Origin of the sequence: Pseudomonas sp. CROZ-RG-20F-R04-15, assembly GCF_022662375.1 — a bacterium.
Lineage (GTDB): Bacteria > Pseudomonadota > Gammaproteobacteria > Pseudomonadales > Pseudomonadaceae > Aquipseudomonas.
In genome coordinates, this window is the sequence record NZ_JAKNQL010000001.1 from 798,271 (window position 1) to 854,984 (window position 56,714).

52 protein-coding genes (2 of these 52 only partly in view) are annotated in these 56,714 nt (G+C 58.8%); 29 read left to right on the top strand and 23 right to left on the bottom strand.

Features of this window, described 5'->3' with window-relative positions:
* Positions 1–676, bottom strand: partial view of a cyanate transporter gene (locus L8H52_RS03655; RefSeq protein ID WP_242204528.1) — the 5' portion only. The gene continues 515 nt to the left of window position 1, outside the view; only the first 676 of its 1,191 coding nucleotides appear in the window; its start codon is at positions 674–676; the stop codon falls past the left edge of the window.
* A 413-nt stretch (positions 677–1,089) separates the two neighbouring features.
* Here L8H52_RS03655 and L8H52_RS03660 point away from each other — a divergent pair, with 413 nt between their 5' ends.
* The 4 genes from L8H52_RS03660 (at position 1,090) to L8H52_RS03675 (ending at position 5,364) form a co-directional block, all read left to right on the top strand.
* On the top strand, positions 1,090–2,739 hold the full coding sequence (locus L8H52_RS03660) for a phosphoethanolamine--lipid A transferase (protein ID WP_242204526.1): 1,650 nt from the start codon (positions 1,090–1,092) through the stop codon (positions 2,737–2,739).
* 163 nt (positions 2,740–2,902) lie between these two features.
* Entirely contained in the window at positions 2,903–4,036 is a 1,134-nt protein-coding gene (gene rnd / locus L8H52_RS03665; protein WP_242204524.1) for a ribonuclease D, read from the top strand.
* Positions 4,033–4,326, top strand: coding sequence for a YcgL domain-containing protein (locus tag L8H52_RS03670; protein ID WP_007911350.1), 294 nt, complete (start codon positions 4,033–4,035; stop codon positions 4,324–4,326). The genes rnd and L8H52_RS03670 overlap by 4 nt, the downstream gene beginning before the upstream one ends.
* Before the next feature lie 105 nt (positions 4,327–4,431).
* Complete coding sequence (locus L8H52_RS03675; RefSeq protein ID WP_242204522.1) at positions 4,432–5,364, top strand: D-2-hydroxyacid dehydrogenase; 933 nt, start codon at positions 4,432–4,434, stop codon at positions 5,362–5,364.
* A 124-nt stretch (positions 5,365–5,488) separates the two neighbouring features.
* On the opposite strand, the gene L8H52_RS03680 is transcribed toward L8H52_RS03675, so the two are convergent.
* Positions 5,489–6,082, bottom strand: coding sequence for a nitroreductase family protein (locus L8H52_RS03680; RefSeq protein WP_242204520.1), 594 nt, complete (start codon positions 6,080–6,082; stop codon positions 5,489–5,491).
* A 165-nt stretch (positions 6,083–6,247) separates the two neighbouring features.
* On the opposite strand from L8H52_RS03680, the gene L8H52_RS03685 reads away from it, so the two are divergent.
* Both L8H52_RS03685 and L8H52_RS03690 read left to right on the top strand, forming a co-directional pair.
* Positions 6,248–6,697: a YcgN family cysteine cluster protein gene (locus L8H52_RS03685; protein ID WP_242204518.1), complete on the top strand. Its 450-nt coding sequence runs from the start codon at positions 6,248–6,250 to the stop codon at positions 6,695–6,697.
* Positions 6,698–6,732: 35 nt separating this feature from the next.
* Positions 6,733–7,962, top strand: coding sequence for a hypothetical protein (locus L8H52_RS03690; protein ID WP_242204516.1), 1,230 nt, complete (start codon positions 6,733–6,735; stop codon positions 7,960–7,962).
* 102 nt (positions 7,963–8,064) lie between these two features.
* On the opposite strand, the gene L8H52_RS03695 is transcribed toward L8H52_RS03690, so the two are convergent.
* The 4 genes from L8H52_RS03695 to L8H52_RS03710 form a co-directional block, all read right to left on the bottom strand.
* Positions 8,065–8,442 carry a DUF2892 domain-containing protein gene (locus L8H52_RS03695; protein WP_180699202.1) on the bottom strand — a complete coding sequence of 126 codons (378 nt, stop codon included), beginning with the start codon at positions 8,440–8,442 and terminating at the stop codon, positions 8,065–8,067.
* Between the two features lie 81 nt (positions 8,443–8,523).
* Positions 8,524–8,994 carry an RNA methyltransferase gene (locus L8H52_RS03700; RefSeq protein WP_007911337.1) on the bottom strand — a complete coding sequence of 157 codons (471 nt, stop codon included), beginning with the start codon at positions 8,992–8,994 and terminating at the stop codon, positions 8,524–8,526.
* Positions 8,995–9,186: 192 nt separating this feature from the next.
* On the bottom strand, positions 9,187–9,558 hold the full coding sequence (locus L8H52_RS03705) for a YajD family HNH nuclease (RefSeq protein WP_007911336.1): 372 nt from the start codon (positions 9,556–9,558) through the stop codon (positions 9,187–9,189).
* A 49-nt stretch (positions 9,559–9,607) separates the two neighbouring features.
* Positions 9,608–10,294: a hypothetical protein gene (locus L8H52_RS03710; RefSeq protein ID WP_242204514.1), complete on the bottom strand. Its 687-nt coding sequence runs from the start codon at positions 10,292–10,294 to the stop codon at positions 9,608–9,610.
* An 81-nt stretch (positions 10,295–10,375) separates the two neighbouring features.
* On the opposite strand from L8H52_RS03710, the gene L8H52_RS03715 reads away from it, so the two are divergent.
* Positions 10,376–10,660, top strand: a complete 285-nt coding sequence (locus L8H52_RS03715) for a hypothetical protein (protein ID WP_242204512.1) — start codon at positions 10,376–10,378, stop codon at positions 10,658–10,660.
* Here L8H52_RS03715 and L8H52_RS03720 read toward each other — a convergent pair.
* Together L8H52_RS03720 and L8H52_RS03725 are read right to left on the bottom strand one after the other, a co-directional pair.
* Complete coding sequence (locus L8H52_RS03720) at positions 10,657–11,130, bottom strand: cyclic nucleotide-binding domain-containing protein (RefSeq protein WP_242204509.1); 474 nt, start codon at positions 11,128–11,130, stop codon at positions 10,657–10,659. The two genes, L8H52_RS03715 and L8H52_RS03720, sit on opposite strands and share 4 nt — an antisense overlap.
* 106 nt (positions 11,131–11,236) lie before the next feature.
* Positions 11,237–13,291 carry a S9 family peptidase gene (locus L8H52_RS03725; protein ID WP_242204508.1) on the bottom strand — a complete coding sequence of 685 codons (2,055 nt, stop codon included), beginning with the start codon at positions 13,289–13,291 and terminating at the stop codon, positions 11,237–11,239.
* Positions 13,292–14,567: 1,276 nt separating this feature from the next.
* On the opposite strand from L8H52_RS03725, the gene ltrA reads away from it, so the two are divergent.
* The 4 genes from ltrA to L8H52_RS03745 all read left to right on the top strand — a co-directional run bounded on the left by ltrA (position 14,568) and on the right by L8H52_RS03745 (position 18,205).
* The gene (gene ltrA, locus L8H52_RS03730; RefSeq protein ID WP_242204506.1) at positions 14,568–16,265 is read left to right on the top strand and encodes a group II intron reverse transcriptase/maturase; all 1,698 of its coding nucleotides are present in this window, start codon (positions 14,568–14,570) and stop codon (positions 16,263–16,265) included.
* 95 nt (positions 16,266–16,360) lie between these two features.
* Positions 16,361–16,858 (top strand): hypothetical protein, encoded by a 498-nt coding sequence (locus tag L8H52_RS03735; protein ID WP_034153176.1) that lies wholly within the window; start codon positions 16,361–16,363, stop codon positions 16,856–16,858.
* A 15-nt stretch (positions 16,859–16,873) separates the two neighbouring features.
* Entirely contained in the window at positions 16,874–17,650 is a 777-nt protein-coding gene (locus L8H52_RS03740; RefSeq protein WP_007911322.1) for a class II glutamine amidotransferase, read from the top strand.
* Between the two features lie 12 nt (positions 17,651–17,662).
* Entirely contained in the window at positions 17,663–18,205 is a 543-nt protein-coding gene (locus tag L8H52_RS03745) for a DUF2937 family protein (RefSeq protein ID WP_007911321.1), read from the top strand.
* Positions 18,206–18,327: 122 nt separating this feature from the next.
* On the opposite strand, the gene L8H52_RS03750 is transcribed toward L8H52_RS03745, so the two are convergent.
* Positions 18,328–19,239: a LysR family transcriptional regulator gene (locus tag L8H52_RS03750; protein ID WP_242204505.1), complete on the bottom strand. Its 912-nt coding sequence runs from the start codon at positions 19,237–19,239 to the stop codon at positions 18,328–18,330.
* Between the two features lie 159 nt (positions 19,240–19,398).
* On the opposite strand from L8H52_RS03750, the gene L8H52_RS03755 reads away from it, so the two are divergent.
* From L8H52_RS03755 to L8H52_RS03775, 5 genes are all read left to right on the top strand, one after another.
* A complete protein-coding gene (locus L8H52_RS03755) occupies positions 19,399–20,685 on the top strand; it encodes an MFS transporter (RefSeq protein ID WP_242204503.1) in 1,287 nt (428 codons plus the stop codon).
* A 62-nt stretch (positions 20,686–20,747) separates the two neighbouring features.
* Complete coding sequence (locus L8H52_RS03760) at positions 20,748–21,500, top strand: 5-oxoprolinase subunit PxpA (RefSeq protein ID WP_242204501.1); 753 nt, start codon at positions 20,748–20,750, stop codon at positions 21,498–21,500.
* On the top strand, positions 21,497–22,201 hold the full coding sequence (gene pxpB / locus L8H52_RS03765) for a 5-oxoprolinase subunit PxpB (RefSeq protein ID WP_242204499.1): 705 nt from the start codon (positions 21,497–21,499) through the stop codon (positions 22,199–22,201). Before L8H52_RS03760 ends, pxpB begins: the two co-directional genes overlap by 4 nt.
* Positions 22,198–23,115 carry a biotin-dependent carboxyltransferase family protein gene (locus L8H52_RS03770; RefSeq protein WP_242204497.1) on the top strand — a complete coding sequence of 306 codons (918 nt, stop codon included), beginning with the start codon at positions 22,198–22,200 and terminating at the stop codon, positions 23,113–23,115. Before pxpB ends, L8H52_RS03770 begins: the two co-directional genes overlap by 4 nt.
* 118 nt (positions 23,116–23,233) lie before the next feature.
* Positions 23,234–23,782 (top strand): hypothetical protein, encoded by a 549-nt coding sequence (locus L8H52_RS03775; RefSeq protein ID WP_242204495.1) that lies wholly within the window; start codon positions 23,234–23,236, stop codon positions 23,780–23,782.
* A gap of 64 nt (positions 23,783–23,846) precedes the next feature.
* Here the strand turns inward: L8H52_RS03775 and L8H52_RS03780 are convergent, their stop codons facing one another.
* The 3 genes from L8H52_RS03780 to L8H52_RS03790 form a co-directional block, all read right to left on the bottom strand.
* Complete coding sequence (locus L8H52_RS03780; protein ID WP_008085921.1) at positions 23,847–25,025, bottom strand: VWA domain-containing protein; 1,179 nt, start codon at positions 25,023–25,025, stop codon at positions 23,847–23,849.
* A gap of 12 nt (positions 25,026–25,037) precedes the next feature.
* Positions 25,038–25,883 carry a MoxR family ATPase gene (locus L8H52_RS03785; protein ID WP_180699195.1) on the bottom strand — a complete coding sequence of 282 codons (846 nt, stop codon included), beginning with the start codon at positions 25,881–25,883 and terminating at the stop codon, positions 25,038–25,040.
* A 292-nt stretch (positions 25,884–26,175) separates the two neighbouring features.
* A complete protein-coding gene (locus L8H52_RS03790) occupies positions 26,176–27,252 on the bottom strand; it encodes a DUF748 domain-containing protein (RefSeq protein ID WP_242204492.1) in 1,077 nt (358 codons plus the stop codon).
* A gap of 127 nt (positions 27,253–27,379) precedes the next feature.
* On the opposite strand from L8H52_RS03790, the gene cysK reads away from it, so the two are divergent.
* Together cysK and L8H52_RS03800 are read left to right on the top strand one after the other, a co-directional pair.
* Positions 27,380–28,354 (top strand): cysteine synthase A, encoded by a 975-nt coding sequence (cysK, locus tag L8H52_RS03795; RefSeq protein WP_242204490.1) that lies wholly within the window; start codon positions 27,380–27,382, stop codon positions 28,352–28,354.
* A 184-nt stretch (positions 28,355–28,538) separates the two neighbouring features.
* Positions 28,539–29,477, top strand: coding sequence for an aspartyl/asparaginyl beta-hydroxylase domain-containing protein (locus tag L8H52_RS03800; RefSeq protein WP_242204487.1), 939 nt, complete (start codon positions 28,539–28,541; stop codon positions 29,475–29,477).
* 57 nt (positions 29,478–29,534) lie between these two features.
* Here L8H52_RS03800 and L8H52_RS03805 read toward each other — a convergent pair whose 3' ends face one another.
* Complete coding sequence (locus tag L8H52_RS03805; RefSeq protein WP_127926226.1) at positions 29,535–29,735, bottom strand: hypothetical protein; 201 nt, start codon at positions 29,733–29,735, stop codon at positions 29,535–29,537.
* On the bottom strand, positions 29,732–30,178 hold the full coding sequence (locus L8H52_RS03810; RefSeq protein ID WP_242204485.1) for a hypothetical protein: 447 nt from the start codon (positions 30,176–30,178) through the stop codon (positions 29,732–29,734). Before L8H52_RS03810 ends, L8H52_RS03805 begins: the two co-directional genes overlap by 4 nt.
* A 531-nt stretch (positions 30,179–30,709) precedes the next feature.
* Between L8H52_RS03810 and L8H52_RS03815 the strand changes: the two genes are divergently transcribed.
* On the top strand, positions 30,710–31,573 hold the full coding sequence (locus L8H52_RS03815) for a DMT family transporter (protein WP_242204483.1): 864 nt from the start codon (positions 30,710–30,712) through the stop codon (positions 31,571–31,573).
* 121 nt (positions 31,574–31,694) lie between these two features.
* On the opposite strand, the gene L8H52_RS03820 is transcribed toward L8H52_RS03815, so the two are convergent.
* Both L8H52_RS03820 and L8H52_RS03825 read right to left on the bottom strand, forming a co-directional pair.
* Positions 31,695–32,603, bottom strand: a complete 909-nt coding sequence (locus L8H52_RS03820) for a DMT family transporter (protein WP_242204482.1) — start codon at positions 32,601–32,603, stop codon at positions 31,695–31,697.
* An 85-nt stretch (positions 32,604–32,688) separates the two neighbouring features.
* On the bottom strand, positions 32,689–34,314 hold the full coding sequence (locus L8H52_RS03825; protein ID WP_242204480.1) for a methyl-accepting chemotaxis protein: 1,626 nt from the start codon (positions 34,312–34,314) through the stop codon (positions 32,689–32,691).
* Between the two features lie 397 nt (positions 34,315–34,711).
* Between L8H52_RS03825 and aceK the strand changes: the two genes are divergently transcribed.
* The 5 genes from aceK to L8H52_RS03850 all read left to right on the top strand — a co-directional run bounded on the left by aceK (position 34,712) and on the right by L8H52_RS03850 (position 43,165).
* Positions 34,712–36,433, top strand: a complete 1,722-nt coding sequence (gene aceK, locus L8H52_RS03830) for a bifunctional isocitrate dehydrogenase kinase/phosphatase (RefSeq protein ID WP_242204478.1) — start codon at positions 34,712–34,714, stop codon at positions 36,431–36,433.
* Positions 36,434–36,833: 400 nt separating this feature from the next.
* Positions 36,834–40,745 carry an ATP-dependent RNA helicase HrpA gene (gene hrpA / locus L8H52_RS03835; RefSeq protein ID WP_242204476.1) on the top strand — a complete coding sequence of 1,304 codons (3,912 nt, stop codon included), beginning with the start codon at positions 36,834–36,836 and terminating at the stop codon, positions 40,743–40,745.
* A gap of 320 nt (positions 40,746–41,065) precedes the next feature.
* Complete coding sequence (locus tag L8H52_RS03840) at positions 41,066–42,187, top strand: beta-ketoacyl-ACP synthase III (RefSeq protein ID WP_242204474.1); 1,122 nt, start codon at positions 41,066–41,068, stop codon at positions 42,185–42,187.
* A 136-nt stretch (positions 42,188–42,323) separates the two neighbouring features.
* The gene (locus tag L8H52_RS03845) at positions 42,324–42,935 is read left to right on the top strand and encodes an RNA polymerase sigma factor (RefSeq protein ID WP_242204472.1); all 612 of its coding nucleotides are present in this window, start codon (positions 42,324–42,326) and stop codon (positions 42,933–42,935) included.
* Complete coding sequence (locus L8H52_RS03850; protein ID WP_242204470.1) at positions 42,929–43,165, top strand: zf-HC2 domain-containing protein; 237 nt, start codon at positions 42,929–42,931, stop codon at positions 43,163–43,165. Before L8H52_RS03845 ends, L8H52_RS03850 begins: the two co-directional genes overlap by 7 nt.
* 145 nt (positions 43,166–43,310) lie before the next feature.
* On the opposite strand, the gene L8H52_RS03855 is transcribed toward L8H52_RS03850, so the two are convergent.
* Positions 43,311–44,633 carry a putative porin gene (locus tag L8H52_RS03855; RefSeq protein ID WP_242204468.1) on the bottom strand — a complete coding sequence of 441 codons (1,323 nt, stop codon included), beginning with the start codon at positions 44,631–44,633 and terminating at the stop codon, positions 43,311–43,313.
* A gap of 282 nt (positions 44,634–44,915) precedes the next feature.
* Here L8H52_RS03855 and L8H52_RS03860 point away from each other — a divergent pair, with 282 nt between their 5' ends.
* Positions 44,916–46,040 carry a GNAT family N-acetyltransferase gene (locus tag L8H52_RS03860; RefSeq protein ID WP_242204466.1) on the top strand — a complete coding sequence of 375 codons (1,125 nt, stop codon included), beginning with the start codon at positions 44,916–44,918 and terminating at the stop codon, positions 46,038–46,040.
* A 112-nt stretch (positions 46,041–46,152) separates the two neighbouring features.
* Here the strand turns inward: L8H52_RS03860 and aqpZ are convergent, their stop codons facing one another.
* The 5 genes from aqpZ to L8H52_RS03885 all read right to left on the bottom strand — a co-directional run bounded on the left by aqpZ (position 46,153) and on the right by L8H52_RS03885 (position 51,378).
* A complete protein-coding gene (gene aqpZ, locus L8H52_RS03865) occupies positions 46,153–46,848 on the bottom strand; it encodes an aquaporin Z (protein ID WP_242204465.1) in 696 nt (231 codons plus the stop codon).
* A 306-nt stretch (positions 46,849–47,154) separates the two neighbouring features.
* Positions 47,155–48,987: an ABC transporter ATP-binding protein gene (locus L8H52_RS03870; RefSeq protein ID WP_242204463.1), complete on the bottom strand. Its 1,833-nt coding sequence runs from the start codon at positions 48,985–48,987 to the stop codon at positions 47,155–47,157.
* Between the two features lie 88 nt (positions 48,988–49,075).
* The gene (locus L8H52_RS03875; protein ID WP_242204461.1) at positions 49,076–49,633 is read right to left on the bottom strand and encodes a peptidylprolyl isomerase; all 558 of its coding nucleotides are present in this window, start codon (positions 49,631–49,633) and stop codon (positions 49,076–49,078) included.
* Between the two features lie 3 nt (positions 49,634–49,636).
* A complete protein-coding gene (locus L8H52_RS03880; protein WP_242204459.1) occupies positions 49,637–50,440 on the bottom strand; it encodes an alpha/beta hydrolase in 804 nt (267 codons plus the stop codon).
* Positions 50,441–50,454: 14 nt separating this feature from the next.
* Positions 50,455–51,378 carry a LysR family transcriptional regulator gene (locus L8H52_RS03885; RefSeq protein ID WP_064119632.1) on the bottom strand — a complete coding sequence of 308 codons (924 nt, stop codon included), beginning with the start codon at positions 51,376–51,378 and terminating at the stop codon, positions 50,455–50,457.
* A 49-nt stretch (positions 51,379–51,427) separates the two neighbouring features.
* Here L8H52_RS03885 and L8H52_RS03890 point away from each other — a divergent pair, with 49 nt between their 5' ends.
* The 3 genes from L8H52_RS03890 (at position 51,428) to L8H52_RS03900 (ending at position 53,787) form a co-directional block, all read left to right on the top strand.
* Positions 51,428–51,742 carry a 3-phosphoglycerate kinase gene (locus tag L8H52_RS03890; RefSeq protein WP_242204457.1) on the top strand — a complete coding sequence of 105 codons (315 nt, stop codon included), beginning with the start codon at positions 51,428–51,430 and terminating at the stop codon, positions 51,740–51,742.
* A 231-nt stretch (positions 51,743–51,973) separates the two neighbouring features.
* A complete protein-coding gene (locus tag L8H52_RS03895) occupies positions 51,974–52,573 on the top strand; it encodes an FMN-dependent NADH-azoreductase (protein WP_242204455.1) in 600 nt (199 codons plus the stop codon).
* A 347-nt stretch (positions 52,574–52,920) separates the two neighbouring features.
* Positions 52,921–53,787, top strand: a complete 867-nt coding sequence (locus tag L8H52_RS03900) for a carboxylate/amino acid/amine transporter (RefSeq protein ID WP_242204453.1) — start codon at positions 52,921–52,923, stop codon at positions 53,785–53,787.
* 106 nt (positions 53,788–53,893) lie between these two features.
* On the opposite strand, the gene L8H52_RS03905 is transcribed toward L8H52_RS03900, so the two are convergent.
* Positions 53,894–55,192 carry a mechanosensitive ion channel family protein gene (locus L8H52_RS03905; RefSeq protein WP_175555058.1) on the bottom strand — a complete coding sequence of 433 codons (1,299 nt, stop codon included), beginning with the start codon at positions 55,190–55,192 and terminating at the stop codon, positions 53,894–53,896.
* A 191-nt stretch (positions 55,193–55,383) separates the two neighbouring features.
* Here L8H52_RS03905 and L8H52_RS03910 point away from each other — a divergent pair, with 191 nt between their 5' ends.
* Positions 55,384–56,714, top strand: partial view of a DEAD/DEAH box helicase gene (locus tag L8H52_RS03910; protein WP_007914470.1) — the 5' portion only. Its footprint extends 10 nt past the window's final position; the window shows 1,331 of its 1,341 coding nt (coding positions 1–1,331); it begins with the start codon at positions 55,384–55,386; its stop codon lies beyond the right edge, outside the window.

The window sequence follows — 56,714 nt, forward strand, 5'->3', positions numbered from 1 at the left end:
CACAGGTGTAGGACGCCGTACCCAACCCAAAGAAAACCGCCAGTAGCCAGGCGCGAGGATTGCTGAAGAAGCGATCCTCACGCTTTGCCAACCCCATGGAGGGCAGATGGCGGCGTTGCGACCAGCAGAACACCAGTGCGAGCAAAGCAAGGATTGCCCAGATTGCCAGACCGTTGCGCCAGCTGCCCGTTTGCGCCATGACCAGCGGTGCAAGCGAGGCGGCAATGGCTGCACCGCCCATGATCGAAGTGACGTACAAACCCATGCACAACGAGACGTTGTTGGCGAAGCGCGATTTGATCAACGCCGGCATCAATGCCTGAATCAGCGCAATGCCGATCCCGGCCAGCACGGCGCTGACGATCAGTTGAAATGCCGTGTCGATAAACAGCCGTGACAACGTTGCCAGCGCGATGATCAGCAATGACAGCAGCACCGTTCGTTGCTCACCCAAACGCTGACTGATGCCGAGGCCGACAAACATTGCCAGTCCCATGACCATTACCGGCAACATGGTCAGCAGTGCGGCGAGGCTGAAACTGAGTGCAATATCATTGCGAATCGCTGACAGCAGTGGACCGACCGCAGCCATCGACGGGCGCAGGTTGAGCGCAACGAGGATGATGGCGAGCATTAACCAGACAGCAGGACGGGCGGTGGCGCGGACGTTATCCATCATCAAACCTTAGGGCGGGGCTGGTGATTAGGCGCGCAGCCGTCTAGTCCGGGCAAACCAGAAAATCCTGAGCAGTATTTAAAAACTCGATACCCCGCGACCCATGGTGGGAGCGAGCCTGCTCGCGAAAGTGGATGGTCTGCCACCGAAATATTGGATGTGCCGACCTCTTCGCGAGCAGGCTCGCTCCCACAATAAACAGCCGTGTTGTTTTTTCTGAATCAAAGCTGAACCATTCTCAAATACTTCACAAGTTTCTATGTATTGCCGAAAGCCAACTAATCGTTGGCGTCTTTTTCACAAAAAATTGATGGTTGCCTGCTTAGCATTTGTACTGCCTTGGTTAATGAATTTTTCACAATCGAATTTTCATCATTAACCAAGGTTCTTCTTTTCAGGAATCGCCCACCTTTATGTTGAAGTTAAAAGCCGCGCGCCCGGAATGGGTGACGTTGATCGCCAGCGCCTTTCTTTTGATCGGTTTCAATTTTGTCCTCTGGCAGCATCTCTTTGAAATCACTGCCGCCGATGGCCAAGGCATCGCCATGCGCGTGGCTTTCGGGGTGATGATTCTCGCGGCGTTCAACATCGTGCTGACGTTTATCGCTTTTCGGCCGGTGCTTAAGCCAGCACTGACGTTGATATTTTTGATCAGTGCCGGGGTGGCTTACTTCATGAGCCAATATGGCGTCATGATTGATGCGGGCATGTTGCGTAACTTTGCCGAGACCAATGCCACAGAAGTTCGCGACCTGCTGTCGTTGAAGTTGTTTGCCTATATTTTGTTTCTCGGAGTTTTGCCCTCCTGGTTGTTGTGGAAGTTGCCGGTTAATTATCGTCGCTGGCACCGTGAGTTGTTCAGCAAAGTTATTGTCAGTGTCGCCTCGGCAGCCGTTATCGGTGGTGTGGCCCTGGCCAACTACCAAGGGCTGTCTTCGCTGTTTCGCAACCACCACGAAATTCGCCTGATGCTGGTGCCGAGCAACTACATTGGCGCGTCGGCCGGTTACCTGCGTGAGCAAGTGGTCTCTTCGCAGCAACCGTTCGTCAAGATCGGTGAAGACGCCCAGCGCAATCCCGATTTGAAACTTCAGCCGCGCAAATCCCTGACCGTTCTGGTCGTGGGTGAAAGCGCTCGCGCAGAGAACTTCGGCATCCTCGGCTATGACCGTGACACCACACCGAAACTCGACAAGGAAGCCGGGTTGATCGCCTTTACCGATGTGCATTCCTGCGGCACAGAGACGGCCGTTTCGGTGCCGTGCATGTTCTCCAACATGGGCCGCAAGGATTACGACGCCAGTAAGGCGAAAAATGAAGAAGGTCTGCTCGACGTGCTTAAACGTGCCGGTATCGACGTGATCTGGCGCGACAACCAGTCTGGCTGCAAAGGCACTTGTGATCGAGTCACCCTGCAGGACGTCAGCAACCTGAAAGACCCGGCGCTGTGTGCCAACAGCGAATGCCGCGACGAAATCCTCCTGCAAGGCCTGCAAAGTTTCATCGATCATCTCGACAAGGACACCGTTCTGGTCCTGCACCAGATGGGCAGCCACGGTCCGGAATACTTCAAGCGTTATCCGAAGGAATATGAGCACTTCACGCCTGTTTGTGAAAGTAACGCGCTGAACAATTGCAGTCGCGAAAGTATCGTCAACGGTTACGACAACACGCTGGTGTATACCGACCATGTGCTGTCGAGCCTGATCGATGTATTGCGCAGCAATCAGGACAAAGTCGACACCGCCATGTTGTATCTGTCGGACCACGGCGAGTCGCTGGGCGAATACAACCTGTTTCTGCATGGCACGCCTTACATGTTGGCGCCTGAGCAACAAAAGCATGTTGCGATGCTGGCGTGGTTCTCCGACAACTATCAGAAAGCCTACTCGGTCGACACTCATTGCCTGCAGATGAGCCGCGACAAACCGTTGAGTCAGGACAACCTGTTCCACTCGATGCTTGGCCTGCTCGAGGTCAAGAGCAAGGTCTATCAGCCGGGTCTGGACATGTTCGCCGGTTGCCGCGGCGCGGTGATCGATGGCGTGTTGGCCAAGGACTGAGCTGATTCGGGCCCGTCACTCTGACCTGACGGGCCTGTCTGTTTCCTCTGTCAGACTATTCTTGCTCTTTGGCAGGACATTTCGTTACAGCTCTTGCCCTTCGCAGGCGCGTAAATCGCCGGTGGCGATATATACTGCGCGCCATTCTTCAAGGGAGAGCCGTGTGGCCATCGATATTCACTGGATTCGCGACAACGAAAGCCTCGCGCAGTTTTGCGCCGAGTGGCAGCAGCTGCCGTTCGTTGCCCTCGACACCGAATTCATGCGGGTCGACACCTTCTACCCGATTGCCGGCCTGTTGCAGATTGGCGACGGCAAACGCGCCTACCTGATCGATCCGCTGACCATCAATGCCTGGCAACCGCTGGCCGCACTGCTGGAAAACCCGGCGGTGCTGAAAGTCCTGCACGCCTGCAGCGAAGACCTCGAAGTCCTGTTGCGCCTGACCGGCAGCCTGCCGGCGCCGATGTTCGATACGCAATTGGGCGCGGCTTATCTGAACCTCGGTTTCTCGATGGGCTATTCGCGGCTGGTGCAGGAAGTGCTCGGCATCGAGCTGCCGAAGGGCGAGACCCGTTCCGACTGGTTGCAACGCCCGTTGTCCGATACGCAAATCAGCTACGCCGCCGAAGATGCCGTGCATCTGGCTGAGGTTTTCGTACAGCTGCGGCCGAAACTGTCTGACGAGAAATTCGCCTGGGTGCTGGAGGACGGTGCCGAACTGGTCGCCAACCTGCGCCGCGAAACCGATCCTTACGAGGTTTATCGCGAAGCCAAACTGGCGTGGAAACTCTCGCGCGCGCAACTGGCGGTACTGCGCGAATTGTGTGCATGGCGTGAAACCGAAGCCCGCGCCCGCGATCTGCCGCGCAACCGCATCGTCCGCGAGCATTCGCTGTGGCCGTTGGCTCGGACGCAGCCGGATAACCTCGCCGCGTTGGGCAAGATCGAAGACATGCACCCGCGTACCGTGCGTCAGGACGGCCAGTTTCTGCTTGATCTGATCAAGCGCTCTGGCAGTGTGGGGCCTGATCAATGGCCGCCCGCTGTCGCGGAGCCATTGCCGATCGAGGCGGCTGCGTTGATCAAACAACTGCGTGCATTGGGCCAGGCTGAGGCCGAGCGTCTGGGCATCGCCCCGGAACTGATGCTGCGCAAGAAAACCCTCGAAGCCCTGGTCAAAAGCGGCTTCCCCGAGGGTCCTTACCAATTGCCTGAGTCGTTGCGTGGCTGGCGCCGCGAACTCATGGGCCAGAAGCTGCTCGACAGCCTGGCCACCGCCGGAGAACAGCCTTGAAACGTATTTGTTCCATCTACCAAAGCTCCAAGCGCAGCGGCATGTACCTTTACGTGCTCAAGAGCGATGCGCTGGAGCGTGTGCCGGAAGCGCTGATGCTGGCGTTCGGCAAGCCGAAGCATTCCTTCGACCTCGTGCTGTCGCCCGAGCGCAAACTGGCCAGCGAAGACATCGTCGTGGTCCTGGAAAACCTCGACAAGCAGGGCTATCACCTGCAAATGCCGCCGGCCGAGGACGAATACATCGAGCACCTGCCCGAAGAGTTGCTGCGACGCAACGACCCGGTCTGATCTGCGAGGCTCAGTTCTGAGTCTCGGTTTACCCTGGAACTGTTTTTACCGCGATGGCCGGCCAAAATCCGGCGGCCGTCTGCACGGTTTGCGAAAGGTTTGAAGATGCGCGTTCTGATTGCTGAACACGACCACGCGATATACGCCCGGCTGCTGCGTCAGGCAGCGCCCGAGCTGGAAGTAATGACCAGTGGCGACTCCGCCGAACTGGCCCGTCAGGCCGCCGATTGCCCGGTGTGGCTGGGCCAGCCGGATCTGCTGGCGACCCTGTTGCGCCAAGGGCATCAGCCACAATGGCTGCAATCGACCTGGGCCGGCATCACGCCGCTGCTCGCTGACGGCTTGCGCCGCGATTATCGCTTGACCCGTGCGGTAGGGATTTTCGGTCAGGTGATGGCTGAATACGTGCTGACGTACATTCTTGGCCATGAGCGCGAAGTGCTGGCGCGACTGGTCAGCCAGGTCGAGCGCAAGTGGGACAATCGCAGCGGCCAGAGTCTTGTCGGACGCAAAGTGCTGATCGTCGGCACGGGCGACATCGGCCAGAGCGTGGCGCAGTTCCTGCTGCCATTCGGCATCGAGTTGTACGGCATTGCCAGCACTGCCCGCGAGCAAGCGCCGTTTGTCGAGGTCGGTTCGATGGCCGATCTGCCACGCCTGGTGGGCGAGGTGGATTACGTGGTCAATCTGCTGCCGAACACCGAGCACACCCACGATATCTACGACGCGGCGCTGTTCAAGCAATTCAAACCGACCGGGTTGTTCATCAACGCCGGACGCGGTGTCGCGGTGGTCGATGCTGATCTGGTGGAAGCGCTGAAAGAAGGGCATCTGGCGGGGGCGGTGATCGACGTTTGCCGTCAGGAGCCACTGCCGCAGCGCCATCCGTTCTGGACGGCGTGGGGTTTGTTGCTGACCGGGCACAGCTCGGCACCGACGTCACCGGCGTTGATGGTGCAGCTGTTTGTCGAGAACCTAAAGGCGTATCAGGCGAGCGAAGCGTTGCGCGGGGAAGTGGATTTCGATCGCGGTTATTGAATGTTCGCCGAATAAAATGTGGGAGCGAGCCTGCTCGCGAAGGGGGAGTATCAGCCAACATCATCGTTGTCTGACACACCGCTTTCGCGAGCAGGCTCGCTCCCACATTTGTTTTTGTGCTGGCTTAGAGGGTGAAGTCGCCTTCTGCCGCCAGTTCGTTCAGCGGACGGCGTGGGCTCGGCTCTTCACGGGCTTGCAGGTATTCAGCCAGCGTTGCCTTGTCACCCAGTTTGCCAACGGCCACGGCAGCATGCAGCGCATAACCTTCAGGAATGTTCAGCTCCTTGCGGGTCAGTTCCTGATCGAAGCCGGCCATGCCGTGGGTGTGCCAGCCGCTGATGCTCGCCTGCAGCGCCAGATGGCCCCACGCCGAACCGGTATCAAACGTGTGCCACAGCGCTGGAGTTTCTTCGCTGGCACCCGGTGCGGTGAAGGTGGTTTTCGACATCACGATCACCAGCGCCGACGCATGCTGCGCCCAGCTGCGGTTGAACTCGTTCAACAGTCCCAGATAACGCTCCCAGTTCGGCGTATCGCGACGTGCATAGAGGAAACGCCATGGCTGCGAGTTGTACGCCGAAGGTGCCCAGCGCGCGGCCTCGAAGAAGCTCAGCAGGGTTTCTTCCGGAATCGCTTCCCCGGTGAAGGCGCGCGGCGACCAGCGGTTGGTGAATTGCGGGTGAATGGCGTAATCGGCAACGCGAGGGTTGGCACTCATCGAGAGATTCCTTGCTACGTTTGAGTCATGAATTCGAGGCAAAACCCTACGTGGCGGCGATCAGGCTGACAAGCGCGATTTACCGACAGTCGCCAGCGCTTGGCCCGCAAGGCCTTGAGCACTAGACTGGCGGCCTTTTCACCACCTGATGTTGATGTTTGAGCCATGACCGCCAAAGTCGAACCGTTCTGGATACGCAAAACCCTCGATCAGCTGGATCACGAGGAATGGGAATCGCTGTGCGACGGCTGTGGTCTGTGCTGCCTGCAGAAACTCGAGGATGAGGAAGACAACAGCGTCTATTACACGCGTATTGCCTGCAAACTGCTGGACCTGAAAACCTGTCAGTGCAGCGATTACCCGAACCGCCTCAAGTTTGTTCCGGACTGCATCCAGCTCACCCCGGGCCAGGCCGAAGAGTTCAAATGGCTGCCGCCGACCTGCGGTTATCGACTGGTTAGCGAGGGCAAGGATCTACCGTTGTGGCACCACCTGGTGTGTGGCGATCGCGACGCGGTGCACCACGAACGGATTTCCCAGTCCGGGCGCATGCTCGCCGAAGGCAGCGTGCCGGAGGATGACTGGGAAGATCACCTGATTTTCCGCGCAGGTTAAACACCTGCGCACGCAAGCTTTGCCAAGGAGTGTGTATGGCTGTCGGATTGCAGCGAGCGTTGATGGTTGCGCTGCTGGCGTTGAGTGCGCCGGTCTGGGCAGCGAAGAAGGTCGATCTGGATTATCACGTACGCCTGTTGCCGCAGAGCGATCAGGCCGAAGTGCGTCTGACCCTGGCCAAAGGCGAGGCGGTGCGCAGCCTTGATTTCGACCTTGGCGACGGCAGCCATTACAGTGACTTCAAGGCCGACGGCCAGTGGCTGCTGACACCGGGCAAAAATGCACGTGGCGTCTGGCGGCCAGCCAGTGACCAATCCAGTCTCACCTACCGCGTGCGCATCAGCCACGGCCGCAAGAACGGCAGCTTCGACACGCGCATGACCCCAAGCTGGGCGTTGATGCGCGGTGACGAATTGGTGCCGCCGGCCAAACTTGATCAGCAGGACGGCACCGAACTGGTCGCGCGTCTGCAATTCGAATTGCCCGAGGGCTGGAAAAGTATCGAAACCGCGTGGCCACGCATCGGCAAGAACAAATTCCGCATCGATAATCCATCACGCCTGTTCGACCGCCCGACCGGCTGGATGCTTGCCGGCCATCTCGGCAGCCGCCGCACACGGCTGGGCGAAACCGAAGTCACCGTGGCTTCGCCACAAGGGCAGGGCATGCGCCGCATGGATGTGCTGACCTTGCTGACGTTCGTCTGGCCGCAGGTGCAGGCCGTTTATCCACGCCATCCGGCCAAGCTGTTGATTGTCGGCGCCAACGATCCGATGTGGCGCGGCAGCCTCGCTGCGCATGAATCGATCTACGTGAACACGCGCTTGCCGCTGGTCAGCGAAAACGGCAGCAGTGCACTGGTGCGTGAGTTGGCCCAGGTGTTCGGACGGATCAACGACGAGCAGCGCAGCGACTGGATCAGCGAAGGCTTTGCCGAGTATTACGCCGTTGAGCTGGTGCGCCGCGCGGGTGGCATGAGCGATGAGCGTTATCAGAGTTTGCAGACGAAACTGGCCAGGGACAGCCAGAAAGTCACGACGTTACGCGGCGAACAGATCAGCCCGGCACAGGTTTCGAAAGCGGTGGTGGTGTTGCAGGAGCTGGATCGCGAGATTCGCCTGAAGACACGTAACAAGCGTTCGCTGGATGACGTGTTGCGTGGGGCGATGCATCTGGGGACGGTGAGTACCAAGGAGTTTGTGCAACTGGCCGAGAGTGTTCTTGGCGAGTCCTCAAAAGTCCTTGATACCGCGTTGCTTCAGTGAGACCGCTATCGCGAGCAGGCTCACTCCTACAAGGGAACGCGTTCCAAATGTAGGAGTGAGCCTGCTCGCGATGGGGCCTTCAACCCCACCGCAAATCTGCGATCAAACCCCGGCTTTCGGCGATTTCACCGAATCATTGCCGGTCACGGTAGCGGTTTTGGTCGCCGCCTCAGCATTCGCCTTCAGCTTGCTCAACTCTTCCCCGGCCCGCTCGATCTTCGCTCGCACGTTATTCATGTCCTGACGACTTTTCTCAAACAGGCTTTTGACCGAGCTGTGCCCGGTAATCCCGCGCGCCATCGCCACGCCGCCAATTGCCACCTGAATCAAACCGAACACGCCGCCACGGCGCAGGCCTTTACCGACCATGATCACGCCGCCCGCGAGTGAGCCGATGCGCTCCCAGCCTTCGACGTTCTGCTCGGAATGGCTCTGGAACGGGGTGGATTCGATGCGTTCGACACGTTTGAGCTCGGTCATGATCTTTCTCCAGGCAATGAGTAATCGATAAACAAGCTGACTGCCGGAGCGGTCAGCTCGTTCCATCGAATATGCGGCGTTTCAGCGGAATTTCGGCCCGGAGCGGGTGTTCAAGCCCTTGGCCATGCGGTCGTAGAGCACGACGTTGACGGTCGCGGCGAGGTTCATGCAGCCGGTGGTCGGGATGTACACGACGTCTTCGCACCAGTCGCGGATCTCTTTGTCCAGCGAGCCGTCTTCGGGGCCGAAGATGTACAGGGCGCGATCCGGGTGGGTGTATTCCGGCAGAGGGCGGGCGCCCTCGACCAGTTCCACGGCGACGGGCACGCAGTTGAGCGGGAGGATCTTTTTCAGATCGTCGATGCCGATCAGCGGGATGTCGTAGTGCACACGTTTGGTGTCGGTGACGAAGTCGGCGGCGCGTTCATAACGCTTGCCGGTGTAGAACACCGACGCCACGCCGTAGCAGCCTGCGGCGCGCATCACCGAACCGACGTTCTCTGGTGATTTGGGGTTATACAAACCAATGCAGCTGTACCGTTTGTCTGCCACGAGCGGGGTGCCTTCGGGAAAAAGAGCGCGATTATACGGGGATTGGGGGAGGGCGGGCAGATTCGAGATCTACGGTGTCTGGCCGGCCGCCTTCGCGAGCAGGCTCGCTCCCACATTTGATCGGCGTCGTACACTAAACCAATGTGGGAGCGAGCCTGCTCGCGAAGGGGCCAGTTCAGGCGCTGAAGATCATCAGTCTTCTTTTTTCATCAACCCGGCGAGGGCGGCAAACGGGTTATGCGTTGCCTTGGCAATCTTCGGCGTGCTCAGCGAGCCTTCGCTGAAATACTGCTGATCGGTATAGCGCGAGTGTTCGTTGTCGTGGCAATACAGGCACAACAATTCCCAGTTCGAGCCGTCCTGCGGGTTGTTGTCGTGATTGTGGTCGCGGTGGTGCACGGTCAGTTCGCTCAGGCGCTTGCCGGAAAACTCACGGGTGCAGCGGCCACAGACGTGCGGGTACATCTTCAGGGCTTTGTCGCGGTAGCCCATTTCTTTGTCGCGCTGGTTGTCGGCGAGGATGCGATCCAGCTTCGACGTGTTGGTTGGGGTGGACGAACTCATGGGTTCACCTTTGTAAAAAGACTAATGACGGTTATGAGCAGAGTTTAGCTCAGCCCTTGAGCTTCTCGGCAATCCAGATCGTGTGGCGGGTGCCCTTGTTGCCGTGGGCGAAGACCTGGACTTCTTCGGCCTTGAATCCGGCCTTCTTCAATTTGTCGGAAAACAGCCGGTCAGCGCTGGCCGACCACACAGCGAGCACGCCTTTGGGGCGCAGGGCCTTGGCGCAGGCATTCAGACCCGCGGCGGAGTACAGCCAGCTGTTGGCCTTCTGGGTCAGGCCTTCGGGACCGTTGTCGACGTCGAGCATGATCGCGTCGAAGCCGTTCGGTTCGCTTTGCAGCACCTTCGCCACGTCTTCCTGACGGATCACCGTGCGCGAATCGAGCAGCGGTCGACCGGACTTTTCGCCGAGCGGGCCACGGTTCCACTCGACGACGCCGGGCACCAGTTCCGCGACCACCACTTCAGCGGTTTTGCCCAGATGCTTGAGCGCCGAGGCGAGGGTGAAACCCATGCCCAGTCCGCCGATCAGCACCCGCGAGTCCGGCCGCCCGGCCACTTTACGGCAAGGAATTTCCGCCAGCGCATCTTCGGAGCCGTGCATGCGCGTGTTCATCAATTGCCCGCCGTCGCCGCCCTGGATCTTGATGACGAAATCTTCGCCATACTCGAACAGGCACAGGGCACCGCCGCTTTCAGGGATCGGGGTGGTGTCGAGCAGAACGAAACGTTTCATGGAAATCTCTACAAGGGGGGAAGGCAAGCAGGCCCGTTGGGAGTAGCCTGAGCACAGACTAGAGGCCAAACGGAGCCCTTGATGAAGCGCACCATTCTAACGGTCATTGCCCTGGCCGCGCTCTCGATTACTGCAGTGCAGGCGCAACAGACAATACCGGTCAGCCCGGCGCCGCAACCCGGCTCGCCCGGCACCGCGACGCCGACGCCGTATCCGCAGATAACGCCGATCAACATTCCCAAGTCAGGTGCCGGCAGTGGCAGCCCGCCGTTGGTACCGATTGAAATGCCCACTCCGCCGAGCAAGGATCAACCTGTGCCGGGCATTGAACCGAGCGGCACCAAAGCCAAATCCCCCGGCGGTTAAACCTGCTGCGCGGCCAATTGGCCGTCTGCCATGCGCAGGCGTTTCGACAGGGATACGGCGAGGGCGCGAATGATCTTGGCGGCGATTTTCGGCGCATCGTTGAGCATTTTTTCCAGCGAATCCTTGCCCAGGTTCAGCAACTGGCAATTGCTCGCGGCGACACAGGTGGCCGAGCGGCGTTCGCCATCGAGCACGGCCATTTCGCCAAACGCCCGACCGCTGCGCAGGGTGGCCATGGTGATGACCTGGCCATCGGGTCCGGTTTTTTGCACGGCGACCTGACCGGTGTGGAGGATGCACATGAAGCTGCCGGCATCGCCCTCACGGAAAATCGCCTCGCCTTCGGCCACGGTGCTGATGCTGAAATAGCCGGAAGCGGCCGCAAAATCGGCCAGCTGCAATTGATCGAACAGGCCACAGTCCATCAGCCAGTCACGGATTTCGTTGTTCAGGAAGGTCGGTTCTGACATGTCGTCACGGTCTTTTTGTTTTCACTGTTTCAAGGCTGTACACCGCCCCTGTGGGGTATCGGCCTCTTGGGTCTGCAATTAAGACCCAAGTGACCAACGGAGTTCCTCAGGCCAGGCCCAAAACCTTGAAAACAAATGCGTATTCGAGCGCTACGTCACGTAATCCCTGATAACGCCCGCTCATCCCGCCATGCCCGGCGCCCAGTTCAGTCTTGAGCAGCAGCACATTGTCGTCGGTCTTGGTCGCGCGCAATTTCGCCACCCACTTCGCCGCTTCCCAGTACTGCACGCGGCTGTCGTTGTAGCCGGCGATGACCAGCGTCGCCGGATAATCCTGCGCGCTGACGTTTTCGTACGGTGCATACGCCTTGATCCGCTCGTAAACATCCGGCTCTTCAGGATTACCCCATTCGTCATACTCGGTGACGGTCAGCGGCAGGTCCGGGTCGAGCATGGTGTTGAGCACGTCGACGAACGGCACTTCGGCAATCGCCACGGCGAACAGATCCGGACGCTGGTTGAGCACTGCACCGATCAACAAACCACCGGCGCTGCCACCGCTGATTGCCAGTTTATCGGCGGTGGTAATGCCGTTGAGGATCAGGAATTCGGCGCAGGCAATGAAGTCGCTGAAGGTGTTGTGCTTGTGTTCCTGCTTGCCGGCGCGATACCAGGCTTCGCCCAGTTCACCGCCGCCGCGCACGTGAGCGATGGCGAAGGCCATGCCACGATCCAGAAGGCTTAGACGGGCGTGGGAGAACCACGGATCAAGGCTCGAACCGTAAGCGCCGTAGCCGTACAGATACAGCGGCACTGCTTTGCCAACCATTTCGCGCTTCATCACCAGACTGATCGGCACTTGCGTGCCGTCCGGCGCCGTTGCCCACAGACGCTGGCTGACGTAAGCGTCGGCGTCGAACGGGCCAAGTACCGGAGTTTCTTTCAACACCGCTTGTTCGCCGCTGGCGAGAATCAGTTGGCGAACCTGTGCCGGGCGGTTCAATGCTTCGTAGCGCAGACGAATGCGGTCGCTTTCAAATTCCAGGCTGTTTTGCACATACAGGCTGTAGGCGGCGTCCGGCAATTGCACGCGATACGGCGCCAGACCGTGTGGATGTACTTCGATGATCGGCAAGCCACCTTCGCGCAGGCTCAGGGTCATGGCCTCGGTGTTGAGGCTGACACCGTCGAGCATCACCGTGTCGCTGTGGGGGATCAGGTTCTGCCATTCGGCTTCGGTCGGCGCGGTGCCGTTATCCGGGGCCTGATACAGGGCATAGTTGATGCCGTCACGGTTGGTGCGGATAAACCACGTCCACACGCCATCGAGCAGGCCGTGATCGACATCGTATTCATGATCTTCGACCCGTGGCGCCAGGCAGGTGAAGGGCTGGTGCGGCTGATTGGCGTCGAGCGCCCAGACTTCGCTGGTGGTCTTGCTGCCCAGCGACAGCAGCAATTGCTGCTCGGAACTGGAACGGTAGCAGTGCAGGAAGAAACGCCCGTCCGGCTCGTGGAAAACTTCTTCGGCAGCGGTGCCGTCGAGGCGGTAACGGAACAACTTGTGTGGACGATGGGTGTCGTCGAGTACGCCGAAAAACAGGGTCAGGCTGTCATTGGCCCAGGTCATGCTGCCGTCGCAGTCTTCGAATTCCAGTTCGCTGACTTTGTCGTTGGCCAGTTCCTTGACGAACAGCGTGTAGATCTCATCGCCTGAGGCGTCGACGCTGTAGGCCAGACGCTGGTGGTCCGGGCTGATGCTGAACGCGCCCAGCGAGAAGAACCCGCCGTTGGCCAGCACATTCGGGTCGAGCAGCAGCTGTTCGCGGCTTTCGTCGAGGCTCAGGCTGTCGTCTGCCGGACGCGGACAGCGGTAATGCCGGGCGTACTCGTCGCCCGCCGTGGTGCGCGTGTAATACAGGTACGGGCCCCACGGCGAGGGCAGGGACAGGTCGGTTTCAAGAATCCGGCCCTTGATCTCTTCGAACAGAGTTTCGCGCAACTCGGCCTGATCGGCGGTTTGCGCCTCTTGGTATGCGTTTTCGGCCTTGAGGTAATCGAGCACCGCGTCGGTGTCGCGCTCCTGCAGCCAGGCATACGGGTCGGCACCGGCGGCCTTGTGGGCGATCGGGGCACTGTTGGCGTTGGCGGATTGGGGCATGGAAGGCTCTCGGACAATATTCGGAATAAGGTTTTTTACAGCGCTTGATACCGCCGCAGCCCCCTGTGGGAGCGAGCTTGCTCGCGAAGGCGGTGGGTCAGACAACAAAGTTTCAACTGACAGTTCGTATTCGCGAGCAGGCTCGCTCCCACAGGTCGTGTGTCTATTGGGACAAGCCGCACGGGCGAAAAGTCGTTACTATAAGCGCCTCTGTGCGACACGCGTAGCGTGTCTTCAAGACCTCGAGGTGTCAGATCATCTTGAGGGGCTCCTTGAGTGGAGTCGAAGCCTAGGTATCGCCTCCTTGGAAACAAATCTGTCCCAGAAGTCCAGTACCTTCAAGGGCTTGCCGCTGCGGCGGGGTATGCAAAAGGGTCGATACAGCATTCAAAACTCGCCCTCAGAAAGCGTTTTTCTTTCTGGAATGCATCTCAAATCATCGGTTCTTCTCAGAACCTAACCCACGCGGGAAAGAATCCCCGCAGGGGTTTTCTCCTGCTTCTGAAACAGGGGGAAACAAACCTTAGAGCATGCTGCTTAGGCAGTCCCCGCTCCTATCCATCTGAAGACGCGAGCGAAAGTTCTGTCTGTCATTGTCCATCTAATTTGCTTGCAAGTTAGCAGCGGACTCGTTGTGCGACCAACGATAGCCTAGGAAAACATGCGTCATTGGCAACGATGAGGTGTGAAGCTTTTCTGACAACGTAGTCCCCGAAAGGGCCTGCATTTTCCGCGAGGGGATGCGGGGATGCTCGGAGCAGAACCGGGTTGAGACGCTAGGCTGATCGGAATGGGCAACATATGTGAACTGCTGATAAACGTCGTAATTATAAACAAGCCAAAACTGCTGTCAGGCTTGAGCCAACAGGCAAAGTGATCGGATACCTCCGTAGAGGCTGGGGGTACGTCGTCATCAGGATCACCGGCGGAAAGGCAGGCCCTAACCCAATCGTGTGACAGGCAGGGAACGTGGTAAGTCCGTATGGCTGCCTTCGGGCAGGTGAACCGCAAGGGGATCTGTTGGCCGTGCGGGTATGGGATCGCAGAGAAAGCGAAAGTCGATTTGTAATGAATCGAATAGGGGTTGGAACATCACCTCACGGGAAACCGGGCAGACTTCTGCGTGGTCTTTTGTCGCATGAACTCTGACTGAGCCTGTCTCAATAATTTCAGAAACCTGTGTTTAGGTTTCCCATTAATCCAGCCCTGACGGGACGTCCATTCCCGTCAGGGAATGCGTACGTCTTCAGCTCAGGCAATTTGAGAGGAAGGCAGCATGCTAGTACATAGCCCTATGGCCGTGTCTGCGCCCTCCAGCGCTCCGCAGCAATGGCATGACATCGATTGGCGTCGTGTCCAGCGGAACGTTCGGGCAATGCAGGTGCGGATCGCGAAGGCTGGTCGGGAAGGCGACTGGCGCAAGGTTAAATCCTTGCAACGGATGCTGACCCGCTCTCGATCGGCCAGATACTTGGCCGTTCGGCGAGTCACTGAAAACCAGGGCAAGCGCACGGCGGGAGTCGACCGCGTGCTCTGGGATACACCCGATGCCAAATGGAAAGCGGCAAATGGGTTGAAGCGCCACGGATACAAACCTCGGCCATTACGGCGAGTTTTTATTCCGAAGTCGAATGGAAAGGAGCGCCCTCTGGGCATTCCGACCATGACAGACAGAGCTATGCAAGCCTTGTATTTGTTAGCTCTGGCGCCCATCGCGGAAACCACCGGTGATCCAAATAGCTATGGCTTCAGGATCGAACGTTCGACGGCGGATGCAATGGGACAGCTGTTCGTCTGCCTGTCCAAAAAGGTTTCGGCCCAATGGGTACTGGAGGCGGACATCAAAGGCTGCTTTGACCACATCAATCATGACTGGCTGATCGCCAATGTCCCTACAGACAACGAGATCCTTCGGAAGTGGTTGAAAGCCGGGGTAATTCATAAAGGCCAACTGCAGGCAACGAATGCTGGGACGCCGCAGGGCGGGATTATCTCGCCCACCTTGGCAAATATGGTGCTGGATGGCCTGGAATCACAGCTCAAGCAACATCTGGGCGTGACACAGGCCAAGAAGCTGAAAATCAACGTGGTGCGTTACGCGGATGACTTTGTGATTACCGGAGACTCGAAAGAGGTGCTGGAAAGCGAAATCAGACCTTGGGTGGAGCAGTTTCTCGCTGTAAGGGGGCTGCAGTTGTCACTCGAGAAAACCCGCGTGGTTCACATAGACGAAGGCTTCGACTTTCTGGGATGGAATTTCCGCAAGTACGACGGGAAACTCCTGATCAAACCGAGCAAGAAAAACGTGAAAGCGTTCTATCGCAAAGTGAAGACAGTCATCAGCGCTAATAAAACGGCCCGGCAAGAGGATCTGATTCGATTGCTTAACCCGATACTGCGAGGTTGGGCGGTTTATCACCAGCCGGTTGTGGCCAAGAAGGCGTTTAGCCGAATGGATAACTCTGTTTTCCATGCTCTCTGGTACTGGGCGAAGAGGCGACATCCAAACAAATCGTTGGAGTGGGTCAGGAGAAACTATTTTCAGGCTCACGAAGGCAGAAATTGGGTATTTGCCACCACGGCAATGAAGGTTGACGGATCGAAAGCAATAGCACCTCTGTACTCAATTGCGAGTACCGCGATCGAGCGGCATAGAAAGGTGAGTGGGGGCTACAACCCCTTTGATCCTTCCATGGAGGAAATGGGAGAGAAACTGCGAATGGTACGAATGCTCAAAAAGCTGAAATACCGTAAACAGATTGTGAGGCTTTTCCAAACCCAAAAAGGTCTATGTCCACTGTGCAAACAGCCGATCACCAAGGATAGCGGTTGGCATGACCACCACATAATTCACCGCTCCCAAGGCGGTGGAGACACCTTGGATAACCGAGTACTATTACACCCAGTTTGTCATCAGCAGCTACACAGCCGTGGATTGACAGTAAACAAGCCGGCTCCAAACGGGGCTTACTAAAGACTTGAGCCGTATGCGTTGAAAGGCGCACGTACGGTTCTTAGGGGGAGGCAGACCAGTAATGGTCTGTCTCTACCCGACTTGCCTGCCTTGCCATGGACACCATGACCGAGAACGACTATCTGATCGCCTGGGGCCTCTACGCCTTTGCCGCTGTGGGCTGCCTGTTGGTATGGATGCGCCTGACCACCTGGATGTGGCGCTGGTTGCGCGAGCCGCTGCGCGTGCTGATGGCGGTGTTGCTGTTCAGCCCGACCATCATTGATCCGGTGAAAGCCAAGGTTGCACCGTCCATCGCCATTACCGCGCTGGACCTGGCCTTCAAGGTCGGCAACAACGCCTGGCGGGCGATCTCCGATCTGTTCATGTACAGCATGATCGCTTTCGGCATCTACCTGATCTTTGTGCTGATCCGCTTCCCGATCGAACGTGCTTCGCGTGCGCGTCGTGAACAGGCAGAAGCCGCCAAGGCCGCCGCTCGCGCCGATGACCGCGATGACGATCAACCGTTTGGCGGCGCGGGCGATGACCGTTACGGCCGTCCACCTCTGCCGAATAATCCGCAGCGCATGCGGGTCGAGCCGCGCCTGTAACCCGAGAGTCCGCACATGTGTGAATTACTGGGCATGAGTGCCAACGTGCCGACCGATATCGTGTTCAGCTTCACCGGCCTGATGCAGCGCGGCGGCCGCACCGGCCCGCACCGCGACGGCTGGGGCATTGCCTTCTATGAAGGCCGGGGCTTGCGCCTGTTTCAGGACCCGGCGGCGAGTTGCGAGTCGGAAGTCGCCAACCTGGTGCAGCGTTATCCGATCAAGAGTGAAGTGGTCATCGGCCACATCCGCCAGGCCAACGTCGGCAAGGTCTGCCTGTCCAACACCCACCCGTTCGTCCGTGAACTGTGGGGGCGCAACTGGTGTTTCGCGCATAACGGCCAGCTCGCCGATTTCACTCCGATCAAAAGCTTCTACCGCCCGGTCGGCGATACCGACAGCGAAGCGGCATTCTGCGATTTGCTCAACCGCGTGCGTGCGGCTTTTCCGGAGCCGGTCGATATAGAAGAACTGCTGCCGGATCTGGTCGCCGCGTGCGCCGAATACCGCAGCAAAGGCGTGTTCAACTGCCTGCTCAGCGATGGCGACTGGCTGTTCTGCTATTGCTCGACCAAACTCGCACAGATCACCCGACGCGCACCGTTCGGCCCGGCGCGGTTGAAGGATGTCGACGTGATCGTCGATTTCCAGGCGGAAACCACGCCCAACGACGTGGTCACGGTGATCGCCACCGAGCCTTTGACCGAAAATGAAACCTGGACCCGCTACGAACCGGGCCAATGGAGCCTGTGGCGACGCGGCGAATGCGTAAGCCAAGGCAAGACCGAATAAGGATCTACCCCGATGTTGCTCAGTTATGTACGGCTGGTGTTGTTTGCGGCGGGCCTGTTGATCGGTGTCCAGGTGCCGGGATTCATCAACGATTACGCGAAACGGGTCGAGGCGCATCTGATCGAGGCGCAGACCGGTCTGCGCGGTTTTCAGGGCACTGCCGAGCAGTTTTTCAAAGGCGATATGCAGGCGTTGGTGGCGCATTATCGCGCCAGTGAAGACCCGGTGTTTCGCAGCGATGCCGACAGCCTGAGCACCTTGCTCAGCCGCCAGATCGCGTTGGACAAGCAGTTCCAGGCGATGCAAGGCCCGTGGTACATCCGCTTCCTGCAAGTGGTATTGGCCGCTGATCCGGATATCCGCAAGGAAACCTGGAATGGTTACAGCTATCAGATCCTGCTGACGCCGGAAGCAATGATCTGGGGCATGAGCGGCGCGTTGCTGCTGTCGTTCGGCATTGAATGCCTGTTCCGACTGATCGACTGGGTCGTCCTCGGTGGCCGACGTTTGCGCCAGAGCCGGCCGATCGAAGACCGCGACGTGCGCGGTCTCTAAGATCAGCGCAGGATGATCGTTCCCACGCTCTGCGTGGGAATGCCTCAACGGACGCTCCGCGTTCGGCTTTGAAGGGACGCGGAGCGTGCCGGGCTGCATTCCCACGCGGAGCGTAGGAACGATCAACTTAAAGCGATGTAGTCCTTGCCCACCTGGCGCGCGTAACCTTCCAGCACCTGCTGACACAACGTCACAATCTCCTCGACCCATTCCACGCCTACTCGCCACGACACCACCACCTGCAAGTTCGGCGGCCGCTGATTGATGTCGAGCAAGGTCAATTCCCCCCGCGCCAACTCTTCGGCCACCAACACCGGTGGCAGCACACCAATCCCGAATCCATCACGCAATAACCGGGTAATCGCCGACACCGAATTCACGCAATTCAAGCGCGGCGCCAGCACACCGCTGGCCTGCATCAACGCCAGCAGATCCTGATGCGGTCGGGAGTTTTTCGAGTAAGTGATGATCCGTTCCTGCGCCAGTTCAGCGAGGTCGGCGTAGTCGCGGTTATAGATCGAATTACTCGCGACAATCCAGCCCAATGGATGACTGGCCAGCTCCTGACTGCGCACACTTTCATGGCGCACCAGATCGGTTTGCAAAACGATGTCGAGAAAACCTTTTTGCAGTTGATCGCAGAGGTTCAGCGAGGTATCCGCCACCAGCTCGATTTCCACTCGCGGATACAGGTCGGTCATCTGCGCGACCAAAGGGCTGAGCCAGGTGTGGATCACCGTGTCCATCACGCCGATGCGCACGCGGCCGACCTTGCTTGAGCGAGTCTCGATCGATTGCTTGAGCGCTGACATGGTGTCGAGCATCTGCTCGGCATACTCCAGCACTTTCAGGCCTTCAGGCGTCAGGCTGACACCGCGCGAATCGCGCAAAAACAGCTTCACCCCCAGCTCACCCTCCAACACCGCGATGCGGCTGGAAATCGACGCCTGGGTGGTGAACAGCTTATCGGCGGTCAGGCGAAAACTCTTCAGTCGGGCGACCCAGACAAAGGTCTCGAGAAACTTCAGGTTCATGGGCAAGGCTCGGGTGACAAGTTTTTCTTATGGCTAAGGCGGGTTTTTATTCGTTGGACGCAGCAGGGCCGCGCGACGAAAAATCGACGCATCCGGTTCCCACGATAGGCGTCGTCGGGGCTACGAACAAGACCAATAAAAAACCTGCGGAGATAAGCCATGAGTGCTCCCGACACCCTGCAAGCATCCACGGCAACGGCGCGTCCCGGGCCGTTCGACTGGTATCGCAACATCAACCAGCAGGAACGCCGTACGTTCTGGAGCTGCAAGATCGGCTACGGTCTGGACGGCATGGACACGCAGATGCTCAGCTTCGTCGTGCCGACGCTGATCGCGATGTGGGGCATCACTACCGGTGAAGCGGGGCTGATTCACACCAGTACCTTGATCGCTTCGGCCATCGGCGGCTGGGTCGCCGGAATACTCTCCGACCGCATCGGTCGTGTGCGCACCCTGCAACTCACCGTGCTGTGGTTTGCCTTCTTCACCTTCCTCTGCGGTTTCGCGCAAAACTACGAACAACTGCTGATTGCTCGCACCTTGATGGGCTTCGGTTTCGGCGGTGAATGGACCGCTGGTGCGGTGCTGATCGGCGAAGTGATCCGCGCCAAGGACCGTGGTAAAGCGGTGGGTATGGTGCAATCCGGTTGGGCGCTGGGCTGGGGACTGACGGCGATTCTGTATGCGTTGCTGTTTTCCGTGTTGCCACCGGAAGATGCCTGGCGGGCGCTGTTCATCCTTGGCATCGTGCCGGCGATTTTCGTGATTTTCGTCCGTCGACTGGTGAAGGATCCGGAGATCTATCGCGAGGCCAAGGCCCAACAAACGCCGGAGAATCAGTCGAAGTTCTACGAGATCTTCGCACCCGGCATGCTCTTCACCACGCTTCGCGCTTCGCTGCTGACTACCGGTGCTCTGGGTGGTTATTACGCGATCACTTCCTGGCTGCCGACCTTTCTGAAAAACGAACGCGGCTTGAGCGTACTCGGCACCGGCGGCTATCTGGCCATGGTGATTGTCGGCTCCTACGTCGGTTACGTGATCAGCGCCTATCTGACTGATCTGCTGGGACGGAAAAAGAATTTCATCCTGTTCGCAGTTGGCTCGTTCACCATCGTTCTGCTCTACACACAACTGCCGGTGAGCAACGGGGTGATGTTGTGGCTGGGCTTCCCGTTGGGTTTCTTCGCCTCGGGGATTTTCAGCGGCATGGGCGCGTTTCTCACTGAGCTGTTCCCCACGCGGATTCGCGGTTCGGGACAGGGCTTTTGCTACAACATCGGTCGGGCGCTGGCGGCATTGTTTCCGCTGCTGATCGGACTGCTTAGCCAGAAAGTACCGTTGAGCGTCGGCATTGGCGCCTTTGCGGCGGTGTCTTACGGCGTGGTGATTATCGCGGCGCTGAGCCTGCCGGAAACCCGTGGCAAGCAACTGGACGCGCAGTAACTGATAACCTGCGCAGCACAGTCCTACAGATAAAAAGCCAAGCACTTACAGGAGTGTTCACCGTGAGCCGCCTGCTATTGAATTGCGACATTGGCGAGAGCTTCGGCAGCTGGACCATGGGTCTGGACGCCGAGGTCATGCCCTTCATCGATTGCGCCAACGTGGCCTGTGGTTTCCACGCCGGCGACCCGAGCATCATGCGCAAGACCGTCAGTCTGGCCCTGAGCCACGGCGTGCAGATCGGCGCACACCCGGCCTATCAGGATCTGGTCGGTTTCGGCCGTCGCTCCATGGCGTATTCGGCGCAAGAGCTGCAAGACATCCTGCATTACCAGATCGGCGCGCTCGATGGCATCTGCAAAGCCCAGGGCAGCCGGGTCAGTTACGTCAAACCCCACGGCGCGATGTACAACGACATGATGGCCAACCCGGCGCAATTGCGTGCAGTGATTCAGGCCGTGGCCGCTTACGACCGCAGCCTGCCGCTGATGTTGATGGCCACTCGCGACAACTCGGCGGCGCAACAGATTGGCGATGAATACGACGTGACGTTGTGGTTCGAAGCGTTCGCCGACCGCGCCTACGACAGCGCCGGCAAACTGGTGTCGCGACAACTGCCGGGCGCGGTGCATCACGAACCTGAAAAAATCATCGAACAAGCGCTGACCATCGCCGGTGGCGGCAACCTCACCGCCAGCGATGGCAGCGCCTTGCGCCTGCATGCCAACACCCTCTGCGTACACGGCGACAACGCCAGTTCGGTGGCCGCGGTGCAGCGCATTCGCGAGGCCTTGAACCAGCAGAGTGCATCATGAACCCAAGGATTGAAGTGGTGGCAGTGGATTGCCTGATGCTGCGTCTGTTCGATGAAATCGCCGAAGCCAACATGCCGTGGATGCTCGCCGCCAGTGAGCGCTTGCGTGCGGCATTTGGCGCGCAATTGATCGATCTGGTGCCGTCGTATACGACATTGATGGTGCATTACGATCTGACGGTTTTGAGCCCGAATCAGGCGCGGGAATTGATCGCCGGGGCGCTGATTGATTTGTCGCCGAATTCACGACCCGCCGGTCATTGCCATGTGCTGCCGGTCTGGTATGACTTGAGCGTCGGGCCGGAACTGAGCGTGCTCGCCGAGCGAAGTGGCTTGGCGGTGGAGGAGGTGATTCGTCGCCACAGCGGCCGCGAATATCAGGTGTTCGCCCTGGGTTTCGCGCCGGGTTTCGCCTTTATGGGGCTGGTCGAAGAGATTCTTGCCGCGCCACGTCTGAACACTCCACGCAAGAAAGTCGCGGCGGGCAGTGTCGGTATTGCCGAGCGCCAGACCGCTGCCTATCCGGTCGTATCCCCCGGTGGCTGGAACCTGATTGGCCGCACCCCGGCGCAACTGTTCGACCGTCATCGTGATGGCTACAGCTTGATGCAGCCCGGTGACACCGTACGGTTCGAAGCAGTCAGCCACGCCGAATTCATTCGACTCGGCGGCGACGACACGCCATTGGAGGCGCAGGCATGAGCCGACTGAGGATTGAGGCGAGTACCGCGCTGTGTCTGTTGCAGGACGCAGGACGGTTTGGCGTGCGGCACCTGGGCGTCACACAGGGCGGTGCGGCGGATTGGTGTTCGATGAGCTGGGCCAACTGGTTGCTGGGCAATAATCTCGATGCAACGGTGATCGAAATCACCCTCGGCGGCTTTACTGTGGTGGCAGAGGATGATTGCTTGCTGGGGTTGGCCGGAGCCGATCTTGGCGCGCAGATTGATGGTCAGCCGCTGTCGTCGTGGCGCAGTTTCAAGTTGGGCAAAGGGCAGCGGTTGCAGCTCACTCAGCCATTGCTTGGCGCCCGGGCTTATCTGGCAGCGCCAGGCGGCTTTGATGCGCCAACGGTGTTGGGCAGCCGTGCGACAGTGGTGCGTGAGGAACTCGGCGGTCTTGATGGCATGGGCTTGCCGCTGGCCAATGGGGCGGCGCTGGGTTATCGCGGGGAATCGGTGTTGCTTCGCGAAGTGCCTTTGGCGTTACGGCCGGATTTGCGAGCGAATGCGCCGCTGGATCTGGTACTCGGCGCGCAGATCGGCCAGTTCAGCGGGCAAAGCCTGTTTGATGTATTCAATACGACCTGGGCGCTGGACAGCCGCGCAGATCGCATGGGCATTCGCTTGTTGGGCAGCGCCTTGCACTATCAGGGGCAGCCGATGATTTCCGAAGGAATTCCTCTCGGCGCAGTGCAGGTGCCGCCGGACGGACAACCGATCGTGCTGCTCAATGATCGGCAGACCATCGGTGGTTATCCACGCTTGGGGGCATTGACGCCGCTGGCGCTGGCACGGTTGGCGCAGTGTCTGCCGGGCGACAGGGTTCGGTTTACGCCCGTCATGCAAGAGCGGGCATGGCAAGCTCATCTCGACTATCTGAAGTCCTACTTGTAATTGTCCGTTATTCGGACTGAAGACCGAGACGATTCCACGTGCATGGGTAAGTCGCCCTACATCACTTGGCGAGGGGGTGTGGAACTATCGGTCTTCATCTTTTACAAGGAAGTTCCAGATGCGTTATTTGAAAGTAATGGCTCAGTCAGAGGGCGAGTGCGCGAGCGGTGTCGATGGGCACATTGTCGGGTTTTATGATGGCGTGGGCAGCGTGCCTGTTTATCAGGCCAGCGTTGACCATTTCTACAATGTGCAGCGACTGAACGGCGAACACGCCGCTGATCAGGACATCGTGGCGCGCATCGAGACATTCATGTCCAACGCAACCGTCGACATGATGCGTATGTTTACCTGGAATCACCGTACAGAGGCGAGCGGCAATGCCATTGAGCTGATTGCCGTGGAGGCCAGCGCGGGTGCAGAAGCGAAAAGCGTGAGGTTTCGCATTCTGACCCCTGAGGGCGAATTGAAGAGTGAAATGACCCTGAGTCCTGAAACGGACATTGAAAAGAATCGCAGGGTAGCGCTGGAAAATGGTGGGGCGAAAGTTGTCGCCAAAGGGAAGAAAAAACGCCGCGGGCAACAAACGGCTGCTGTCGGACCGGCGATTCAGGACACCTCCTTCATGGACCGGCTGTGCAAGTCTTATCTCGCGACAGGTTGGTAAATCCGCAGGCCTGAAAGGCAGCCGCTTTCATACGGTTTGCCTTTCAGTATTTACCTTCGGGACCTCACTTGGACAAAAACCGCATCCCTTCCTCAAGCCCGCGCAACGTCAACGGATACATCTGATCCTCGATCAGATCCCGCACGATGTTGGTCGATGAGGTATAGCCCCAGGTATCTTTCGGATACGGGTTGATCCAGATGAGCTTCTTGTACTTCTCCATGAAGCGCTGCATCCACACGTAACCCGGCTCTTCGTTCCAGTGCTCGACACTGCCGCCGGCCTGGGTGATTTCATAGGGCGCCATGGCGGCGTCACCGATGAAGATCACTTTGTAGTCGGCGCCATACTTGTGCAGCAGATCCTGGGTCGAAGTGCGCTCGGACGTACGGCGCATGTTGTTCTTCCACACCGATTCGTAAACGAAATTGTGGAAGTAGAAGTACTCCAGATGCTTGAACTCGGTCTTGCAGGCCGAGAACAGCTCCTCGCAGATCTTCACGTGCGCATCCATCGAACCGCCGATATCGAACAGCAGCAACAGCTTCACGGTGTTGCGTCGCTCGGGGCGCATCTGGATATTCAGCAAACCGGCATCGCGAGCGGTGTGGTCGATGGTGCCATCGATGTCGAGTTCTTCCGCGGCGCCTTGACGGGCAAACTTGCGCAGCCGACGCAGGGCGACTTTGATATTGCGCGTGCCGAGTTCCACCGAGTCGTCGAGGTTCTTGTACTCGCGCTGATCCCAGACTTTTACGGCTTTGCCCTGACGTTTGCCGGCATCGCCAACCCGAATGCCTTCCGGGTTGAAACCGCCGGAACCGAACGGGCTGGTGCCGCCAGTGCCGATCCATTTGTTGCCGCCGGCATGGCGTTCCTTCTGTTCTTCCAGCCGCTTCTTGAACTCTTCGATCAGCTTGTCCAGACCGCCGAGTGACTGGATCTGTGCGCGTTCTTCGTCGCTCAGTGAGCGCTCGAATTCCTTGCGCAGCCAGTCTTCGGGAATCAGCGCCTGCAAGTGATCATCGAGCTTTTCGAGGCCATTGAAGTAGGCGCCGAACGCGCGGTCGAACTTGTCGAAATGGCGTTCGTCCTTCACCAGAATCGCCCGCGACAAGTAATAAAACTCGTCCATGTCGGCGAAGGTCACGCGCTGTTTCAGCGCGTTGATCAGGTCGAGCAGCTCGCGCACCGACACCGGCACCTTGGCTGCACGCATTTCATTGAACAGGTTGAGCAGCATGGCATCAGCCTCTTAGCGGGTGCCGCGACGGCTCATGAACGCCAGACGCTCAAGCAGCTGCACGTCCTGTTCGTTCTTCACCAGAGCTCCGGCCAGTGGCGGAATCGCTTTGGTTGGATCGCGTTCGCGCAACACCGCTTCGCCAATGTTGTCGGCCATCAACAGCTTCAGCCAGTCGACCAGTTCCGAGGTCGATGGCTTCTTCTTCAGGCCTGGCACTTTGCGTACGTCGAAGAACACGTCCAGCGCTTCGCTGACCAGATCTTTCTTGATGTCCGGGTAGTGCACATCGACGATTTTCTGCAGCGTCGGGCGATCCGGGAAGGCGATGTAGTGGAAGAAGCAGCGGCGCAGGAACGCGTCCGGCAGCTCTTTTTCGTTGTTGGAGGTAATGATGATGATCGGGCGTTTTTTCGCCTTGATGGTCTCGTCGATCTCGTAAACGTAGAACTCCATCTTGTCGAGTTCTTGCAGCAAGTCGTTGGGGAACTCGATGTCGGCCTTGTCGATTTCGTCGATCAGCAGAATGACCCGCTCTTCGGACTCGAAAGCCTCCCAGAGCTTGCCTTTCTTCAAATAGTTGCGCACGTCGTGGACTTTTTCATTGCCCAGTTGCGAGTCGCGCAGACGGCTGACCGCATCGTACTCGTAGAGACCCTGATGGGCCTTGGTGGTGGACTTGATGTGCCAAGTGATCAACTTGGCGCCGAACGATTCGGCCAGTTGCTCGGCGAGCATGGTCTTGCCGGTGCCTGGCTCGCCCTTGACCAGCAGCGGCCGCTCCAGGGTGATGGCGGCGTTGACCGCCAGCTTCAGGTCATCGGTGGCAACGTAGGCCTGGGTGCCTTCGAACTTCATCTGCTAATCCTCGAACGGTAACGCCGACCTGACGGGCAGGGCGGAGGCGAAATAATCGGATGCCCGACTATAACGCGCAGCCCGGTCGACTGTGAACGCAGACGGCTTATTCAGTCTCTGAATGGGGCGTCACATGTTGACTCAGTCTCGGCCGATGGCCAGTATTCAGGCCTCGTTGATTTGACGATAGCCTTCAGGACGTCCACTGAATCTGTGGCGAGGGAGCTTGCTCCCGCTGGGCTGCGAGCAGGCGCCGATACTCTATATCTGGATGCTTTTCCAGAAGTGAACTCTAACCTGCGTCCGGCTTAGGCCGTTCATAGCGGGCATTGAATGCCTGTACGAAACCATTACGCAAAATCTGCAGAAACGCTTCGAATGCGCTGATATTTTGCTGATGCACGTTACCGCTGAGTTCGACCTTGGTGGCGAACTGGTTTTTTGCCTGATTCTTCAGCACGGTTTCCGTGCCGCCCACCAGCGCCTCCCAGACCGAGCGGAAAATGCTCTTGTTCTTGTTTTCCACGTCCTGCTGCCAGTTGAACACTTCGACGTCGCGCAGCAGCGGTTTAATGTAGCCGTTGACCTGGGCTTTTTTGGCTTTGGCTTCGATCACCACATCGCCGTGACCGGCGTTGAAGTCGAACTTGCCGTAGGCCGAGGCAAAGTCATTCATGCTTTTGAGTTCGATGTCATTTGCGCGCAGGCGGAATTCAAAGTCTTCGAAATTGCTCAGGGGGTCGAACGTGGCAGTGGTTTCCAGTGGGGCATGCCCGAGTAAAAGCGCTTTGCCTTCGAAGCGGGCGTCGCGTTTACCCTGCTTGTCGACCACGTTGGTCAGGTTATAGATGCTGGCTTCGACATTGGTCGCGTTCATGTTGACCGGTGGCTTGGAGTTGAAATTGCGGAAACTGATCTTGCCCTCATGAATCTGTACCTCGTCGAGGGTGATCGGCAGCAATTTGCCCAGTTGTGCGCGCCAATCAGTGCCTTGACCGGTTTGCGAGTTCTGCTTGTTGGCCCCGCCATCGACGAAGTTGACTTCAGGTTTGACGAATTTAACCTGCGCTACAACGGCATGGTCGTACCACAGCGAATGCCAGCTGACCGCCAGATCGATCAGCGGTGCGTTGACGAATGGTACCGGTACCTTGCCGTCGACCTTGACGATTTTCAGCCCGTTGATCTTGTAGGCGCCGCGCCATAGGGCCAGATCGACATCAGTGATCTGGCCCCGATAGTCACCCATATCCGCGAGTTTGCCGTTCAGGTAGTCGCGCACCATGTAAGGCAGCGCGATATGCAGCGCGATCAGCAACACAACGACGACGGCAAAAATCCCTAGTGGCCAACTGTAGCGACGCTTCATGACGGCAATTCCCTGACGATGTAAGCGATTGACTATTGCCTGGCGCAGTCGTTCGACCCGACTGGACTGCGCCAGGCAACAGGCATACCTTTGAAGGCTGAATTCAATGCTGCATAAGGACCCAGCCATGAGCCGTATTTTTGCTGACAACGCCCATTCCATCGGCAACACGCCGCTGGTGCAGATCAACCGCATCGCGCCGCGTGGCGTGACCATTCTGGCCAAGATCGAAGGGCGCAACCCCGGCTATTCGGTGAAATGCCGGATTGGCGCCAACATGATCTGGGACGCCGAAAGCAGCGGCAAACTCAAGCCGGGCATGACCATTGTCGAACCTACATCGGGTAACACAGGCATTGGCCTGGCATTTGTTGCTGCTGCCCGTGGTTACAAATTGATGCTGACCATGCCGGCCTCGATGAGCATCGAGCGCCGAAAGGTCCTCAAGGCATTGGGTGCCGAACTGGTGCTCACCGAGCCGGCCAAGGGCATGAAAGGGGCTATCGAAAAGGCTGCCGAGATCGTCGCCAGCGACGCCGACAAATATTTCATGCCGGCGCAGTTCGACAACCCGGCCAACCCGGCGATTCACGAAAAAACCACCGGCCCGGAAATCTGGAACGATACCGACGGCGCTGTCGATGTACTGGTCGCTGGCGTTGGCACTGGCGGAACCATCACCGGCGTTTCGCGGTATATCAAGAATACCCAAGGCAAGCCGATTCTGTCGGTAGCTGTGGAGCCGACGTCCTCGCCGGTTATCACCCAGGCGCTGGCCGGTGAAGAGATCAAACCGAGCCCGCACAAGATTCAGGGCATCGGTGCTGGCTTTGTGCCGAAAAACCTCGATCTGTCGATGGTTGATCGGGTCGAGCAGGTCACCGACGAGGAGTCCAAAGCCATGGCGCTGCGTCTGATGCAGGAAGAAGGGATTTTGTGCGGTATCTCTTGCGGTGCGGCGATGGCCGTGGCGGTGCGTCTGGCAGAGACGCCGGAGATGCAGGGCAAGACTATCGTCGTGATTCTGCCGGACTCCGGCGAGCGTTATCTGTCGAGCATGTTGTTCAGTGACTTGTTTACCGAACAGGAGACGCAGCAGTAACCGAGTTGATTCAGGTCAGCCCGGGTTCAGGATCGTTATGCTAATAAATGCTTTGTTGCGCAATTCTTAACACTGAATCTTGGGTTGAACGGGTTTTGCCCGGCGCCGGTAGTGTTTATCATGGCCGGCTGCCATGCCGGGTAAAGGGCATTGCGCAGCGTTGTCTTTATTCAAGGAGTCGTTGATGACCTTTTCGTTAGCCGCCAAGGTATTGGTGCTGCTGCTGTTCGTGGGCAGCATCCTGTATGTGCATTTGCGCGGCAAGGCGCGTTTGCCGGTTCTGCGCCAGTTCGTCAACCACTCGGCGCTGTTCGCCCCGTACAACGCCTTGATCTACCTGTTCTCCGGCGTACCGTCCAAGCCGTATCTGGATCGCAGCAAATTCCCGGAACTGGATGTGCTGCGCGACAACTGGGAAACCATTCGCGACGAAGCCATGCATCTGTTCGATGAAGGCTACATTCGCGCGGCGGAAAAGAACAACGACGCCGGTTTCGGTTCGTTCTTCAAGAAGGGCTGGAAGCGTTTCTACCTCAAGTGGTACGACAAACCGCTGCCATCGGCCGAAACCCTCTGCCCGAAAACCGTGGCGCTGGTCAGTGCGATTCCCAACGTCAAAGGGGCGATGTTTGCGTTGCTGCCGGGTGGCAGTCACCTGAACCCGCATCGTGACCCGTTCGCCGGCTCGCTGCGCTATCACCTCGGTTTGTCGACGCCAAACTCCGATGATTGCCGGATCTTCGTCGATGGTCAGGTATACGCCTGGCGTGACGGCGAAGACGTGATGTTCGATGAGACCTACGTGCACTGGGTCAAGAACGAAACCGACCAAACCCGCGTGATCCTGTTCTGCGACGTCGAGCGTCCGCTGAGCAACCGCCTCATGACTCGCATCAACCGCGCGATCAGCGCCTGGCTCGGCCGTGCCACCGCACCGCAGAACCTTGATGACGAACGCGTCGGCGGGATCAACCAGGCCTACGCCTGGAGCAAGAACTTCAGTGACAGGTTCAGCGGCGTGGTCAAACAGTGGAAACGTCGTCATCCGAAAGCCTACCGCGTGATGCGTCCGGTGCTGGCGGTGGTGGTGTTGACATTGTTGGGGTATTGGCTGTTTGGTTGAGGCTGGATGTTGTAATAAAAAACCGCTCCTTGTGAGCGGTTTTTTATTGCCTGCGAATCAGCGCCGTCCAGCGAGAACGTTGGGTTCATCTACGTCAATGCCATCGACAAGAACCTGCAGAAATCGTTGCTGGTTGGTGGATAACACTAAATCCCCCAGCTTTTCATCGGCTTTGCGTGATCCCTTTTTCGAGGGGGCTCGTTTAACAACCTTACGCATTTTTTTGCCCTCGCTGATCATTAATTGAACAGTTTTCACAATACTTTACCCTCCACCGCGAGCACAAGCCGGCCATCCAAATCAAATGTGAAGCCGAGCTGTCTATATTTCGGAATGGCTCCTTGCATGGGCTCCTGAACTTCAATCAATCTGCTGCCAATAATTTGGGCAAATTCGTCAATGGCCAGCATCGCCAACGCCGCGATACGGTTTTTAAGTGGATGCGCTTCCCCTGGCCTTCCCTCTAGCCGCACGATTCGAATTCGCTGACGGCTATTGTTTGGAATGACAAAACACAGCCCGCAGAGCTCTTGTTCAAACCAGATCGCGACATCCAGAGACAAGGGTTCTCGGGTCTTCCAGGTGACGACATCTCCCCAGGAAAAATGCGGGTTATCCCAAAGCTCAAAAGCACTCATTGCCTGAGCATCGATGGCTTCGAAGCGTACTTTCGAAAAGTCTGCTCCCTCATGAAAAAGCATTTTCTTGGTGGTGATACTAGCCGCCTTTCTCGCCTCTGACCGATACAACTGATAGCGCAGATAACTCCGTTCCCTTGGCTTATGATTCCGAGCATTCCATGTCTCCCCATCGATAGGTGTTGCGGTTGCTCTACAGCCTATTCAGCAGTCATCCATTCGTCGCTACTGGCCCTTTGTCCAAATCATTGCAATCCATGTCCCACGCTGGTTATAGTCAGCGCTCGTGAGCCGCACCGCTCACGCTCCCCCCCTTCAAAAAAGATCTGCGCCAATGCCTGCATCCCTCATCAACGCGGTAGTCGATTCAGCGGTCAACGCTGGCGTCGTGCCGTGCGGGAATCAGCAGCCCCAGCAGATCAGTCATTACCCCCCACCTGTCAGTAGCACGCCGGTGTGCGCAGTCGTATCGCCGCCGGGTGTTGGCGTTTCGGGCTGATCGGCAGTTTCTGCTGACCCCTGCGCCTGCCAGAAAAACCTACTGAATTTCAGCCTCGGCTGAGTTGGCTTCTTGCCTGACTACAGGTGGTATTCATGTTTGTCCTATCGAAAAAATCCGCGCTCGCGGCCGCGTCCACGAGCCTGTTCGTTCTGCTGTGGAGCAGCGGGGCGATCTTCTCCAAATGGGGCCTGGCTCACGCTTCGCCGTTTGCCTTTCTGCTGATTCGCTTTGTGATTGCTCTGTGCGGGCTGATGTTGCTGGCGCCGTTGCTCAAGCTAAAGTTGCCCAAAGGTCGACGGCCAATGCTGTTTGCGATCGCCACGGGTGTGGTGTTGTTGGGCGCGTATCAGATTTTCTATCTGCTGGCGCTCAACACCAAAGTCACCCCCGGTGTGATGGCGACCATCATGGGTGTGCAACCGATTCTCACCGTGGTCTTGATGGAGCGGCAGCGCTCGGCCAGTCGAATGTTCGGTCTGGCGCTGGGGCTGGCGGGGCTGATCATGGTGGTGTACCAGGGCATCGGTCTGGCCGGGATGTCCTGGGCGGGAATGCTGTTTGGTCTGTTGGCGCTGGCGAGCATGACGCTGGGTTCGATCATGCAGAAGCGCATCACCGACAATCCTCTCGGTACGCTGCCGGTGCAGTATCTGGCCGGGCTGTTGTTGTGCGGGATTTTCGTGCCGTTCCAGCCATTTCATTTTGAACACAGCACAGGTTTCATCGTGCCGGTGTTGTGGATGGGGCTGGTGGTCTCGGTGCTGGCGACGCTGTTGCTGTATCGGCTGATCGCGCGGGGCAATCTGGTGAACGTCACCAGTCTGTTTTACCTGGTGCCGGCTGTGACGGCGGTGATGGACTACCTGATTTTCGGCAATCGCCTGGCAGCGTTGAGTGTGCTGGGGATGCTGTTGATCATTGTCGGTCTGGCGTTTGTATTCCGTAAAACCAGCTAACAGATCGTCAGGTGGCGGCTTTCAGGCCGCCGATCGCGAGCAGGCTCACTCGTACAGGGGAACGCATTTCAATTGTAGGAGTGAGCTTGCTCGCGATAGCCATTTCAGCAGCGCCAGAAGTCTAGCGGGCTGTCACCTGCGAAGGTTTCACCACAGCAGGCTTCAACACCAACCACAACGCCGCCGCAATCAGCACGCCACCATAGATATGCGCCATCGACAGTGGCTCATCCAGCAACAACGCCCCCCACAAAACCCCGAACGGCGGAATCATGAAGGTCACCGTCATCGATTTCACCGGGCCGATCGAGCTGAGCAGGCGGAAGTAAATGATGTAGGCGAACGCTGTGCAGCCCAGACCCAGACCGAGCAGCGACAGCCAGACATTCCAGCCGCCCCAACTGACGGGCGGAGCGCTGATCACGCTATAAATAAACAACGGCAACAGGAACAACGTCGCACCGAGCATGCTGCCCAGCGCCGAAAGACGACTGTCCAGGCCACCGGCCTGATCCAGCCAGCGCCGCGCGAGGAATCCGGCAAAACCATAACAAGTGGTTGCGAGCAGACAGGCGACGGCGCCCATCAACAGCTGCAAGTCGAACGCCACGGGACCGGCGCGGGTCAGCACGCCAACACCGAACAGGCCGAGGAACACCCCGCCGAGTTTGGCTGCGGAGAGTTTTTCACTGAAGAACAATCCGCCAATCAGTACGCCCATCAACGGCGTAGTGGCATTGAAAATCGCCGAATAGCCGGCTGGCAGTACTTGGGCTGCGACCGAATACAGCGTCGCCGGAATTCCCGAGTTGATGACGCCCAGCAGCATCACGGTTTTCAGTTTGCCTTTGAAATCCCAGCGCACGCGCATCAGCCCGAGGATTACCAACAGGCCAACGGCTGCAATCGACACGCGAAAGAACCCGGTCGGGATCGTGCCGATCACCGGCGCAATAATGCGCATGAACAGAAAACTCGCGCCCCAGATGGCCGCCAGCGACAACATACGGAAAATATCGACAGGGCTCACGGCGGGTCTCCTTCCTTGATCGGGACGAGAGTGTTGCCGAGCGCCCTGACGAAGGCAACCGCTATTCGGGCATGCAACTTTCCGATCAGATCACAAAGCGTGTCACCAGGCCGTTGAGATCGACGGCCAGACGCGACAGTTCCTGGCTCGCGGCCGAGGTCTGAGTGGCGCCGGCGGCGGTCTGCGTTGAGAGGTCACGGATGGTCACTAGATTCTGATCGACCTCACGCGCCACCAATGCCTGCTGCTCGGCCGCACTGGCGATCACCAGGTTGCGTTGGTTGATCTGCGAGATCGACGCGGTGATTTTTTCCAGCGCCTGACCAGCGCTGTTGGCGCGGCGCAACGTCTGACCCGCCTGCTCGGCACTGCTCTGCAACGCGCCCACGGTCGACCCCGTACCTTGCTGGATGCTGCTGATCATCAGCTCGATTTCTTCGGTGGAATTTTGCGTGCGTTGGGCCAGCGAACGCACTTCATCGGCGACCACGGCAAAGCCGCGCCCGGCCTCACCGGCCCGAGCCGCTTCGATCGCCGCATTGAGGGCCAGGAGATTGGTCTGCCCGGCAATCCCGCGAATCACCTCCAGCACTTTGCTGATGTCCTGCGCCTGAGTGGCCAGGCCCTCGGCTTGCGCCGATGCGCCGAGTACCGCATCGACCAGTTGTTGAATCGAGCTGATGGTTTCGCTGACCTGCACATGGCCGTGCTTGCTGTCTTCATTGGAGGCGGCGGACGCCTCGGCGCTGGACACGGCGTTGGCGGCGACTTCATCCACCGCTGTGCTCATCTCGGTGACTGCCGTGGCGGCTTGTTCGATCTGATCATTCTGCTGCTGCAGGCCGCGAGTACTTTGCTCCATAACCGAACTCATTTCCTCGGCAGCGGAGGCCAGTTGCTGCGCCGATTCGCTGATACCGCGGATGGTCGAGCGCAGATTGCCCTGCATCTCGGCCAAGGCGTCGAGCAGCTGCGACGCCTCATCTTTGCCGCTACTGATAATTTCGCCACTGAGATTGCCGGCCGCAATGCGCCGCGCTACATCCAGTGCCTGATTGATCGGCGTGGTGATGCTGCGTGTCAGTTGCCAGGCCAACAGCAGCGTGGCAATCAGGGCAAACACGATGATGATTGCGACGATCCACAATGCCCGTTGGTACATCGCGGCGGCGGCATCAGCAGCGGCATCGGCGCCTTGCTGATTAAACGAGATCATCTGCTCGAGTGCCTTGTCGAGTACCGTTCCCTGTGGCGCCAATTCATTGTTAAGACGCGTGTAGGCCTGTTCACTCTGCCCGGCGTCGATCTGGCCGATGATTTGTTCGAGGATGCTCATGTACTTGGCGGTGTTGGCATTCAAACCGTCGAGCATCAGCCGTTCTTCCTCGCTGGTGAGCAGGGTTTTGTGATCGGTAAGGCGCTTGAGCAATTCCTCGCGCTGCGCCTTGATGATGCCTTTGCTTCTGTCGCGCACGGCAGGCTGGGTGCTGGTGATCAACCGCAAGGACTCGAGACGGATGCTGGCGATGTTCGCCGCCGCGTCATGGATACTCTCGATGCTCGGCATCCAGGATTCTTCAATCACCGTGGCGCTTTCGCGCAGGGTTTTCATCTGGCCTAGCCCGAACAGGCCGACCACCACCAGCAGACTGGCCAAAACGGCAAAGCTCAAACTGGCGCGCAAACCTATGCGCAGATTCCGGATAGACATCAGTGTGCTCCTTGATCTTTGAAGGGGGGAGGTCGTCCTCGTCAGCGAGGATCTTGTTATGAGGCGGGTAACGGCGGGCTGTATATCAAAGTGCCACTATTTTGGTAAGACCAATCTGGACTCGTCGCTGACGTTCTGCGCAGTCGTAGCAAAGCCACGGGCTAGACACGTGCATTCGCTTTTGGATCCGAAACCCAGAGGATTCGCGGGCTGGCGCAGGGCGGCATGAAGAACCGCTCAGGCGTTAACTGACCGAACGGTTGATTAAAAAAACTTTGCAAAAACGCTGTTGGCGTACAACCCCGGCGCAGATTTGGCAGAAATTGCACTTCACCTGCGCCCGCTTCCGTGGCTAAGCTCAGGCACAGATTTCCCCACGCACGCCGAGGTCTTATCTATGCCGCAGCAATGGCCAGCCACCGACATCGCCCGGATGATCCTCGATGGCTTTGACGATTACCGCGAGCATTTCCGGCGGATCACCGACGGCGCCCGGGAACGCTTCGAACAGGCGCGCTGGCAGGAGACGCAAACGGCGTCGGCGGCGCGGATCAATCTCTACGAAGAAAAGGTCGGCGAAACCATCGCCCGCCTGCGCGAGTATTTCGACGACGACACGCTGATGAATGTCAGCTGCTGGCCGCTGGTGAAAAGCGCCTACATCAGCGTCATCGATCTGCGCTTCGACGATGAGCTGTCCGAGACCTGGTACAACTCGATTTTCTGCGGTCTGTTCAGCCATGACCTGATCAGCGACGGCTGCATGTTCATCCACACCACCCGCCCGAGCCTGCGCCGCGCCCGCGCCGCGCAAACCCGCACGTACAAACCACAGGGACAGCTGTCGGGGATGCTCGCGAGCATATTTGCCGACTATCGCTTCAGCGAGGACTATGCCGATCTGCCCGGCGATTTGCTCCGGCTCGAAGCGCAACTGCGCGAGAACCTGCCGGACTGGGTGTGCAAAGACCCGGAACTGAGTGTCGAGCTGTTTTCCTCGGTGCTGTACCGCAACAAGGGCGCATACCTGGTCGGGCGCATTTACACCCGTGACGAACAATGGCCACTGGTGATTCCATTGCTGCACCGCGAAGGGCGCGGGATTCAGATCGATGCGTTGATCACCGACGAAGCCGATGTGTCGATCATCTTCTCGTTCACCCGCTCGTACTTCATGGTCGACGTGCCGGTGCCAGCGGAGTTCATCGGCTTTTTGCGGCGCATCTTGCCGGGCAAGCACATTGCCGAGCTCTACACCTCGATCGGTTTCTACAAGCACGGTAAATCCGAGTTCTACCGCGCACTGATCAATCATCTGGCCAATACTGATGACCAGTTCATCATGGCGCCGGGCGTGCGCGGCATGGTCATGAGCGTGTTTACCCTGCCGGGTTTCAACACCGTGTTCAAAATCATCAAGGACCGATTTTCGCCGTCGAAAAACGTTGACCGCGCCACGGTGATCGAAAAATACCGGCTGGTGAAAAGCGTCGACCGGGTAGGGCGCATGGCCGATACCCAGGAGTTTGCCGACTTCCGTTTTCCGCTGAGCAAGTTTGATCCGGCATGTCTTGAGGAGTTGCTGGAGGTCGCGCCGTCCACCGTCTCGGTCGAAGGCGACACCGTGTTGATCCGTCACTGCTGGACCGAACGGCGGATGATCCCGCTCAACCTTTATCTGGAAAACGCCAATGACGCGCAGGTGCGCGAGGCGCTGGAGGATTACGGTCTGGCGATCAAGCAACTGGCGGCAGCGAACATCTTTCCCGGAGACATGCTGCTGAAGAACTTCGGCGTCACCCGGCATGGGCGGGTGGTGTTTTATGACTACGACGAGATCTGCTTTCTGACCGAAGCCAACTTCCGCCACATTCCGGCACCGCGTACGCCGGAGGACGAAATGGCCTCTGAACCGTGGTATTCGATCGGGCCGCTGGATGTCTTTCCCGAGGAGTTTCCACCGTTCCTGTTTGCCGACTCGGGGCAGCGCAAGTTGTTCGATCAATTGCATGGCGAGTTGTATAACGCCGATTACTGGAAGGGCTTGCAGGAGGCGATTCGGGCCGGGAAAGTCATTGATGTTTTCCCGTATCGGCGTAAAGGGTTGGATAACGAATAAGCCAGAAACCCTCACCCCAGCCCTCTCCCAGAGGGAGAGGGGGCCTACCGAGGTGTCTTGCGCCAAACGCCGACCTGAAAGACCTTGGCGATTATGGATTCGGTATAGCGGTTTCAGGTCGCTGAACATCTTCAGCATCCCCCAATCGGTCCCCTCTCCCTGAGCGAGAGGGGGCCGACCGAGGTGCCTCAAGTCGAACGCCTACCTGAAAGGCCTTGGCGATTATGGATTCGGTAAATTTCTTTCAGGTCGATGGACCTCTGGAATATCCCCCAATCGGTCCCCTCTCCCTCCGGGAGAGGGCTAGGGTGAGGGCAGCAATCCCCCAGACACGCCACAAATCCGCCAAATCTGCGACAATCCGCCCCCTGCACATATAGACGACCGAATTGCCTACCCGATGACCGACGAATCGCCCTCCATCGACAAACTGCTGAAAAACCTCGATCACGCCATGCTCGCCGACCGTCACCGGCTGCGGCGGCAGTTGCTTGAGCTGCGCAAGAAACCCGACGAGGCCAAGCTGGCCCAGTGGGTGACGCGCATGCAGGCGTCCTGTGATCAGGTGCTGGCGCGCAAGGCCAGCCTGCCGGTGATTCGTTACGACGACAGTTTGCCGATTGCCGCCAAGCGCGACGAAATCAAGAAGGCGCTGGAAAAACACCAGGTGCTGATCATCGCCGGCGAAACCGGCTCGGGCAAAACCACCCAGTTGCCGAAGATCTGTCTGGAAATCGGTCGCGGTCAGCATGGCTTGATCGGCCACACCCAGCCACGCCGGATCGCTGCGCGCAGCGTTGCCAGCCGCGTTGCTGAAGAACTCGGCACACCGCTCGGTTCGCTGGTCGGCTATCAGGTGCGTTTCGAAGATCAAAGCGATTCCAACACCCTGATCAAACTGATGACCGACGGCATCCTGCTCGCGGAAACCCAGAACGATCGCTACCTCGAACGCTACGACACGATCATCGTCGACGAAGCCCACGAACGCAGTCTCAATATCGACTTCCTGCTCGGTTACCTGAAAACCCTGCTGCCGCGTCGCCCGGATCTGAAAGTCATCATCACTTCGGCGACCATCGATCTGGAGCGCTTTTCCAAGCACTTCGATGACGCGCCGATTGTTGAGGTGTCGGGCCGTACTTTCCCGGTGGACACCTGGTATCGCCCGCTGACCCTGGAGCAGGACGAAGAGGGCAACCGCGTCGAGGATGACCTGACGGTGGATCAGGCGATCCTCGCGACCCTTGATGAGATCGCCGCTTACGAGCGCAGCGAACGCCGCAGTCCGGGCGACGTGTTGGTGTTCTTGCCGGGCGAGCGCGAGATTCGCGACGCCGCCGACATGCTGCGCAAGGCGCAAATCAAACACACTGAAATCCTGCCGTTGTACGCGCGCCTGTCGCCGGCCGAGCAGCAGCGGATTTTCCAGTCGCACCCGGGCCGTCGCGTGGTGCTGGCGACCAACGTCGCCGAGACCTCGCTGACCGTGCCGGGCATCCGTTACGTGATCGACAGCGGCACCGCGCGCATCAGCCGCTACAGCTATCGCGCCAAGGTGCAGCGCCTGCCGATCGAAGCGATCTCCCAGGCCAGCGCCAATCAGCGAAAGGGTCGTTGCGGCCGGGTCGAGCCCGGCATTTGCATTCGCTTGTACAGCGAAGAAGATTTTAACGGTCGCCCGGAATTTACCGATCCGGAGATTCTGCGCACCAACCTCGCGGCGGTTATCTTGCAGATGCTGCATCTGCGCCTTGGCGAAATCACCGCGTTTCCGTTTATCGAGCCGCCGGATGGCAAGGCGATCAGCGACGGTTTCAACCTGCTGCAAGAACTCTCGGCGGTGGACCGCAACAGTCAGTTGACCCCGCTTGGCCGTCAACTGGCGCGCCTGCCGGTCGATCCGCGTATGGGCCGCATGCTGCTCGAAGCGGCAAAACTTGGCAGCCTGCAGGAAGTGCTGATCGTCGCCAGTGCCATGTCGATTCAGGATCCGCGCGAGCGGCCGCCGGAGCGTCAGCAAGCCGCCGATCAGGCTCACGCACAGTGGAAGGATGTCGATTCGGACTTCGCCGGTTTGGTAAATCTGTGGCGTGGTTTTGAGGAGCAGCGCCAGGCACTGACCGCGAGTCCGCTACGCAACTGGTGCCGCAAGAATTTCCTCAACTATCTGCGCTTGCGCGAATGGCGCGATTCCCATCGACAGTTGAGCCTGATCTGCCGCGACATGCAGTTGAGTCTGAACAAAGAGCCGGCGGATTATCCGAAACTGCACAAAGCGGTGCTGGTCGGCCTGCTGAGCCAGGTCGGTCAGAAAACCGAAGATGGCGATTACCTTGGCGCGCGTCAGCGGCGCTTCTGGATTCATCCCTCGTCGGGCATCGGCAAGAAGCGCCCGCAATGGCTGATGACCGCCGAACTGGTGGAAACTACCAAGCTCTACGCGCGCATGGTCGCGAAGATCGACGCCGACTGGATCGAGCCGCTGGCCGGGCATCTGATCAAGAAAAATCACTTCGAACCGCACTGGGAGAAGAAGCGCGGCCAAGTGGTGGCGTTTGAACAGATCACCCTGTTCGGGCTGATCGTCGTCGGCCGCCGGCCGGTGCATTACGGTCCGGTCGATCCCGTCGTTTCGCGTGAGCTGTTTATCCGTGAAGGTCTGGTGCGTGGCGAGATTCAGTCCAGAGCCAAATGCCTGACGGCCAACCAGCAACTGCTGGAACAGCTCGACGAACTGGAAGCCAAGGCCCGTCGCCGCGACATTCTCGCCGACGAAGAAACCTTGTACGCGTTCTACGATGCGCGGCTGCCGGCGGAGATTCACCAGACCGCAACGTTCGACAGTTGGTATCGCATCAACAGTCAGAAAGATCCGCAGTTGTTGATCATGCGCGAAGAAGACGTACTGGCTCGAGAGGCCAGTGAAGTCACCGCGCGCGATTACCCGGACACCCTGCACATCGGTGATCTGGAACTGGCGCTGACCTATCACTTTGAACCCAATCACCCGCGTGACGGTGTGACCCTGCGTGTGCCGGCGCCGCTGCTGCCGATGCTGCCGCCAGAACGTCTGGAGTGGCTGGTACCGGGGCTGATCGAGGCCAAGTGCATCGCCCTCGTGCGCAACCTGCCGAAAGCGCTGCGCAAGAATTTTGTGCCGGTGCCGGACTTCATCAAGGCTGCATTGCAGCGCATGACCTTTGCCGAAGGCTCGTTGCCGCAAGCGCTGGGCCGTGAGCTGTTGCGCATGACCGGCGCGCGGGTCAGCGATGAAGCGTGGGCGGAAGCTGAGCAAGGGGTTGAAGGGCATCTGCGGATGAACCTGGAAATCGTCGACGGCCAGGGCAAGTTTCTCGGTGAGGGGCGCGATCTGGCCGAGCTGACCGCGCGGTTTGCCGAAGCCAGCCAGGCCGCGTTGGCCGTGCCGCAAACTGCGAAAAGCCAGCAACCGGTCGAGGCCAAAGTCTTCGCGCCAGTGGCGGAAAAGACTCAACAGAAGATCGCCGGGCTGTCGATGACGGTGTATCCAGCGTTGGTCGAAGAGGGCGGCACGGTCAAGGAAGGGCGTTTCTCGACCCCGGCCGAGGCTGAATTCCAGCATCGTCGCGCCTTGCAGCGTCTGTTGATGCAGCAACTGGCCGAGCCGGCCAAGTTCCTGCGCGGCAAGCTGCCGGGGCAAACCGAGCTGGGCTTGCTCTATCGCGAGTTGGGCCGCGTTGATGCGCTGGTTGAAGACATTCTGCTGGCCAGCCTCGACAGCTGCATTCTCGAGGGCGAAGACCCGCTGCCGCGTGATGGCGCCGGGTTGGCGGCACTGGCCGAGCGCAAACGCGGCAGTTGGACCGAGCATGCCGAACGGGTGGCGCGGCTGACGCTGGAGATCCTCAAGGTCTGGCACGGTCTGCAAAAGCGTTTCAAGGGCAAGATCGATCTGGCCCAGGCCGTGGCGTTGAACGACATCAAGCAGCAGATCAACAATCTGGTTTACCCGGGTTTTGTCCGCGAGACGCCGATGCAGTGGCTCAAGGAACTGCCGCGTTACCTGAAAGCCGTCGAGCAGCGTTTCGAGAAACTCGGCGCGCAGGTGCAGAAGGATCGCGTCTGGAGCGGCGAACTCGCCGGTCTCTGGGCGCAATACCAGACCCGCGCGGCCAAACATGCGCAGGAAGGCAAACGCGATCCGCAGCTTGAGTTGTATCGCTGGTGGCTGGAGGAATACCGGGTGTCGCTGTTTGCCCAGCAGTTGGGCACCAAGGTGCCGATTTCCGACAAGCGCCTGAGCAAGCAGTGGACCCAGGTCGAACCGTAACGCTGATCGTTCCCACGCTCCTGCGTGGGAATGCCTCTGGGGACGCTCCGCGTCCAGTGACGCGGAGCGTCACGGGGTGCATTCCCACGCAGGAGCGTGGGAACGATCATCCGTGTTGATCTAGAGAAAGGCGCCAAAAGGCCCCGTTTATGGCAAACTTCGCGACCATAAACGCCGGTTTCGCGACCCAGAGCCTTCGGCCGTGGTGCGAGACGGAATAAAGCGATGCCAGGTTTGCGTCCCCCGGATGGGAATAGACCCTTTGTGTGTTGGTACGACGGTTCCAGCACTTTCTGCCTGAACAGATTAGAGAAACGACCATGCATAACGTCGTCATCAGCGGCACCGGCCTGTACACCCCGGCCAACAGCATCTCCAACGAAGAGCTGGTGCAGTCTTTCAACACCTACGTCGCCCAGTTCAACGCCGACAACGCCGAGGCCATCGCCAGCGGCGAAGTCCAGGCCCTGACCGAATCCAGCGCCGCGTTCATCGAAAAAGCCTCGGGCATCAAAAGCCGCTTTGTCATGGACAAGGACGGCATCCTTGACCCGCAACGCATGGCCCCGCGCCTGCCGGAGCGCTCCAACGACGAATGGTCGGTGCTCTGCCAGATGGCCATCGGCGCTGCCGAACAAGCCTTGCAGCGCGCCGGTAAAACTGCCGCTGACATCGACGGCGTGATCGTCGCCTGCTCCAACCTGCAGCGCGCCTACCCGGCCATCGCCATCGAAGTCCAGGAAGCTCTGGGCATTCAAGGTTTCGGTTTCGACATGAACGTGGCTTGCTCCTCGGCGACTTTCGGTATTCAGGCCGCCGCCAACAGCGTGCAACTGGGCCAGGCCCGGGCGATCCTGATGGTCAACCCGGAAGTCTGCACCGGGCACCTGAACTTCCGTGACCGCGACAGCCACTTCATCTTCGGCGACGCCGCGACTGCGGTGATCATCGAGCGTGCTGACACCGCGACGTCCAAGCACCAGTTCGACGTGGTCAGCACCAAGCTGCTGACCAAGTTCTCCAACAATATCCGCAACAACTTCGGCTTCCTCAACCGCGCAGCGGAAGAGGGCATCGGTGCCCGCGACAAGCTGTTCGTGCAAGAAGGCCGCAAAGTGTTCAAGGATGTCTGCCCGATGGTTGCCGAACTGATCGGCGAGCATCTGCAAGAGAACCAGCTCAACGTCGGCGATGTGAAGCGCTTCTGGCTGCACCAGGCCAACCTGAGCATGAATCACCTGATCGTGCGCAAGCTGCTGGGCCGCGAAGCCACTGAAGAAGAAGCGCCGGTGATTCTCGACACTTACGCCAACACCAGCTCCGCAGGTTCGGTGATTGCCTTCCACAAGTATCAGGATGATCTGGCGAGCGGTTCGCTGGCGGTGCTGAGTTCGTTCGGCGCCGGTTATTCGATCGGCAGCGTGATTCTGCGCAAGCGTTGAAAAGGGTTTAATTTCCCCTTAATCGCGCCGACCTTTCCTACATCCGAATCGGCTCAAACGCTGTAATTTTTCGGAAATGGCGGCAGGTGAAAACCTGCCGCTATCATTTTCGGAATCGGCACAAGGAGATTTTTGGATGGCGGCTGACGACACCCAACTGCTTGCGCGCCTGCTGGCAGGTGAGCAACAGGCTTTCAAGGAACTGGTGACGACGTATCAGAGCGCCATGCGCGCCGTGGCGTACGCCATTGTCGGCCAGCGTCATGTCGAAGAAGTGGTGCAGGACGCCTGGCTGTCGGTGGTTCGCCACATCGCCAGTTTCGAAGGTCGCTCCAGTCTCAAGACCTGGCTGTTGACCATCACGGCCAACTCAGCCAAAAGTCGTTATAAACAAAATCGCCGGGAAGTGTTGATGGACGATTTGCCATCGCCCCACGGCACGATCGACGACGACCGCTTTTCTCCCGGTGACGGCCATTGGCTGGTCGCCCCGTTCGCCTGGCACCAGGACACACCGGAAGCGCTGCTGACCGAGAGCGAATTGCGCGACTGTCTGGAGCACACCTTGTTGAATCTGTCGGAATTGCAAAGCAGCGTTTTGCTGTTGCGTGAGCGCCAGGGGCTGGAGCTGGAAGAGATCTGTAATCTTCTGGAGATCTCGCTCTCCAATGTCCGTGTGCTGCTGCATCGTGCGCGGCTGAAAGTCTTCGCGACCGTGGAGCATTTTGAGGAGACCGGGGAATGCTGACCTGCAAGGAACAAGTGGCGCGCTCCAGCGATTATCTCGATGGCCAATTGAGCTTTCGCGAAAAGCTGATGGTGCGTCATCACCTGATGTTTTGCCCGAACTGTCGGCGTTTCATTCGTCAGATGCGTTTGATGCAAGCCACCTTGAAGGCGATGCCGGAGAAACCGGAGGAGGGGGTGGATGCGTTGGCTGAACGCCTGGCGGCGCAGCGGCGGGACGATAGCCCGTGAAAAAACACAGCCCGATGCAGCGCCAGCGAACGGATGATGGGGATCGCTGTAACTGCACCGGGCTGCAGGAAAATCAGCTTCGATCGGCAAATCGCAAGGGGAGCGGTGACTTGCAGTTTGTCGCTCGAAGCTTGTCGCTGTTTTCTTAGAACTTGGCTTCCGCGTCCAGCTGCAGGGTGTTGGCGTCAGCATCACGCTGAGTACGGCTGGCGAAGTCGGCTTTGGTCAGGAAGTACGTAGCGCCAATGGCGAAGTTCTTGTCGATGTCGTAACCGACCTTGAACTTGTGGCCACGGGAACCGGTGGTGCCGTTGGCGAAGTCGGAGTCGGTGAAGGCGCCGACCACGGCGTTGCGCTGCACGTCACGATAGTTGTAATCGAGGTTCAGGCCGAAGACTTTCGACTTGGCACCCAACAGCCATGCAGTGTCCTGATCGGTCACGGCATCGTTGTTCTTCACGTACTGACCGTAGAACGACAATGGCATCGGCAGACCGCCGATGTCGACCTGGCTGAACCCTTCATACAGACGGAATTCGTTGTTGGCCGAGTTGCCGTTGACCGCCAGTGCGCACGGCGTGGAAGTCCCGGTGCAACGGCTGTCTTCGTCGTTCTGGTAGGCGTAGACGCTGCCGCCCACGGTGACTTTCAGGTTGTCGGTGATGTTGAAGCGGCTACCCAACTGGCCAGCGGTCAGACGCAGGTCGTGACGGAATTGCACGCCATCGCCGTCGACGTTGTCCTTGAGGTTGTAGTTACCCAGGCTGCCGAACAGTTCGGCGCTGCCGCCCAACGGGTATTTGTAGGTGACGGCCAGACCTTCCGGGTTGATGTCGCTATCCCAGATCACGTCGCCCATGCTGACCCACGGCTGGAGCATCTTGCCGCCGATGATATGCAGGTTCTTGATCTGATCGGGGTGGTAGTCGATGTAGCCGAGGTCGAGCCAGATCTGCTTCTTGTCGAAGTAGTTGTCCTGGTCCTGGTTGGTGGAGCGGGCATCGTCGCCGCCGCCGGTGGCGATACGAATGCCGGTGTCGACCTGCGGGTTGATCTCGGTGTAGGCACCCAGACGGGCACGGATACGCTGACGATCCTTGTCGCGGCCGCCGTTGTTCGGCTCGCCGTCGATCTTGATGGTTTCCTGACGAATACGTACGTCGCCCTTGAACTGGGTCTTCGCGGCCCAGGCCAGTTTCTGGTCGAAAGCGCTTTGTTCGGTGCTCTTCTTCGCGACAGCCGCGACTTGTTCGTTGGTCTCTTGCTGCGCCTGCTGCGCGATTTGCTGAGCCTTCTGATCCTTGGCCAGTTCAGTTTGCAGTTCGATGTACTGCGCCTGGGAAATGGAACCGTTAGCCTTGAGCATGTCGAGCAGTTTGGCGTCGACTGCGGCACTGGCCGGAACACTCATGGCCAGCAACAGGCCGCCACACAGGGCCGCCGCAGTTTTCGTGGAAGCAAGACGCATAGCAATCTCCGAAGATGAGAGGGATGGCTGAACCATCCCGGGCACAACCGACGATTTGAACGTCGGAAAACAGTGTCCGGGTAGAACCCGGCGCTCTAAAAACAGGCGCCAGTATCGCGATCGTTTATGACAGAGCAGTGGCACGATGATGGCAGGTTGATGACGATATCGATTCGCCCTGAACTATTGATCTAGAGCGCTGTCGGCCGATTGCGGGTGTGCAATGCCGCGCAATCGGCGATACTCGCCGGGCGCTGAAGTCCTGTTGTGGAGAGCTTGTTGATGCCGTTGCAACGCCTGCAAAACCTGTCGCAAATCGCCTCGGCAAGCTGGGATGCACTGGTGCCTGAAAGCCAGCCGTTTTTACGCCACGCTTTTCTCAGCGCGCTGGAAGACAGCGGCAGCGTTGGCCCCCACAGTGGCTGGCAGCCGGAGCATTTGCTGCACATCGAGGACGATCGTCTGATCGCCGCGTTACCCAGTTACCGCAAGTGGCATTCCTACGGTGAGTACGTGTTCGATCACGGCTGGGCCGACGCCTGCGCCCGCGCCGGCATCGATTACTACCCCAAGCTGTTGACCGCCGTGCCGTTCAGTCCGGTCAGCGGCCCACGCTTGCTGGCGGCCAATGTCGAAGACGGTTTCGAACTGCTCAAGAGCCTGCCCGGCTATCTGGAGATCGAAGGGCTTTCCAGCGCGCACATCAATTTCACCGACGCTTTTACCGACGCTGCGATGGCCGAACAGCCAGGCTGGCTGCAACGCATTGGCTGTCAGTATCACTGGCAGAATCGCGGTTACCGCGACTTTCAGGATTTCCTCGACGTGCTCAGTTCGCGCAAGCGTAAACAGATGCGCAAGGAACGCGAGCAAGTGGCGGGGCAGGGCTTTGAATTTGAGTGGCTGGAGGGGCGCGAACTGGACGAGGTGCAGTGGGATTTTGTCTACGCCTGTTACGCCAATACCTACGCGGTGCGCCGTCAGACCCCGTATCTGACGCGGGAATTTTTCAGTCTGTTGGCCGAGCGCATGCCCGAAGCGATCCGCGTGGTACTGGCCAAACAGGGCTCACGGCCGGTGGCGATGGCGTTCAGCCTGGTCGGCGGCGACAGTTTCTATGGGCGTTACTGGGGATGTCTGGCGGAGTTTGATCGACTGCACTTCGAAACCTGTTTTTATCAGGGGATGGATTATGCGATTGCCCAGGGTTTTCAGCGTTTCGACGCTGGCGCCCAGGGCGAGCACAAGCTGATTCGCGGGTTCGAACCGGTGATCACCCATTCATGGCATTACCTGCGGCATCCCGGTCTGAAAGCAGCGGTGAAGGATTTCCTGCAACAGGAACGTGCTGGCATCCTTGCCTACGCCGAGGAAGCGAAAACAGCGTTGCCCTACCGCCAGACATAAGTCCCTGTGGGAGCGAGCCTGCTCGCGAAGGCGTCGTGTCAGTCGACATATACGTTACTGACAGAATGTCTTCGCGAGCAGGCTCGCTCCCACAAAGGGATTTCATACGCCCTCAGGTTTCTTCCTTGCCCAACCAGCGATAGATCCCGCCACCGACCACCGCACCAATCAAAGGCGCGACCCAGAACATCCACAACTGTGCGATCGCCCAGCCGCCGACCATCAGCGCCGGCCCCGTGCTGCGGGCTGGATTCACCGAAGTGTTGGTGACCGGAATCGAGATCAGGTGAATCAGGGTCAGACCCAGGCCGATAGCGATCGGGGCCAGTCCGGGAGGTGCGCGTTTATCGGTGGCGCCGAGGATGATGATCACAAACATTGCGGTCATCACGAGCTCAGTGACAAACCCGGCCGCCATCGAATACTTGCCCGGCGAATGCTCGCCATAGCCGTTGGAGGCGAGGCCAGAGGCGATATCGAAGCCTTCCTTGCCACTGGCGATGTGGGCGATCAGCGCCGCCGCGATAATCGCGCCGAGCACTTGGGCAATGATGTAAGCGGGCAACTCTTTGGCCGGAAACCGACCGCCGACGAACAAACCGACCGAGACGGCCGGGTTGAGGTGACATCCGCTGATGTGGCCAATGGCAAACGCCATGGTCAGCACCGTCAGACCAAACGCCAGGGCCACCCCCAGCACCCCGATTCCCAGCGGTGAAGACGCGGCGATCACCGCGCTGCCGCAACCACCCAATACCAACCAGAACGTACCCAACAACTCAGTGACTGAACGTTTGAACAGAGACATGAGAGCGTCCTTGATAGCTTCGCTATCGAGACTGCATCGAGTTGTGCGTCCTTGCAGACTTACGACAGGTTCCGTTCCGGAACCTTGGCTGAGTACAGCAGGCTTTTGGTGGATTTCCAGCGGCCACAAAAAAACCGCCAGCGCCCGTGGTTGGCGGGCTGTGGCGGTTTTATCCAGTCGGGACTGCGCACATCCCCTGTGGGAGCGAGCCTGCTCGCGAAAGCGGTGTATCAGTCAACATCAATGTGACTGACAGACCGCCTTCGCGAGCAGGCTCGCTCCCACAGGTTTACGTCGGGCGAACTGTCAGTCGATGCCGACAAACCCCCCGGTCTGATGCGCCCACAGCCGTGCATACAACCCACGGTGAGCCAGCAATTCAGCATGGGTGCCGCTCTCGGCAATCTTGCCGTTCTCCAGCACCACCAGCCGATCCATCCGCGCAATGGTCGAGAGTCGGTGCGCAATCGCGATCACGGTTTTGCCCTGCATCAGGGTTTCCAGGCTTTCCTGAATCGCCGCTTCGACTTCCGAATCCAGTGCCGAGGTCGCTTCGTCCATGATCAGGATCGGCGCGTCCTTGAGCAGCACGCGCGCAATGGCGATGCGCTGGCGCTGGCCGCCGGACAGTTTCACCCCACGCTCACCGACATGCGCATCAAAGCCTGTGCGGCCCTCAGCGTCCGACAGCAGCGGAATGAACTCATCGGCGCGCGCCTTGTGCACCGCATCCCACAACTCGGCGTCGGTCGCATCCGGTTTGCCGTACAGCAAGTTGTCGCGGATCGAACGGTGCAGCAGCGAGGTGTCCTGGGTGATCATGCCGATGCGCGCACGCAGGCTTTCCTGGCCGACTTCGGCGATGTTCTGGCCGTCGATCATAATCCGTCCGCCCTCGACGTCGTACAGGCGCAGCAACAGGTTGACCAGCGTCGATTTACCGGCGCCGGACGGCCCGATCAAGCCGATTTTTTCGCCCGGTTTGATGTTCAGGTTGAGGTCGCCGATGATCCCGCGCTTCTTGCCGTAGTGAAAATCCACGTGCTCGAAACGCACTTCGCCACGGGCCACTTCCAGCGGTTTGGCCTGCTCGTGATCGGTGACGCTGACCGGTTGCGAGATGGTCTGTAAACCGTCCTGGACCATGCCGATGTTTTCGAAAATGCCGGTGACCACCCACATGATCCAGCCGGACATGTTGACGATGCGAATCACCAGACCGGTTGCGAGGGCAATCGCCCCTACAGTGATCAGCGATTGCGTCCACAGCCACAAGGCCAGGCCCGTGGTGCCGACGATCAGCAGGCCGTTCATGGTGGTAATGGCGATGTCCATGCTGGTCACAACGCGGCCCGCCAGTTGGGCTTTTTCGGTCTGCTCTTCGATTGCTTCGCGGGCGTACTGTTGCTCGTAATTGGTATGGGCGAACAGCTTCAGGGTGGCGATATTGGTGTAACCATCGACGATCCGCCCCATCAGTTTGGAGCGGGCATCGGAGGACACCACCGAGCGCTCCTTGACCCGCGGCACGAAGTAACAGAGCGCGCCAATGTAAGCGGCGATCCACGTCAGCAACGGAATCATCAGGCGCCAGTCGGCCTCGGCAAAAAGCACCAGCGCGCTGATCGCGTAGATCAGCACATGCCACAACGCATCCACTGCTTGCACCGCAGAGTCACGTAGCGAGTTGCCCGTCTGCATGATGCGTTGGGCGATACGACCAGCGAAGTCATTCTGGAAAAAGTTAAGGCTCTGCTTGAGCACGTAGCTGTGGTTCTGCCAGCGAATCATGCTGGTCATGCTCGGGCTCAGGGTCTGGTGCACCAGCAGGTCGTGCAGGCCGACAAAGACCGGGCGCAAGATCAGCGCGACCACGGCCATCCAGGCCAATTCCAGGCCATGCTCCTGAAAGAAGTTCGGGTTCGGCGCGCCTTGGGCGAGGTCAATGATGCGACTGAGGTAGCTGAACAACGCCACTTCGATCAAGGCGCCGAACAGTCCGACGGTGAGCAGGGCGGCAAAACTCGGCCAGACCTGCTTCAGGTAATAGGTGTAGAAGGGCAGCACGCGATCCGGCGGGGATGCCGTGGGGGCGTCGCGGAACACGTCAATCAGTTGTTCGAAACGGCGATAGAGCATCAGATAACCGCCCGGAGTACGGGCTCTCCTTTTATCGGTGTGAGCGGCGTGAGGTTGAATTCACGCCGCTCGATACGCCCTGTACAGCTTAGTCGATGACTTTGGCCGACTTGATGAACACAGGGTCGGAAGGCACGTCTTTCATGCCGCTTTTGGTGGTGGTTGGCGAGTTGACGATGATGTCGACAACGTCCATGCCTTTGACCACTTTGCCGAATACTGCGTAGCCGTCGCCCTGGTCGAGGAAGTCGTTGTCCTTGACGTTGATGAAGAACTGGCTGGTCGCCGAATCAGGTACGGAAGTGCGAGCCATGGACAAGGTGCCACGAACGTTAGCCAGACCGTTTTTGTGTTCGTTCTTGATTGGAGCCTTGGTTTCTTTTTGCTGCATTTGTTGAGTGAAGCCGCCGCCCTGGACCATAAAGCCCGGGATCACACGGTGGAAAATCGTGTTGTTGTAGAAACCGCTGTTGACGTAATCGAGAAAGTTCTTGGTACTGATCGGCGCCTTGACCGGGTCCAGTTCGATTTCGATCTGACCGTTGGTGGTGTCCAGCAGCACGTGCGGTGCCTTGGCTGGCGTGGCAGCCATCAGGTTGGCGGCAAACAGCACAGTACCAGCGGCGAGGGCGAGTTTTTTCAGCATGGGTCAGTGATCCTGAGATTGAATATCGGCTGCGGCGAGAAACTCCAGCAGCGTTTGGTTGAAGCGTTCGGGTTGATCGAGCGGGGTGGCGTGGCGTGAATCGGCGATCACCACCAGCCGCGCATTCGGCAGCAGTTTTACATAGGTTTCTTTCAGCGCGACGGGTGTGTAGTCACGGTCGGCGCTGATGACGAGCGTTGGACAGGACACTCGGGAAAGTCGTTCCTGAACCCCCCAGCCAACAATTGCGTCGAAGCTGGCGAGATAAGCACGTTTGTCGTTTTTTGCCCAGCGTTCGGCCATTTTCTGCCGCAGATCCGCCTGCTCCGGCTTGGGAAAAAGTTTGCCACCAAGGGCTTTGCCGATGGTCGCGAGGCTGAGCACACGCATCAGGATCCAGCGTTTGAACCACTGCCAATAATCGTCGCGGCTGCGTATTTTCACCTCGGGTGCGCTGTTGACGATGGTCAGGCTTTTAAGCAATTGCGGCTGATCGACGCCGAACTGGAAGCCGATCATGCCGCCCATCGACAGCCCGACATAATGCACCGGGCCAAGGTTCAGATGCTCGATCAGGGCAAGCAGGTCGGCGCTGAAACCGGCGATGCTGTAGCGCTCGCGCGGTTTGTCCGAGCGCCCGTGACCGCGAATATCCGGGACGATCACCCGGTAGTGCGCGGCCAGTGCCGGGATCTGCATTTCCCAGTCCAGCGTGCTCGAACCGAGCCCGTGAACCAGCAGCAACGGCGTACCGTGGCCATATTCCTCGTAGTGCAGGTTGCAACCTTCGTGCTCGAACCAGGCCATCGGTGAACTCCGTGTCAGGCTTGTTCAGGGGCGGCGAACGGTGCATCCAGCGGCAAGGTGTCGAAGGTGCGCAGCAATTCGATGAGGATTTGCGTGGCCGGGCCCAGGGGTTTGTCCTTGTTCGAGTACAGATAGAAGCTCGGGTTGCGACTGCCACCCTGATCCAACGGTAGCAGCTTGAGCGTACCTTCTTTCAACTCCCGTTCGATCATGTGCCGTGGCAGCCAGGCAAAACCGAGGCCGCTGCTGACGAACGTCGCCGCCGTGGCGAGGCTGCCGACGGTCCAGCGCTGCTCGGCGCCGAGCCAGCCAACGTCCCGTGGTTGCTGACGACCGGAGTCGCGGATCACCACCTGCATCTGGGTTTCCAGATCCTGAAAGCTCAGTTCGCGATTGAGCCGATGCAGCGGGTGGTCGGGATGGGCGACGGCGACAAACTCGACGTCGCTCAATTCCGCACCGAGGTAACCGGGAATGCTCAGGCCAGTGATCGCCAGATCGGCCACGCCTTCGAGCAGCACTTCCTCGACACCCGACAACACTTCCTCACGCAGACGCACGCGGCAGCCGCGACTCTGCGGCATGAACGCGGTCAACGCGCGGACGATACGCGCACTCGGGTAAGCAGCGTCGACCACCAAACGGACTTCAGCTTCCCAGCCTTGCTCCATGTGGTGGGCAAGGTCTTCCAGTTGACTGGCTTGTTTTACCAGTTGCCGCGAACGGCGCAGCAATACGCCACCGGCTTCGGTGAGCACGGCTTTACGCCCGTCGATGCGCAGCAACGGCACGCCGAGCTGGTCCTGCATGCGGGCGACGGTGTAACTCACCGACGATTGCGAACGGTGCAGGGCCTCGGCGGCCTGGGCGAATCCGCCGTGGTCGACCACGGCCTGCAATGTTCGCCATTGATCAAGGGTCACGCGGGGCGCTTTCATCAATAGCTCCTCTTGTCCTAAGCTGGCCGTCCCTCATGGAGACTGCCGAATGAAAAAATTCTGTTGTGTGCTGTTGGCGATGCTGCCGCTGACGGCTTTTGCTTATCCGATTGATGTGCAGAAAGATCTCAACGGCATGAAGATCGATTACGAGACCTTCGACACCGATAACGACATCGGCTCCATCCGGGTGGCTAACTACGGTGACGTCGATGCGGCCTGCAAAGCGGTTTTCCAGAATGGTCCGGAAGCACCACGCACGCGCAACATCGATGTCCCGGCCGGCAAGCACAAGAACGCCACGGCCAAGTTCAATCGCTCGATTATCAAACTGCGCATCAAACTGAGCTGCACTCCGAAATAACACTGTATTTACCTGTGGGAGCGAGCCTGCTCGCGAAGGCGTAGCGTCAGTCGACACATTTTCTGACCGATATACCGCCTTCGCGAGCAGGCTCGCTCCCACAGGGCACAAACTGCATCTAAACGAATTATTCGATACTTTGCAGCAATTATTTGCGCTTTTTCATCGATTCAACTCTGTTTAACCTTCACTCCATCGACCTACAACATTCTCGGATGGAGGCTACACACCATGTCCCGCGTTCTGATCATCGAAAGCAGTGCCCGCCAGCAAGACTCGGTATCCCGTCAACTGACCCAGACCTTTATCAGTCAGTGGAAAGCGGCGCACCCGGCCGATCAGATCACCGTACGTGACCTCGCCGTGAACCCGGTGCCGCACCTGGATAGCAATCTGCTGGGCGGCTGGATGAAACCCGCCGAGCAACGCAACGCCAACGAGCAATCGTCGCTGGACCGTTCCAACGAATTGACCGATGAGTTGCTCGCCGCCGACGTACTGGTGATGGCCGCGCCGATGTACAACTTCGCAATCCCGAGCACCCTCAAAGCCTGGCTCGACCACGTGCTGCGTGCCGGCGTGACCTTCAAGTACACCGAAACCGGCCCGCAAGGCTTGCTCAGCGGCAAACGTGCCTACGTGCTGACCGCCCGTGGCGGCATTTACGCTGGAGGCCCGGCGGACCATCAGGAACCGTACCTGCGCCAGGTGATGGGTTTCATCGGCATCAACGACGTGACGTTCATTCACGCCGAAGGCATGAACCTGGGTGGCGACTTCCAGGAGAAGGGCCTGAATCAGGCCAACGCCAAGCTGTCCCAGGTTGCTTGATATGTTAATCGCCAGATAATCGCCGATTGTTTAAGTGACCTGGCGCAACCCCTTCAAGGCTCTACGCGCATCGAACCTCCCTTTGCACTTGTTGCTCCTGAGTGCTGTAGCCCGATTGAACGCATTAGCGAGATCGGGCTTTTTTTTGCCTGGGATTTGATGAACACCACAAGTCTCCTTGTGGGAGCGAGCCTGCTCGCGAAAGCGGTGTATCAGACAAGTATTTGCCGTCTGACACTCTGCCTTCGCGAGCAGGCTCGCTCCCACAGGGGGATTTTGTGTTTCTGGCTATTCGCAGTGAGATCAGAAAACCGCTATCGTCGCCGCCATTCGATTTCGAGGCGAGCATGGGCTATCTACTTTTTGTCACGCTGATCCAGGCGTTTTCCTTCAGTCTGATCGGCGAATACCTGGCCGGCCACGTCGACAGTTACTTCGCGGTGCTGGTGCGTGTAGTGCTGGCCGGGCTGGTGTTTATCCCGCTGACCCGCTGGCGTTCGGTGGAACCTGCATTCATGCGCGGCATGCTAGTAATTGGCGCGCTGCAGTTTGGCGTAACTTACGTCTGCCTGTACCTGAGTTTCCGCGTGCTGACGGTGCCGGAGGTGTTGCTGTTCACCATCCTCACGCCGCTGCACGTGACGCTGATCGAAGATGCGCTGAACCGTCGCTTCAATCCATGGGCACTGATCGCCGCGCTGGTCGCCGTAAGCGGGGCAGCCGTGATTCGCTTCGACAGCATCAGTCCTGACTTCCTCATGGGTTTCCTGCTGCTGCAACTGGCCAACTTCACCTACGCGGCAGGGCAGGTGATGTACAAGCATCTGGTGGCGAAACACCCGAGCGACCTGCCGCATTACCGGCGTTTCGGCTTCTTTTACCTAGGGGCATTGGCGGTGGTGTTGCCGGCATTCCTGATGTTCGGCAAAGCCAACTTCCTCCCGGAAGCGCCGCTGCAGTGGGCCGTTTTGCTGTTCCTCGGCCTGGTCTCGACCGCGCTGGGTATGTACTGGTGGAACAAGGGTGCTTGCATGGTCAACGGCGGCACACTCGCGGTCATGAACAATCTGCATGTGCCGGTGGGGTTGCTGCTGAATTTGCTGATCTGGAATCAGCATGAGGAACTGGGGCGGTTGTTCCTTGGCGGGAGTGTCATCCTCGCTGCCGTATGGATCAGCCGACTGGGCATCCGCAAATCCCCAGCCACCGCATAACCCCTGTGGGAGCGAGCCTGCTCGCGAAGGCGCTGGGTCAGATAATTATGGTGCGACTGACACATAGCATTCGCGAGCAGGCTCGCTCCCACATTTGATCTTTGGGTTACATGAGGTGTTTCTGCGGCTCGGGAATGCTGGCCGCGCCGAGCACCGCCGGCAACAACCCCGACCGCAAATCCCCACCACTCGGCTGTTGATACAGGCTCAACCCGAACTCCGGCAGCACCGCCAGCAGATAATCGAAAATATCCCCCTGAATCCGCTCGTAATCGGCCCAAGCCGTGGTGCGGGTAAAGCAGTAGATCTCCAGCGGAATGCCCTGCGCCGTGGTCTGCATCTGGCGGACCATGCAGGTCATGTTCGGCTGAATCTCCGGATGGCTCTTCAGATACGCCAGCGCATAGGCGCGGAACGTGCCGATATTGGTCATCCGGCGGCGGTTGGCGGACATCGCCGCGACATTGCCCTGCGCCTCGTTCCACGCCTTGAGCTCGGCTTTCTTGCGGCTCATGTAGTCGGTGAGCAGGTGCACCTGGGTGAGCTTTTCCTCCTCGTCATCGCGGATGAAACGCACGCCGCTGGCATCGATGAACAGGCTGCGCTTGATCCGCCGCCCGCCCGATTGCTGCATGCCGCGCCAGTTCTTGAATGACTCGGACATCAGCCGCCAGGTCGGGATCGAGACGATGGTCTTGTCGAAGTTCTGCACCTTGACCGTGTGCAGGGTGATGTCGACCACATCGCCGTCGGCGCCGACTTGCGGCATCTCGATCCAGTCGCCGACCCGCAGCATGTCGTTGCTGGTCAGCTGCACGCTGGCAACGAACGACAGCAGCGTGTCCTTGTAGACCAACAGAATAACTGCCGACATCGCACCCAGACCGGACAGCAGCAACAGCGGCGAGCGGTCAATCAACGTGGCGACGATGATGATCGCGCCGAACACGTACAAAACCATTTTCGCCAGTTGCACATAGCCTTTGATCGAGCGTGTGCGGGCGTGTTCGGTTCGGGCGTAGATGTCGAGCAGGGCGTTGAGCAGGGCGCTGACCGAGAGCAGCAGGAACAGGATGGTGAACGACAACGCCACATTGCCGAGGAAGGTCATCGCGGTTTTGCTCAGTTCCGGCACCAGATGCAGGCCGAACTGGATCACCAGCGATGGCGTCATCTGCGCCAGACGCTGAAACACCTTGTTGTGACGAAAGTCATTGATCCAGTGCAGCGCCGGCTGGCGGCCGAGCATGCGGCTGGCGTGCAGGATCAGGTATCGCGCCACTCGTCCGAGCACCAGCGCGATCACCAGCAGCAGCGTCAGGGCGAGGCCCGCCTGCAAAAGCGGATGCTGTTCGAGGGTGCCCCAGAGGTCCTGGGCGTTGAGCCAGAGCTGTTTGAAATCCATATGAGCAACGATTCTTCTGTAAGACGCGATGGGTGATTAGAGCATTTAAGCCGTCGTGTATTACCGTTGAAGACAAATCGAGCAACAAAAAAGCCACTGATTGCGTCCGTTTGTATAAAGAAACTCGGCCTGAGCGCTCGAAACCGGTAACCTATGCAGCTGTTTTTTTGCATATCTTCGAGGTAGCACCCGTGTTTTCCCAATTCGCCCTGCACGAACGCCTGCTTAAAGCTGTGGCCGAGCTGAAATTTGTCGAGCCAACGCCTGTGCAAGCCGCGGCCATTCCGCTGGCGCTCCAAGGGCGTGATCTGCGGGTGACGGCGCAAACCGGTAGCGGCAAAACCGCCGCTTTCGTTCTGCCAATCCTCAATCGCCTGATCGGCCCGGCCAAGGTTCGCGTCAGCATCAAGACGCTGATCCTGCTGCCGACCCGTGAACTGGCCCAGCAGACGTTGAAGGAAGTTGAACGCTTTTCGCAGTTCACTTTCATCAAGTCCGGCCTGATCACCGGCGGTGAAGACTTCAAGGTCCAGGCCGCGATGCTGCGCAAAGTGCCGGACATCCTCATCGGCACCCCGGGCCGGATGATCGAGCAACTCAACGCCGGCAACCTCGACTTGAAAGAAGTCGAAGTGCTGGTGCTCGACGAAGCCGACCGCATGCTCGACATGGGTTTCGCCGAAGACGTGCAGCGTCTGGTCGACGAATGCCCGAATCGTCAGCAGACCATGCTGTTCTCCGCTACCACCGGTGGTTCCGGCCTGCGCGACATGATCGGCAAGGTGCTGAACAACCCTGAGCACTTGCAGCTCAACGCGGTCAGCCAACTGAATTCGACCACCCGTCAGCAAATCATCACCGCCGACCACAATCAGCACAAAGAGCAGATTGTGAACTGGCTGCTGGCCAACGAGACCTATCAGAAGGCCATCGTCTTCACCAACACCCGCGCCATGGCCGACCGCATCTACGGCCGCCTCGTGGCTCAGGAATACAAAGCGTTCGTGCTGCACGGCGAGAAAGACCAGAAGGATCGCAAACTGGCGATCGACCGTCTGAAGCAGGGCGGCGTGAAGATTTTGGTCGCTACCGACGTCGCGGCCCGTGGTCTGGACGTCGATGGCCTGGATCTGGTGATCAACTTCGACATGCCACGCAGCGGCGACGAATACGTGCACCGCATCGGCCGTACCGGCCGCGCCGGTAACGACGGTCTGGCGATCTCGCTGATCTGCCACGGCGACTGGAACCTGATGTCGAGCATCGAGCGCTACCTGAAGCAGAGCTTCGAGCGCCGTACCATCAAGGAAGTCAAAGGCACCTACGGCGGGCCGAAAAAGGTCAAGGCTTCGGGTAAAGCCGTTGGCGTGAAGAAGAAAAAGACTGACGCCAAGGGCGACAAGAAAAAAACTGCTGCCAAGACGCCGACCAAGCGCAAGAGCGCCAACCGTCCGAAGCCGGACTCGTTGGTGAGCAGCGATGGCATGGCGCCGCTGAAACGCCGCAAGCCAGCAGAGCCTGC

Coding starts and splice junctions, on each gene's coding strand:
- L8H52_RS03660 (WP_242204526.1), top strand. CDS start 1,090: ATGTTGAAGTTAAAAGCCGCGCGCCCGGAATGGGTGACGTTGATCGCC.
- L8H52_RS03675 (WP_242204522.1), top strand. CDS start 4,432: ATGCGCGTTCTGATTGCTGAACACGACCACGCGATATACGCCCGGCTG.
- L8H52_RS03680 (WP_242204520.1), bottom strand. CDS start 6,082: ATGAGTGCCAACCCTCGCGTTGCCGATTACGCCATTCACCCGCAATTC.
- L8H52_RS03685 (WP_242204518.1), top strand. CDS start 6,248: ATGACCGCCAAAGTCGAACCGTTCTGGATACGCAAAACCCTCGATCAG.
- L8H52_RS03690 (WP_242204516.1), top strand. CDS start 6,733: ATGGCTGTCGGATTGCAGCGAGCGTTGATGGTTGCGCTGCTGGCGTTG.
- L8H52_RS03695 (WP_180699202.1), bottom strand. CDS start 8,442: ATGACCGAGCTCAAACGTGTCGAACGCATCGAATCCACCCCGTTCCAG.
- L8H52_RS03705 (WP_007911336.1), bottom strand. CDS start 9,558: ATGAGTTCGTCCACCCCAACCAACACGTCGAAGCTGGATCGCATCCTC.
- L8H52_RS03710 (WP_242204514.1), bottom strand. CDS start 10,294: ATGAAACGTTTCGTTCTGCTCGACACCACCCCGATCCCTGAAAGCGGC.
- L8H52_RS03715 (WP_242204512.1), top strand. CDS start 10,376: ATGAAGCGCACCATTCTAACGGTCATTGCCCTGGCCGCGCTCTCGATT.
- L8H52_RS03720 (WP_242204509.1), bottom strand. CDS start 11,130: ATGTCAGAACCGACCTTCCTGAACAACGAAATCCGTGACTGGCTGATG.
- L8H52_RS03725 (WP_242204508.1), bottom strand. CDS start 13,291: ATGCCCCAATCCGCCAACGCCAACAGTGCCCCGATCGCCCACAAGGCC.
- ltrA (WP_242204506.1), top strand. CDS start 14,568: ATGCTAGTACATAGCCCTATGGCCGTGTCTGCGCCCTCCAGCGCTCCG.
- L8H52_RS03735 (WP_034153176.1), top strand. CDS start 16,361: ATGGACACCATGACCGAGAACGACTATCTGATCGCCTGGGGCCTCTAC.
- L8H52_RS03740 (WP_007911322.1), top strand. CDS start 16,874: ATGTGTGAATTACTGGGCATGAGTGCCAACGTGCCGACCGATATCGTG.
- L8H52_RS03745 (WP_007911321.1), top strand. CDS start 17,663: ATGTTGCTCAGTTATGTACGGCTGGTGTTGTTTGCGGCGGGCCTGTTG.
- L8H52_RS03750 (WP_242204505.1), bottom strand. CDS start 19,239: ATGAACCTGAAGTTTCTCGAGACCTTTGTCTGGGTCGCCCGACTGAAG.
- L8H52_RS03755 (WP_242204503.1), top strand. CDS start 19,399: ATGAGTGCTCCCGACACCCTGCAAGCATCCACGGCAACGGCGCGTCCC.
- pxpB (WP_242204499.1), top strand. CDS start 21,497: ATGAACCCAAGGATTGAAGTGGTGGCAGTGGATTGCCTGATGCTGCGT.
- L8H52_RS03770 (WP_242204497.1), top strand. CDS start 22,198: ATGAGCCGACTGAGGATTGAGGCGAGTACCGCGCTGTGTCTGTTGCAG.
- L8H52_RS03775 (WP_242204495.1), top strand. CDS start 23,234: ATGCGTTATTTGAAAGTAATGGCTCAGTCAGAGGGCGAGTGCGCGAGC.
- L8H52_RS03780 (WP_008085921.1), bottom strand. CDS start 25,025: ATGCTGCTCAACCTGTTCAATGAAATGCGTGCAGCCAAGGTGCCGGTG.
- L8H52_RS03785 (WP_180699195.1), bottom strand. CDS start 25,883: ATGAAGTTCGAAGGCACCCAGGCCTACGTTGCCACCGATGACCTGAAG.
- L8H52_RS03790 (WP_242204492.1), bottom strand. CDS start 27,252: ATGAAGCGTCGCTACAGTTGGCCACTAGGGATTTTTGCCGTCGTCGTT.
- cysK (WP_242204490.1), top strand. CDS start 27,380: ATGAGCCGTATTTTTGCTGACAACGCCCATTCCATCGGCAACACGCCG.
- L8H52_RS03800 (WP_242204487.1), top strand. CDS start 28,539: ATGACCTTTTCGTTAGCCGCCAAGGTATTGGTGCTGCTGCTGTTCGTG.
- L8H52_RS03810 (WP_242204485.1), bottom strand. CDS start 30,178: ATGCTTTTTCATGAGGGAGCAGACTTTTCGAAAGTACGCTTCGAAGCC.
- L8H52_RS03815 (WP_242204483.1), top strand. CDS start 30,710: ATGTTTGTCCTATCGAAAAAATCCGCGCTCGCGGCCGCGTCCACGAGC.
- L8H52_RS03825 (WP_242204480.1), bottom strand. CDS start 34,314: ATGTCTATCCGGAATCTGCGCATAGGTTTGCGCGCCAGTTTGAGCTTT.
- aceK (WP_242204478.1), top strand. CDS start 34,712: ATGCCGCAGCAATGGCCAGCCACCGACATCGCCCGGATGATCCTCGAT.
- hrpA (WP_242204476.1), top strand. CDS start 36,834: ATGACCGACGAATCGCCCTCCATCGACAAACTGCTGAAAAACCTCGAT.
- L8H52_RS03840 (WP_242204474.1), top strand. CDS start 41,066: ATGCATAACGTCGTCATCAGCGGCACCGGCCTGTACACCCCGGCCAAC.
- L8H52_RS03845 (WP_242204472.1), top strand. CDS start 42,324: ATGGCGGCTGACGACACCCAACTGCTTGCGCGCCTGCTGGCAGGTGAG.
- L8H52_RS03850 (WP_242204470.1), top strand. CDS start 42,929: ATGCTGACCTGCAAGGAACAAGTGGCGCGCTCCAGCGATTATCTCGAT.
- L8H52_RS03855 (WP_242204468.1), bottom strand. CDS start 44,633: ATGCGTCTTGCTTCCACGAAAACTGCGGCGGCCCTGTGTGGCGGCCTG.
- L8H52_RS03860 (WP_242204466.1), top strand. CDS start 44,916: ATGCCGTTGCAACGCCTGCAAAACCTGTCGCAAATCGCCTCGGCAAGC.
- aqpZ (WP_242204465.1), bottom strand. CDS start 46,848: ATGTCTCTGTTCAAACGTTCAGTCACTGAGTTGTTGGGTACGTTCTGG.
- L8H52_RS03870 (WP_242204463.1), bottom strand. CDS start 48,987: ATGCTCTATCGCCGTTTCGAACAACTGATTGACGTGTTCCGCGACGCC.
- L8H52_RS03875 (WP_242204461.1), bottom strand. CDS start 49,633: ATGCTGAAAAAACTCGCCCTCGCCGCTGGTACTGTGCTGTTTGCCGCC.
- L8H52_RS03880 (WP_242204459.1), bottom strand. CDS start 50,440: ATGGCCTGGTTCGAGCACGAAGGTTGCAACCTGCACTACGAGGAATAT.
- L8H52_RS03885 (WP_064119632.1), bottom strand. CDS start 51,378: ATGAAAGCGCCCCGCGTGACCCTTGATCAATGGCGAACATTGCAGGCC.
- L8H52_RS03890 (WP_242204457.1), top strand. CDS start 51,428: ATGAAAAAATTCTGTTGTGTGCTGTTGGCGATGCTGCCGCTGACGGCT.
- L8H52_RS03895 (WP_242204455.1), top strand. CDS start 51,974: ATGTCCCGCGTTCTGATCATCGAAAGCAGTGCCCGCCAGCAAGACTCG.
- L8H52_RS03900 (WP_242204453.1), top strand. CDS start 52,921: ATGGGCTATCTACTTTTTGTCACGCTGATCCAGGCGTTTTCCTTCAGT.
- L8H52_RS03905 (WP_175555058.1), bottom strand. CDS start 55,192: ATGGATTTCAAACAGCTCTGGCTCAACGCCCAGGACCTCTGGGGCACC.